Origin of the sequence: Pseudomonas endophytica (assembly GCF_001411475.1) — a bacterium.
Taxonomy (GTDB): Bacteria; Pseudomonadota; Gammaproteobacteria; order Pseudomonadales; family Pseudomonadaceae; genus Aquipseudomonas; species Aquipseudomonas endophytica.
Genome location: NZ_LLWH01000146.1, coordinates 1 through 45,393 on the forward strand (window position 1 = coordinate 1; position 45,393 = coordinate 45,393).

At 56.6% G+C, this 45,393-nt stretch carries 42 protein-coding genes and 2 pseudogenes; 27 read left to right on the forward strand and 17 right to left on the reverse strand.

From position 1 onward, the window contains the following. Positions 1–355: 355 nt before the first annotated feature. The 4 genes and pseudogenes from AQS70_RS24295 to AQS70_RS10080 form a co-directional block, all read right to left on the reverse strand. Positions 356–451, reverse strand: a complete 96-nt coding sequence (locus AQS70_RS24295; RefSeq protein ID WP_156355123.1) for a hypothetical protein — start codon at positions 449–451, stop codon at positions 356–358. A gap of 5 nt (positions 452–456) precedes the next feature. Continuing rightward, positions 457–855, reverse strand: a pseudogene (locus AQS70_RS10070) (transposase domain-containing protein); the annotation flags it as partial. Positions 856–873: 18 nt separating this feature from the next. Continuing rightward, on the reverse strand, positions 874–1,233 hold the full coding sequence (tnpB, locus tag AQS70_RS10075; RefSeq protein WP_007247730.1) for an IS66 family insertion sequence element accessory protein TnpB: 360 nt from the start codon (positions 1,231–1,233) through the stop codon (positions 874–876). A 141-nt stretch (positions 1,234–1,374) separates the two neighbouring features. Continuing rightward, complete coding sequence (locus AQS70_RS10080; RefSeq protein WP_055102644.1) at positions 1,375–2,403, reverse strand: RHS repeat-associated core domain-containing protein; 1,029 nt, start codon at positions 2,401–2,403, stop codon at positions 1,375–1,377. Positions 2,404–2,634: 231 nt separating this feature from the next. Here AQS70_RS10080 and AQS70_RS10085 point away from each other — a divergent pair, with 231 nt between their 5' ends. Further along, positions 2,635–3,552 carry a DUF6515 family protein gene (locus AQS70_RS10085; RefSeq protein WP_055102645.1) on the forward strand — a complete coding sequence of 306 codons (918 nt, stop codon included), beginning with the start codon at positions 2,635–2,637 and terminating at the stop codon, positions 3,550–3,552. 60 nt (positions 3,553–3,612) lie between these two features. On the opposite strand, the gene AQS70_RS10090 is transcribed toward AQS70_RS10085, so the two are convergent. Then, positions 3,613–4,509: a cation diffusion facilitator family transporter gene (locus AQS70_RS10090; protein WP_055102646.1), complete on the reverse strand. Its 897-nt coding sequence runs from the start codon at positions 4,507–4,509 to the stop codon at positions 3,613–3,615. A gap of 13 nt (positions 4,510–4,522) precedes the next feature. Then, positions 4,523–4,942 carry a hypothetical protein gene (locus AQS70_RS10095; protein WP_055102647.1) on the reverse strand — a complete coding sequence of 140 codons (420 nt, stop codon included), beginning with the start codon at positions 4,940–4,942 and terminating at the stop codon, positions 4,523–4,525. A gap of 95 nt (positions 4,943–5,037) precedes the next feature. On the opposite strand from AQS70_RS10095, the gene hrpB reads away from it, so the two are divergent. Next, the gene (gene hrpB, locus AQS70_RS10100) at positions 5,038–7,557 is read left to right on the forward strand and encodes an ATP-dependent helicase HrpB (RefSeq protein ID WP_055102648.1); all 2,520 of its coding nucleotides are present in this window, start codon (positions 5,038–5,040) and stop codon (positions 7,555–7,557) included. Between the two features lie 171 nt (positions 7,558–7,728). On the opposite strand, the gene ehuA is transcribed toward hrpB, so the two are convergent. The 4 genes from ehuA to ehuB form a co-directional block, all read right to left on the reverse strand. Continuing rightward, complete coding sequence (gene ehuA, locus AQS70_RS10105) at positions 7,729–8,523, reverse strand: ectoine/hydroxyectoine ABC transporter ATP-binding protein EhuA (RefSeq protein ID WP_055102683.1); 795 nt, start codon at positions 8,521–8,523, stop codon at positions 7,729–7,731. 80 nt (positions 8,524–8,603) lie between these two features. Beyond that, positions 8,604–9,260, reverse strand: a complete 657-nt coding sequence (gene ehuD, locus AQS70_RS10110; protein ID WP_055102649.1) for an ectoine/hydroxyectoine ABC transporter permease subunit EhuD — start codon at positions 9,258–9,260, stop codon at positions 8,604–8,606. After that, complete coding sequence (gene ehuC / locus AQS70_RS10115) at positions 9,257–9,916, reverse strand: ectoine/hydroxyectoine ABC transporter permease subunit EhuC (protein WP_055102650.1); 660 nt, start codon at positions 9,914–9,916, stop codon at positions 9,257–9,259. The genes ehuD and ehuC overlap by 4 nt, the downstream gene beginning before the upstream one ends. A gap of 73 nt (positions 9,917–9,989) precedes the next feature. Beyond that, entirely contained in the window at positions 9,990–10,847 is an 858-nt protein-coding gene (gene ehuB, locus AQS70_RS10120) for an ectoine/hydroxyectoine ABC transporter substrate-binding protein EhuB (RefSeq protein ID WP_055102651.1), read from the reverse strand. Positions 10,848–11,127: 280 nt separating this feature from the next. Here ehuB and ehuR point away from each other — a divergent pair. From ehuR to AQS70_RS10200, 16 genes and pseudogenes are all read left to right on the forward strand, one after another. Then, positions 11,128–12,444, forward strand: a pseudogene (ehuR, locus tag AQS70_RS10125) (MocR-like ectoine utilization transcription factor EhuR); the annotation flags it as partial. Positions 12,445–12,477: 33 nt separating this feature from the next. Beyond that, positions 12,478–13,449 (forward strand): hydroxyectoine utilization dehydratase EutB, encoded by a 972-nt coding sequence (gene eutB / locus AQS70_RS10130; protein ID WP_055102652.1) that lies wholly within the window; start codon positions 12,478–12,480, stop codon positions 13,447–13,449. 36 nt (positions 13,450–13,485) lie between these two features. Continuing rightward, on the forward strand, positions 13,486–14,478 hold the full coding sequence (gene eutC / locus AQS70_RS10135; protein WP_055102653.1) for an ectoine utilization protein EutC: 993 nt from the start codon (positions 13,486–13,488) through the stop codon (positions 14,476–14,478). Between the two features lie 42 nt (positions 14,479–14,520). Then, complete coding sequence (doeA, locus tag AQS70_RS10140) at positions 14,521–15,711, forward strand: ectoine hydrolase DoeA (protein ID WP_055102654.1); 1,191 nt, start codon at positions 14,521–14,523, stop codon at positions 15,709–15,711. Between the two features lie 3 nt (positions 15,712–15,714). Then, the gene (gene doeB / locus AQS70_RS10145) at positions 15,715–16,716 is read left to right on the forward strand and encodes a N(2)-acetyl-L-2,4-diaminobutanoate deacetylase DoeB (RefSeq protein WP_055102655.1); all 1,002 of its coding nucleotides are present in this window, start codon (positions 15,715–15,717) and stop codon (positions 16,714–16,716) included. 51 nt (positions 16,717–16,767) lie between these two features. Then, positions 16,768–17,247: an Lrp/AsnC family transcriptional regulator gene (locus AQS70_RS10150; RefSeq protein WP_055102656.1), complete on the forward strand. Its 480-nt coding sequence runs from the start codon at positions 16,768–16,770 to the stop codon at positions 17,245–17,247. A 145-nt stretch (positions 17,248–17,392) separates the two neighbouring features. After that, on the forward strand, positions 17,393–18,865 hold the full coding sequence (locus AQS70_RS10155) for an NAD-dependent succinate-semialdehyde dehydrogenase (protein ID WP_055102657.1): 1,473 nt from the start codon (positions 17,393–17,395) through the stop codon (positions 18,863–18,865). A gap of 11 nt (positions 18,866–18,876) precedes the next feature. Further along, positions 18,877–20,262 (forward strand): aspartate aminotransferase family protein, encoded by a 1,386-nt coding sequence (locus AQS70_RS10160; RefSeq protein ID WP_055102658.1) that lies wholly within the window; start codon positions 18,877–18,879, stop codon positions 20,260–20,262. 281 nt (positions 20,263–20,543) lie between these two features. Beyond that, positions 20,544–21,278, forward strand: coding sequence for a 4-oxalmesaconate hydratase (gene galB, locus AQS70_RS10165; protein ID WP_055102659.1), 735 nt, complete (start codon positions 20,544–20,546; stop codon positions 21,276–21,278). After that, positions 21,275–21,991 (forward strand): 4-carboxy-4-hydroxy-2-oxoadipate aldolase/oxaloacetate decarboxylase, encoded by a 717-nt coding sequence (locus AQS70_RS10170; protein ID WP_055102660.1) that lies wholly within the window; start codon positions 21,275–21,277, stop codon positions 21,989–21,991. Before galB ends, AQS70_RS10170 begins: the two co-directional genes overlap by 4 nt. 5 nt (positions 21,992–21,996) lie before the next feature. Beyond that, a complete protein-coding gene (locus tag AQS70_RS10175; RefSeq protein WP_055102661.1) occupies positions 21,997–23,085 on the forward strand; it encodes a 4-oxalomesaconate tautomerase in 1,089 nt (362 codons plus the stop codon). Continuing rightward, positions 23,082–23,984: an NAD(P)-dependent oxidoreductase gene (locus tag AQS70_RS10180; RefSeq protein WP_055102662.1), complete on the forward strand. Its 903-nt coding sequence runs from the start codon at positions 23,082–23,084 to the stop codon at positions 23,982–23,984. Before AQS70_RS10175 ends, AQS70_RS10180 begins: the two co-directional genes overlap by 4 nt. Positions 23,985–24,032: 48 nt before the next feature. Beyond that, positions 24,033–24,917 carry a LysR family transcriptional regulator gene (locus AQS70_RS10185; protein WP_055102663.1) on the forward strand — a complete coding sequence of 295 codons (885 nt, stop codon included), beginning with the start codon at positions 24,033–24,035 and terminating at the stop codon, positions 24,915–24,917. 113 nt (positions 24,918–25,030) lie between these two features. Beyond that, entirely contained in the window at positions 25,031–25,894 is an 864-nt protein-coding gene (locus AQS70_RS10190; RefSeq protein ID WP_055102664.1) for an amidohydrolase family protein, read from the forward strand. A gap of 61 nt (positions 25,895–25,955) precedes the next feature. Then, on the forward strand, positions 25,956–27,269 hold the full coding sequence (locus AQS70_RS10195) for a dicarboxylate/amino acid:cation symporter (RefSeq protein ID WP_055102665.1): 1,314 nt from the start codon (positions 25,956–25,958) through the stop codon (positions 27,267–27,269). A gap of 90 nt (positions 27,270–27,359) precedes the next feature. Further along, a complete protein-coding gene (locus AQS70_RS10200; protein ID WP_055102666.1) occupies positions 27,360–28,589 on the forward strand; it encodes an OprD family porin in 1,230 nt (409 codons plus the stop codon). Between the two features lie 239 nt (positions 28,590–28,828). On the opposite strand, the gene AQS70_RS10205 is transcribed toward AQS70_RS10200, so the two are convergent. Continuing rightward, positions 28,829–30,034: a LysR family transcriptional regulator gene (locus AQS70_RS10205; RefSeq protein ID WP_055102667.1), complete on the reverse strand. Its 1,206-nt coding sequence runs from the start codon at positions 30,032–30,034 to the stop codon at positions 28,829–28,831. 146 nt (positions 30,035–30,180) lie between these two features. After that, entirely contained in the window at positions 30,181–31,068 is an 888-nt protein-coding gene (locus AQS70_RS10210; RefSeq protein ID WP_055102668.1) for a LysR substrate-binding domain-containing protein, read from the reverse strand. A gap of 595 nt (positions 31,069–31,663) precedes the next feature. On the opposite strand from AQS70_RS10210, the gene AQS70_RS10215 reads away from it, so the two are divergent. Next, positions 31,664–32,986 (forward strand): MFS transporter, encoded by a 1,323-nt coding sequence (locus AQS70_RS10215; RefSeq protein WP_055102669.1) that lies wholly within the window; start codon positions 31,664–31,666, stop codon positions 32,984–32,986. A gap of 112 nt (positions 32,987–33,098) precedes the next feature. Here AQS70_RS10215 and AQS70_RS10220 read toward each other — a convergent pair whose 3' ends face one another. Then, positions 33,099–34,181 (reverse strand): endonuclease/exonuclease/phosphatase family protein, encoded by a 1,083-nt coding sequence (locus tag AQS70_RS10220; RefSeq protein ID WP_055102670.1) that lies wholly within the window; start codon positions 34,179–34,181, stop codon positions 33,099–33,101. Between the two features lie 90 nt (positions 34,182–34,271). Continuing rightward, a complete protein-coding gene (locus AQS70_RS10225; RefSeq protein ID WP_055102671.1) occupies positions 34,272–34,931 on the reverse strand; it encodes a YciC family protein in 660 nt (219 codons plus the stop codon). A gap of 177 nt (positions 34,932–35,108) precedes the next feature. Between AQS70_RS10225 and AQS70_RS10230 the strand changes: the two genes are divergently transcribed. The 5 genes from AQS70_RS10230 (at position 35,109) to AQS70_RS10250 (ending at position 39,552) form a co-directional block, all read left to right on the forward strand. Next, positions 35,109–35,810: a DUF2076 domain-containing protein gene (locus tag AQS70_RS10230; RefSeq protein WP_055102672.1), complete on the forward strand. Its 702-nt coding sequence runs from the start codon at positions 35,109–35,111 to the stop codon at positions 35,808–35,810. Between the two features lie 126 nt (positions 35,811–35,936). Further along, positions 35,937–36,413, forward strand: coding sequence for an NYN domain-containing protein (locus AQS70_RS10235; RefSeq protein ID WP_055102673.1), 477 nt, complete (start codon positions 35,937–35,939; stop codon positions 36,411–36,413). A gap of 28 nt (positions 36,414–36,441) precedes the next feature. Beyond that, positions 36,442–37,053, forward strand: a complete 612-nt coding sequence (locus tag AQS70_RS10240; RefSeq protein WP_055102674.1) for a 3'-5' exonuclease — start codon at positions 36,442–36,444, stop codon at positions 37,051–37,053. A 203-nt stretch (positions 37,054–37,256) separates the two neighbouring features. Next, positions 37,257–38,147 carry a drug/metabolite exporter YedA gene (gene yedA, locus AQS70_RS10245; protein WP_055102675.1) on the forward strand — a complete coding sequence of 297 codons (891 nt, stop codon included), beginning with the start codon at positions 37,257–37,259 and terminating at the stop codon, positions 38,145–38,147. A gap of 67 nt (positions 38,148–38,214) precedes the next feature. After that, a complete protein-coding gene (locus tag AQS70_RS10250) occupies positions 38,215–39,552 on the forward strand; it encodes an RNA helicase RhlE1 (RefSeq protein WP_055102676.1) in 1,338 nt (445 codons plus the stop codon). A gap of 56 nt (positions 39,553–39,608) precedes the next feature. On the opposite strand, the gene AQS70_RS10255 is transcribed toward AQS70_RS10250, so the two are convergent. Both AQS70_RS10255 and AQS70_RS10260 read right to left on the reverse strand, forming a co-directional pair. Further along, positions 39,609–40,844 carry a TIGR03862 family flavoprotein gene (locus AQS70_RS10255; RefSeq protein WP_055102677.1) on the reverse strand — a complete coding sequence of 412 codons (1,236 nt, stop codon included), beginning with the start codon at positions 40,842–40,844 and terminating at the stop codon, positions 39,609–39,611. Between the two features lie 259 nt (positions 40,845–41,103). After that, positions 41,104–42,024, reverse strand: a complete 921-nt coding sequence (locus AQS70_RS10260) for a histone deacetylase family protein (RefSeq protein ID WP_055102678.1) — start codon at positions 42,022–42,024, stop codon at positions 41,104–41,106. 89 nt (positions 42,025–42,113) lie between these two features. Here AQS70_RS10260 and AQS70_RS10265 point away from each other — a divergent pair, with 89 nt between their 5' ends. The 3 genes from AQS70_RS10265 (at position 42,114) to AQS70_RS10275 (ending at position 44,241) form a co-directional block, all read left to right on the forward strand. Next, positions 42,114–42,683, forward strand: a complete 570-nt coding sequence (locus tag AQS70_RS10265; protein ID WP_055102679.1) for a GNAT family N-acetyltransferase — start codon at positions 42,114–42,116, stop codon at positions 42,681–42,683. Between the two features lie 101 nt (positions 42,684–42,784). Further along, positions 42,785–43,654, forward strand: coding sequence for an acyl-CoA thioesterase II (gene tesB / locus AQS70_RS10270; protein ID WP_055102680.1), 870 nt, complete (start codon positions 42,785–42,787; stop codon positions 43,652–43,654). Next, positions 43,651–44,241, forward strand: coding sequence for an HAD family hydrolase (locus AQS70_RS10275; RefSeq protein ID WP_055102681.1), 591 nt, complete (start codon positions 43,651–43,653; stop codon positions 44,239–44,241). The genes tesB and AQS70_RS10275 overlap by 4 nt, the downstream gene beginning before the upstream one ends. Before the next feature lie 187 nt (positions 44,242–44,428). Here AQS70_RS10275 and AQS70_RS10280 read toward each other — a convergent pair whose 3' ends face one another. After that, complete coding sequence (locus AQS70_RS10280; protein ID WP_055102682.1) at positions 44,429–45,358, reverse strand: hypothetical protein; 930 nt, start codon at positions 45,356–45,358, stop codon at positions 44,429–44,431. Positions 45,359–45,393 lie beyond the last annotated feature (35 nt).

Consider the following 45,393-nt stretch of genomic DNA (forward strand, 5'->3'; position numbering starts at 1 on the left):
TTGAATAGGGGGTTAGCCCTTCCCAGTGGACAAGCCCAAAAAAAGTTTCGCAACCATCTGTCCTGCGCAGAACCGGTTTCGGGTTTTCCAGTCTTATCATCACGCGCCCTAATCTGAGTGAGGCATAACATGAAATCGCGCATTTGGCGTTTGGCCACGATTGGCTTGCTCTGTGTGTGTTTCCGGCCAAGTTTTTGCGGATGAGTGAGGTGAGCTAAAATTACAAGTGTTGAGCCAGGACAGAAAAATTCAAAGGGCGACCGACGGGTCGCCCTTTTTTATTGGGCCAAGCATGGCGCGTAGTTAGACCGTAAGCGCTCCATAAACCCCACCAGCTTCATGATGGGTGGTGCGTTTAGCTAGGTGATACCTGCGAGCAGTTCCACGGTAGTAGCGCTTCGTAGTCTTCAACTGATGAGGCCGCCGGCAGGCGTTCCAGTGCGTGGCTCAGCCACGCTGCATCGGGACGATTTCAAGTTGCTCGCTGATTTCCTCGCCAATGGCGTGTTTGCGGCAACCGCAGGTACAAGTCAGCTCATGCTCGGGCAGTTCGTGGATGACTTCGATGCGCGGTAGATCGGCAGGAAACGGGTTACGCTTGCCACGGCGCTTTGCGGGTGCGACGACCTTTTCTTCAGTGGTCTCGCACGCCAACTCGAGCTCGTGCTCCGCTTCATTGAACAGCGCCATTTGAGGCGTTGCCGGATCGACGGCCTGCTCTGATTTTCGGCCGAACAGGCGCTGCCTTAGTAGTGCAACTTGCTCTTCGAGCACGCCCATCCTGGACTGCATCTTCGCAAGCATCTGCTTGAACAATTCAGGATCATCAGGAAGGTTGTCGGGCACGAAATTCATGCCCGGGATTATACTGAATCAGGCCACGAATCGCGGGGTCAAAACCTGATGGGGACGGTTACGCCAAAGGTCAAAGCCGTCGAGCATCCAATTGAGCTCCTGGACAGTCAGGACAATTGCTTCGTCGGTCACATCGGGCGATGTTTTGAAACGCTCAGACTCCAGGCGCTTGAGCCAAAGGCAGAAGCCGTTGCGCTCCCAGTACAAGATCTTCACGCGGTTGCGTGGTTTGTTGAGGAAGACGAAAAGCACGGGGTCGAACACCGCGACCTTGATGTCCAGCTCGACCAAGGCTGCCAGCCCGTCGATGGATTTTCGGAAGTCGACGGGCTTGGGGTACAGATACACTTTTTCGACTTTTGCATCGGGACGCATCATGGTTGGCGGGCCTCCGAAAGAAATCGGGAGCACAGCATCCGGGATCAAGCAGCGGTTTTGAATGTGGGGTTCATGGAGCGCTTACGATATTTAAGTATTCAAGGCTGGCTATAAATATGTCTATTGATGTTCTGAAAAATGTCATTTTCGAATGTTTGTTGCGGTCTCAGTTATTGAGCCGCTCAAGCTATTTATTCTATTTTCGAGTGCTTTCAAGTGCTGAGAGCTGTTTTCGTTAGCAGTTGATAATTCCTTAATGCGTATCTTGTGTTGTTCCAAGTGTGCAGAGGCTTTCTTTGCTTTTTTCACCCAGTAAGCCCAAGATTCAGTACCGCCTAGCGATAGGTTTTTAAAATAGATATAGCGCTGTGCACGAAAAAAATTAAGTTGTGCTGTTTCTGCATTAATTAAAGTTGATATCTCAGTTATATCTTTATTGGTTTTTTTAATGTATTTCGCTATTTGTTCAAGTGTCGCTCCCGTAGCAGGTGTGCGATGCATTTTAAGTAGAAAATCATAATCACTCGTATCTAGAACCTTGTCCGTTGGGTAATTTGGATGTGAGGTAATATCCTCCAAGGGTCCTCTTAGTTTGTATATTGCGTCTTCTGGGTTGCTAGCTGTAATGTGGGATACTGTATATTTTAAAAATCTGTTAACCCAACTTTTTCCCGTCGGATCTCGGCGTGTAACGGGGTTGTTTGAGCAATAGGCGTACGCATTGAATCCGCCCTTGCCAAATGGACTTAAGCTGTCCGGGCTGTTAAATCGCATTAATATCGGGTTGTACGCTCGATGACCTTTGCCTAATAAATAATGCCCCGTCACGGGATCAGGCCGCTCGCCGTTAAATCCCAGCAAACTAAGTAACCCACTGACTGCTGAGCGATCACCGTAAGGGCTGTAGGCCTGAGGTTGACCGATGCTTAGGCTAAGGCTGTGGAGCACCGATGTTTGCATATCTGTGGCCAGTAAGGTGGCAGCGTCACCGGGGTGTAACTCAGCCAGAGGAATGGCCTGTTGTTCAAAAAAGCACGAGTGTCTATCGCCCAGAATCTCTGTTGCAATGCGAGAGCCGTTGTAAAAGCGCTGACTTGAGTGAGCACTGATCAAACGGTCCAGTGGGTCGTATAAATAAGGTGAGGCAGTGTGTGGGGTGGGTACGTTCATGAGACGGCTCCAGCTTAATTGTCATCGCTATCACAGTGAGTTTATTTATCAGGTCTGTATAGCTAGCAGATCAGCTAGGTTTCAGGGGGATAGATGTCTGATTGAATAGGGGGTTAGCCCTTCCCAGTGGACAAGCCCAAAAAAAGTTTCGCAACCATCTGCCCTGCGCAGAACCGGTTTCGGGTTTTTCAGTCTTATGATCACGCGCCCCTAATCCCAGTGAGGAATAACATGAAATCGCGCATTTGGCATTTGGCCACGGTTGGCTTGCTCTGTGTGAGTGTCACCGGCCAAGTCTTGGCAGATGAGCGAGGGGAGGGAAACGCTCAAGCCGCACGACCCAATGCAGAGCAACACTGGCAAGGTGGCGGCGGTCAGCCGCGCGGTGAGCATCATCAGGGCCGCCCCGGTGGTGGGCAATGGCAGCAGCACCCTGAAAATCGACCGCCTATGGCTATTCAGCCGCGCCCTGATGCCGTGCAGCAAACTCGGGGCCAGCACTGGGGCGGCAATCAAAACGGGCAAACCGGTGGCCAACACGGCAGGCCCGGCGCTAACTACGCGCATCCCAATGATGTGCGCTGGAGTGGCCGCCCGGACGGGCATGGCAATGGGTGGGGGCATGGCCCGCAATACCGGCCCGGGTATGTGATTGATCGCTTCCCAGGCCAATATCATCAAATCCCGTACCGGGGGCAAAACTTCTTCTTCTCCTCAGGCTATTGGTATCGTCCACTAGGCCCGCGTTACGTTGTGGTGCAGCCGCCTTACGGGATTCGCGTCAGTGTCATACCCAGCTATGCCCGTGAAGTATGGGTGGGTAGCTCGTTGCTGTTTCTGGCCGCGGGTGCCTATTACGCGTATCAACCGGCGACTCAGGACTACATCGTGGTTGCGCCACCGGCGACGGTTGTACAGGCAGCCCCGCAGCCAACTAACAATGGCTATGACGTCGTGGCGTATCCGATTAGTGGCCAGACGCCAGCGCAGATCAATCAGGATCGCTATGACTGCTACCGCTGGGCAGTTGACCAGAGCCGTTTCGACCCCGCCCAAGCCGCCTACGCGCCCGCCCAGTCAGTGGTGCAAACCTACCGACAGGCACAGGGTAATTGCTTGAGCGGTCGTGGATATCAGGTGACGTATTGAGCGGTTGTGCTGCCTCACAGGAAGGGGGGTTGCACAGCCGTTTGTAGCCTAAAGCAGCGATCAGAGCGCTGCTTTAGGTTTAACCACCTCTTGCGGATCCGCATGCACCAGCACTTCAGCGTGTGGGTAGACGTTTTTAATGGCGTCGGCTACTTGGTCGCTAAGGGTGTGAGCCTCCAGCAAGCTAAGCTGGCCTGGCAGTTCAAGGTGCAGTTGTACAAACCAGATGTTGCCTGAGATTCGGGTGCGTAAATCATGTGCGCCCAGTACGCCGGGTACTGCGCAGGCCAATGCCAACATGTTTTCACTGACATCAGTGGGTAACTCTTGGTCCATCAGTACAGCAAAGCTCTCACGTGCGATTAGCAAGGCGCTCCAAAGGATATACACCGCGATCCCCAGACCAAACCACGCGTCCAACTGCGGGAAGCCTACGGCGGCGAATGCCAGTGCGACCAAAATGCTGCCATTGAGCATCAAGTCAGAACGATAGTGCAGGGAGTCGGCACGGACCGCGTTGGAGCCTGTAGCTTTGACGACGCGGTGTTGCAAGATCAGCAGGCCGACGGTCATCACCAGTGAAAACACAATCACGCCAATGCTGATCCAAGGTGCACCGACCGGTTCGGGATGTTTAAGTCGGTCGAACGCCTGAACAGCAATCAGCACCGCACTCACGGCAATAAACACGGCTTGCGCCATACCCGCCAATGACTCCGCCTTGCCGTGCCCATAACGGTGATCGTCGTCGGCTGGGCGCAGCGCATAGTGCACCGCCAGCAAGTTGAGAAACGATGTCACGCCATCGAGCAGTGAGTCTGTCAGACCGGCGAGCATGCTGATCGAACCACTGAGCCACCACGCGATGGCTTTGGTAATGATCAAAATACTGGCCACAGCCACCGATGCGCGAGTGGCCAGACGTAACAGGCGAGCGTGTTCCGGGCGGGTGGTCATGGGCCTTCCTTAATCAGGCTGCGGGTACGAGGCCGTACATCGCCAACTGTTGGGTGCTGCCTTTATGCTGGATTAGGCGCGGATCGTTCAGCGGGAAACTACCGCCCAGTTCACTTTCAAGAATTGCTTGGAGTTTGCTGTTATCCACTTTGCCGTCAGCACCGATGGCTTCACGGAGTTTTTCGGGGGCGATTTGCGCAGTTTTGCCCGGCGGGAAATAAATCGCCCCGGTGGCAAAGTCGACACCAAAGGCAATCAAACCGGGAATCACATAAAACAACAGCCCGATCCCGTCCAAAATCACAATCATGGGGTCGATTTTGCCGTCGATCTGGCCGCGCCGATCCGGAAAGAAAATACTGCCGCAGGCGGTCAATTGAGTGAGCAGCGCCGCAACCACAGCACCGCCAATGACGCGGGTAAATGTACGCATATAAACCTCGAAGACGCTTGAAAGAGTGAGATCACGCTTAACGCTTAACGAAAAACAGTTCGCCGTTATACTCGCCGCACTGTTCTGGAGCCACCATGATTTGTTTGCCGATTGATGACGTTTTACCTGCGCTGCGTCAAGCCCTGCGCGAACGCCACGAAGCCGTGCTCGAAGCACCGCCCGGCGCCGGTAAAACCACCCGAGTGCCGTTGGCCCTGTTGAATGAGCCGTGGTTGGCCGGTCAGACCATTGTGATGCTGGAGCCCCGGCGCTTGGCGGCACGCGCCGCGGCTGAGCGATTGGCCAGCGAACTGGGTGAAAAAGTCGGCGAAACCGTGGGTTATCGAATTCGGCTCGACAGCAAAATCGGCCCTAATACCCGCATTGAAGTGGTCACTGAAGGCATTCTGACTCGCCGTCTGCAAGCTGATCCCGCGCTGGAAGGTGTCGGCTTGCTGATTTTTGATGAATATCACGAGCGAAGTCTGGACGCCGATCTAGCGCTGGCCCTTAGCCTCAACGGTCGTGAGTTGTTTCGCGATGAACAGCCGCTAAAGATTCTGTTGATGTCGGCCACCCTTGAGGGCGAGCGCTTGGCCAGCATGCTCAACGATGCACCGGTATTGCGCAGCGAAGGGCGTATGTACCCGGTGACGATGCGCTGGGGGCGGCCTTTTGTGCCGGGCGAGTATGTCGAGCCGCGCGTGGTGCAAGCCGTGTTGGAAGCGATCAATGACGAAACCGGCAGTGTGTTGGTGTTCTTGCCCGGCCAAGCCGAGATCCGTCGAGTCCATCAACAACTGGCGGATGCACTGGGCGAGCGCCGCGACATAGCGCTTTGCCCGTTGCACGGCGAGCTGGATCTGACCGCGCAGCGCGCAGCCATTGAGCCTGCGCCCAACGGCCTACGCAAGGTAGTGCTGGCAACCAATATCGCTGAAACCAGCTTGACCATCGACGGCGTGCGCGTGGTGATCGACGCGGGTTTGGCGCGGGCTCCACGATTCGATCCGGGCAGCGGCATGACCCGCCTCGACACCCAACGCATCTCGCGTGCCAGTGCCACACAACGGGCAGGCCGTGCTGGGCGACTGGAACCGGGCGTGTGTTATCGACTGTGGTCCGAAGACCAGCACGCGCAGTTGGCGGCGTATGGCAGCGCTGAAATCCTCCAAGCCGATTTGGCAAGCCTGGCGTTGCAACTGGCGCGTTGGGGTGTCATCCCGGGGGAACTGATCTGGCTCGACGTGCCCCCTACGGCCAGTTATGCACAGGCTCAGCAATTATTGGAGCGTTTGGGTGCCCTGCGTGGGCAAAAACTAACACCCCATGGCGAGGCAATGGCCGAACTCCCGGCTCATCCACGCATTGCTCACCTGCTGCTGCGTGGGCAAGAGTTGGGGCTGACTATGATGGCCTGCGATGTGGCCGCTTTATTGGGTGAGCGCGATATTTTGCGCGGTGCTGGGGCTGACGTGCATAGCCGTCTGGCCTTACTGTCGGGTGAAAGCCGCGTGACGCGAGGTGGGCAGGGCGGTGTGCAGCGAGCCAAACAATTGGCCCGACAATATCAAGGCTACATGCGCGGCAAACCGACCCAGCCGGTTGCCGACCCGGAACATCCGCGTTGGCTGGGTGCTTTGCTGGCGCTGGCCTATCCCGACCGAATCGCGCAACAGCGCAAGCCGGGGGGTGCAGAGTACCGGCTGGCCAATGGCCGGGCAGCACTGTTCAGCGAAGTCGATGGGCTGATGAAACAACCGTGGCTGGTCATCGCCGATTTGGGCAGCCGACAGGGCCAGCGTGAAGAGCGCATCTATCTGGCCGCTGAGTTTGATCCGGCGTTACTGGACGGCGTGCTCAGCGAGCAAGTCAGCAGCGTCGATCAACTTGATTGGGACGAACGCGAAGGCGTACTGCGTGCCGAACGTCAGCGCAAGGTCGGGGAACTGGTGCTCAGTCGTGAGCCATTAAACGGCTTGGACGAAGCGGCGCGGACACAGGCGTTGGTCAACTTGGTGCGGCGCAAAGGCTTGGAGCTATTACCTTGGACGCCTGAGTTGCGGCAGTGGCAAGCGCGTGTGACCTTACTGCGTCAGCTTGATCTGGATAGCCAAAGCCAGAGCGAATGGCCAGACGTGAGCGATGCGGCGTTGCTGGCTGGGCTTGAAACCTGGCTGAGGCCCTACTTGGGGCGGGTGTCGCGACTCAGTCATTTTGCCAATCTCGATCTGTCCAGCATTGTGCATAACGTGTTGGCATGGCCCCTGCCTCAGCGTCTCGACGAACTGGCGCCGCAGCACATTAAAGTACCGTCGGGCTCCTCAGTGCGGTTGGACTACAGCGAGCAACCGCCGATTCTGGCGGTGCGTCTACAAGAGTTGTTCGGCCTTTCGGATACCCCGCGCATTGCGGGCGGTCGGCAAGTGGTCAAACTGCATATGCTGTCGCCTGCCCGACGCCCGGTGCAAGTGACCCAAGACTTGGCCAACTTTTGGCGCAGCACCTATGCCGAGGTTAAAAAGGATTTGAAAGGGCGTTACCCCAAGCATTACTGGCCAGACGACCCCTTAGTGGCAGAGGCGACGGCCAGGGTTAAACCGAGAAAGGTGTGAGGGGCGCACGTTCACACTGAGCTGCCGAAGGCTGCGATCTTTTGATCTTTAAAACCAAAGCTCGCAGCCTTCGGCAGCTCCTACAGCCCACCTTTATCACCTGCATTGCTGCCGTCTTAATCGGCGCTGCTTCTGTTTTTTGGAGCACAGCCCTTCCTGCTGAGCTTTCGGTTAGTTGGCTTCTTTGACTGCGCTAAGAAACGCGCACGTTCGTTCCTGTTGCGGGTGTTCAAAGATCTGCGCGGGAGTGCCCTGTTCGTGAATCTGCCCCTTATAAAAGAAGCACACGCGATCGGCGAACTCCCGGGCGAAGCCCATTTGGTGTGTGACCATCAGCATCGTTAGGTTGTGCTCGGCGCCGAGTTTGCGGATCACATTAAGTACTTCGCCGCACAGTTCCGGGTCGAGCGCCGAGGTCACTTCGTCGAACAGCATGACTTTGGGCCGCATGGCCAGTGCCCGGGCGATCGCCACCCGCTGTTGCTGGCCGCCGGACAGCTGCGAAGGGTAATGGCCAAGCTTGCTGCCGAGCCCCACCAGTTCCAGCAAGTCTGCCGCCCGTTCACGCGCTTCAGCGGGTTTCATGCCAAGGACTTGCACCGGCGCTTCGATGACATTTTGCAACGCAGTCATGTGCGGGAACAGGTTGAAGCTCTGGAATACCATGCCGATCTTGCCGCGCACCCGGCGGATATGCCGATCATTGGCCGGCACCAGCACACCGTTGCGGTTGGGCATGTGGGTTAGCAAGTCATCCTCGATGCGGATTACCCCGTCATCAATGCCTTCGAGCGTCATCAGCACCCGTAATAGTGTGGATTTACCTGAGCCGCTGGGACCGATGATCGCGACTTTCTCACTCGGCGTGACGTCTAGGTTCAAGTGGTCAAGCACGGTGAAGTTGCCGTAGCTCTTGGTGACGTCCTGGAAGCTGACGATCGGCTTGACCGATTTGGTTTCCTGCATGGTCGTAGCCTCCTGCGAGTGCAGCGCGATCAGGTTGCTGCGCCGGGAAAGGTCGCTGGGTGTCGAGAGTGGAGAAGTCATTAGCGTAGCTCCATGCGCAGTTCGAGGCGCCGTACCAAATAAGCCAAGGCGATGCTCAGGGCGAGGAAAAACAGACCAACCATGGTGATCGGTTCTAGGTAGCGGAAGTTCTCGGATCCGATGTTCTTAGCCTGTTGCATGATCTCCACCACGGTAATCGCCGACAGTACCGGCGTGTCCTTGAGCATCGCCACCAGGTAGTTGCCCAATGGCGGCAGGATCGGCCGCAGGGCCTGGGGCAGGATGATGTTGCGATAGGCGCTGTACGGGGAGATGTTCAGCGCCGTGACCGCCTCCCATTGCGCCCGCGGCACAGCGTCGAGGCCGCCGCGATACACCTCGGCGATATAGCAGGCGTAATGCAGACCGATGCCCAGAACCCCCACTTGCAGAGCGCTCATGCTGACGCCGAAGTTGGGCAGCACGTAGTAGAGGAAGTACACCTGGATCAGTAGCGGTGTGCTGCGAATGAACTCGATCACCCCGGTGGCTGGCCACGATAGCCAGACTCTGCGGCTGCGTCGGCCAATTGCCAAGAACAGCCCCAGCACAATGGCGATCAGGAAACCGATCAGGGTAATCCCTACGGTGTTAAGCGATGCGCGCAGTAAATCGGGGAGGATTTGCCAGGCATAGGTCCAGTCAAACAGTGTCATGACAGGCCTCCTCGCATCCGCCCGCGAGCCAGATGGCGCTCAATGCGCCGCATGCCGATATTGATGGCTTGCGCCAAGATGAAGTAAATCACCAGCGCAAGGCTGAAAATTTCCAGGGTCTGGAAAGTCGCCTGATCCAGTTGACGTGCCCGGAAGCTCAGATCGGATAAAGTGATCAAAGACACGAGCGAAGTATTTTTCAGCAATTCAATTAGCAGATTGGTGCCCGGCGCAATAGCGGCCAGCAACGCCTGCGGAAGAATAATGCGACGAAAGCGCTTGAAGCCGCTGAAGTTCAGTGCTGTGGACGCTTCGTACTGACCCTTCGCGACTGAGCTGATCGCGCCGCGCATCACCTCGGCGCCGTAAGCGCCAATGTGCAAGCCAAGGCCGACGACTGCCACGCTGTAGGGGCTCAGTTCAAGGTTGAACGGTGGCAGCGGCAGCACGAAAAACAGCCAGAATAATTGCACCAGCAACGATGTGCCGCGAAACACTTCAATGTAAGCAATGGAAAACCAACGCAATGGCCGCCATGGCGACATGCGCCCAAGGGCCGCGAGAATTGCCGTGACAATCGCCAGCAGCGAACCTAAGACCGTCACCTGGAGTGTCACCCAGGCACCTTGTATCAATAGCGGAAGTAATTCACCCATGGTTTAAACCTGGCCATCCGGATTAAGCAGGTAAATAGGCATCGCGCCCTGACGCGATGCCTGTTTCGACTGACTATTGAGCGCAGAGCTCGGCAGCCGTTTTGCTTGTCACGTTGGATTTGTCGAATCCGAAAGGAGCGACCGCCTTGAGATGCTCTTCGGAGCCCAACCACTTTTTCAACTCGGCGTTGACCGCATCGCGTAGGGCTTTGTCTTCCGGACGGAAGGCGAGAGCACCGTACCCTATGTGCGACGGGTCGTCCTTGAACTCGGTGACGGCTTCGACTTTTTCGCCACCCTTGGCGGCCAGATTTTTCATGGTCAGTTGAGTGCCCACGGCGGCATCTGCACGACCGGCGCGCACGGCTTGCAACTGAGCTGTGGTGTCCGGCACCTGAAGGATCTGCGAGTCTTTCACGCCCGAATCCCGCGCATACGCAAGGTTCACCGTGCCGGCCATGATCGCCAGTTTCACCTCGGGATTGTTGGCGATGTCTTGATAGCTATGCAGAGCCTTTGGATTGCCTTTGGCTGTCAGCAGTGCGTCCGGCAGTTGATACTGCGGATCGGTAAACAGCACCTGTTTGCAGCGGGCCGGCGTGATGTACATACCGGCGGCAATCACGTCGAAGCGCCCGGCGCGCAGGCCCGGGATCAACGACCCCCACTCAGTCAACACGCCGTTGACCTGTTTGATGCCCATTTTTGCAAAGATGGCTTTAGCGATTTCCGGTGACTCACCGGTGACCCTGCCGTCGATTTCGGTAAAGGCGAACGGGGTTTCGTTAGCATAACCAATACGTATGCTGCTGTTCTGTTGGATGGTTTCCAGTGTTGTAGCGGCTTGGGCGCTGGCGGCTAGGCCGAGCATCGCGCAAGCCACGAACAGGCTACGCAAAGCATGGGGGCTGCGGGAGGGGAAATTGCTCATCAATAAAATCTCCTGTTTCTTGTTGAACCGTCGGTGACGGCTCTGTGGTAGGAGGCAGTGTTACAAGAGCAAAGCGTACAAGGACTGATCCGATGGATCGGTACACAGTCCGGTACAGGTCGATTTATTGTGTTGTGAGGGCTTGAAATGCGCCCGGCTATCGTCCTTGAGCTGAGCATACAAAAGCTCTGCGCATCATTGTATTGCACTAGGACAATTGCTTTGCATGGACTCTCGCGGGATGCTGTCCCGACAAGCATCGACTCGGATTTTAGCGCTGATGGATAAGTGGAAAGCAGCACTGGAAATCGCCCGCAGCGGCGAGTCCAAATACAAGATTCTGGTGCAGGCGATTGCCGACGATATCGAACAGGGTGGCCTGACCAATGATCAGCGCCTGCCACCGCAGCGGCACGTTGCCGATGCCATGGGCATCAGCGTGCAGACGGTCACTAACGCCTATAAAGAGCTGGAGCGTCAGGGGCTAGTGCGTTGCGAAGTCGGGCGAGGCAGCTTTGTGTCGCGGCGCATGAGCGATCGAGTGGCGACCTATATTCTCGATAGCCCCGAACGGGCGCTGGTGGATTTTTCCATCACACGGATCCTGCATACCCGCGAGCACGACCAGTATTGGCGTGACATCTGCCGCGAGCTAAGCACGGAAGAGGATCAGCCGTGGATCCACGCATTTCGTCCGATTGCCGGTTTCGAGTCGCACCGCGTAGAGGCCATGCACTGGATCGGACGGCAAGGGCTGAGGGTCGAGCGTGATGACATCCTGATTACTAACGGCGCGGCTCACGGCATCTTCCTTGCGCTGGCGTCTCTGGCAGGCCCCGATGATGTAGTGCTCTGCGAAGGGGTCACCGATCACGGGGTGATCGGCAACTCTCAGGTGTTGGGGTTCACCCTCAAAGGCCTAGAGATGGACCGTTATGGCATTGACCCGGAACATTTCGAAGACATGTGCAGCAACGAGCGCATCACCGCGCTGGTGTGCACGCCAAACCTGAACAACCCGACCACCAGCCTGATGCCGGACAGTCGTCGGCGAGAGATTGCTGACATCGCCCGGCGTTTCGGCGTGCACATTATTGAGGACGATGTGTACGGCCCGTTGCTGGATGAACATCGCGCGCCGCCGATCAGCCATTACCTGCCAGAACTGTCGTTCTATTGCACCAGCATGACCAAGTCGGTGCTGACCGGTTTGCGCATCGGCTATCTGGTGGTGCCCAAGCGTCTGGCGTTGCGTACCGAGAGTATCTTGCGGGTCAACAGCTGGATGGCCACGCCCATGGTCTCCGAAATCGCCGCGCGCTGGATTCGTGACGGTCGCGCCGACACGCTCGTATGTTTGCAGCGCAAACTGTTGGCCGGCCGTCAGGCGATGGTCAGCGAATACCTGGGCGAGTACTTGCTCGGCCAGCATCCTCATGCACTGAATGCGTGGGTCGGCATTCCCCCGCATTGGGAGGTCGACAGCCTCGTACGGACCCTGCGTCAGCGGCACATTGCCGTCACGTCGCCTGACCCGTTCACCGTGCGTGGCACGCCTCGGGCTCGAGCGGTGAGGATTTGTGTCGGCGCCGCATGCCGCTGCGGCTAACACCACAGTCGGGACGCGATCATGTCATCGTTGCAGCTACATGATGTTTACCTCGCTCGTCAGCGCATCGAATCGCTTGTCCGGCGTACCCCCATGGAATATTCGCCCAGCCTCTCGCAGCGATTGGGCGTGGCGGTGTACCTCAAACTCGAATCCCAGCAAATCACCGGTAGTTTCAAATTGCGCGGCGCGAGCAATGCCGTGGCGCAGCTGAGCACCGAGGAGAAAGCGCGGGGCGTGGTGGCGGCGTCGACCGGCAATCACGGTCGTGCCCTAGCGTATGCCGCTTCCCGACAAGGCGTGAAGGCGACGATTTGCCTGTCGCATCTGGTGCCGGCGAACAAGGTTCAAGCCATTCGCGATCTGGGCGCTGAGGTGTGCATCGTCGGTCAGTCTCAAGACGACGCCCAGCGTGAAGCCGAACGGGTCGCCAACGAGCAAGGCGCGACATTGCTGCCGCCGTTTGATCACCCGGCCATCATCGCCGGGCAGGGCACGCTGGGGCTAGAAATCCTCGAGCAGCAACCTGACGTGGAACAAATCCTCGTGCCATTGTCCGGCGGCGGTTTGTTTGCCGGGGTAACGCTGGCGATAAAAAGCGTCAGCGCGAACATCATCACCCATGGCATCAGCATGCAACGCGGTGCAGCCATGCACGCGAGCCTCGCAGCTGGGCATCCGGTGGAAGTCGAAGAGCTGCCGACCCTGGCCGACTCGCTCGGCGGTGGCATCGGCCTGAACAACCGTTACACCTTCAACATGACGCGCGATCTGTGTGACCACCTGCATTTGCTCAGCGAGACTTCCATCGCCAGTGCCCTGCGCCATGCCTATCGCGAAGAGCGTCTGGTGCTGGAAGGCGCGGCCGTGGTCGGGATTGCCGCGTTGCTTGATGGATTGATTGAGCCGCGCGGGCCGATCGTGGTGGTGGTCAGCGGCCGGAACGTTGATATCGACCAGCACCTGCGGGTCCTCGCTGGCGCAGATGCGTGAACCCCAACAATAAAAACTGAATGGAGTGTCGCACCGATGAGTGAGATCGCCTTATTGAGCGAAGCGGATCTGCGTGCCTGTGTGGCACTAGACTTGCCGAGCATCGACACCATCGAACAAGCCTTTGTGCTGCTGGCCACGGCAGCGGTGGCAATGCCGCCGATCTTGCGTTTGGACATCCACGAGCACAATGGCGAAGTGGACGTGAAGACTGCGTACCTGCCGGGCTTGGAGCGCTTTGCGATCAAGGTCAGTCCGGGTTTTTTCGACAACCCGAAACTCGGTCTACCTAGCCTCAATGGCATGATGATGTTGCTGTCGGCGCATACCGGTTTGCTTGACGCCTTACTGCTGGACAACGGTTATCTGACCGCTGTACGCACAGCTGCGGCGGGAGCCGTGGCAGCGCGTGCTCTGTCCCGAGTCGACAGTCGTAGCGTGGCGCTGATCGGTACCGGCGAGCAGGCCGCGTTGCAGCTTCAGGCGTTGCGTTTGGTTCGGCCGATTAAATTCGTTCAAGTCTGGGCACGCGACAACGCCAAGGCCAAAGACTTCAGCACCAAGCTGGCGCGCGACAGAGGTCTGACGGTCACTCCTTGCGCGAGCATCGACGAGGTCATGACCGGCGTGGACATTGCAATCACCTGCACCCCGAGCCGCCAACCCTTGATCGAAGCGCGCCATCTGCATCCCGGCTTGCACATCACTGCCATGGGCTCGGACGCCGAGCACAAAAACGAAATATCCCCCTTGGCGCTGGCGCAGGTCGACCGCTACGTGGCGGATCGCTTGAGCCAAACACGAATCCTCGGCGAGTTGCATCACGCTCTAGCGGCCGGCGTTATTACCGACGAATCGAACTTGGTCGAATTGGGGCAAGTACTCGCGGGCCAGTGCCCAGGGCGGACCAGCGATGCGCAAGTCACCTTGTGTGACCTCACCGGAACCGGTGCGCAAGACACCGCCATGGCCAATCTGGCTTTCGAGCGCGCTCGCGCGGTCGGCAAAGGCTTTCAGTTCGGCAGCTAATTCACTTTTTCATCCGTGCGTCATTTATCAGAGGACATGTGCATGTCTCAGATAGTCGTCAATCTCCCGTTCGAACGGGAGGAATACGCCCAGCGTCTGGCCAAGGTTAGAGCGGCCATGCAGGTTCAGGGCATCGAGCTGTTGCTGGTCACCGACCCGTCGAACATGGCCTGGCTGACCGGCTATGACGGTTGGTCGTTTTACGTCCACCAATGCGTGTTGTTGGCGCTCGACGGCGAGCCGGTCTGGTTCGGTCGAGGACAAGACGCCAACGGTGCCAAGCGCACGGTGTTCATGCAGCACGAGAACATCGTCGGTTACCCGGACATCTATGTGCAGTCCCGGGAACGCCATCCGATGGATTACCTGTCACAGGAAGTCATCAGTGCACGGGGTTGGGACGCGCTGACCATCGGCGTGGAAATGGATAACTATTACTTCAGCGCTGCCGCGTATTTGTCGCTGCACAAAAACCTGCCGCAGGCCAAGCTGATCGACGCGGTCGGGTTGGTGAACTGGCAGCGGGCGATCAAGTCGCCGCAAGAAATTGCTTACATGCGCATCGCTGCGCGCATCGTCGAAAACATGCACGGGCGGATCCTCGAACGGATCGAACCGGGCATGCGTAAAAATGAACTGGTGGCTGAAATCTACAGCAGCGGGATCCTCGGCGCTGATGGCCATGGTGGCGATTACCCGGCCATCGTGCCGCTATTGCCGACCGGTGCCGATGCCAGCGCGCCGCACCTGACCTGGGACGATTCGCCGTTCGAAAAAGGCGCCGGGACCTTTTTTGAAATCGCCGGTTGCTACAAGCGTTATCACTGCCCGTTGTCGCGCACGATCTACCTGGGAAAACCTCCACAACACTTCCTCGACGGCGAAAAAGCGGTGGTTGAAGGTATCGCCGCGGGACTGGAAGCGGCGAAACCGGGCAACACCACCGGCGACATCGCTGTGGCGTTTTTCAACGTGTTGGAAAAGTTCGGCATCCACAAGGACAGCCGTTGCGGCTACCCGATCGGGATCAGTTATCCGCCAGACTGGGGCGAACGCACCATGAGCCTGCGTCCCGGCGACACCAGCGTGTTGCAACCGGGCATGACCTTCCACTTTATGCCGGGCCTGTGGATGGACGATTGGGGGCTGGAAATCACCGAAAGCATTTTGATCACCGAGACCGGCGTCGAGACGCTGTGCAACGTGCCACGCCAACTGTTCGTGAAGGACTGAGCCATGAGCGAATTACCCGACAATCCGATCAGCTCCACGGTGGATTTTGCCCGCGAAGGCGTGCAACACGGGTTTCTCAAATTGCCGTACTCCCGGGACGACTCGGCTTGGGGCGCGGTGATGATTCCGGTCACAGTGATTCAGCGCGGTCAGGGGCCGACCGCGCTTCTGACCGGCGGTAACCACGGTGATGAATACGAAGGCCCGGTAGCACTGAGCAAACTGGCCCAAGGTCTGACGGCTGCCGAGGTCACGGGGCGGGTGATTATCGTCCCGTTCATGAACACCCCGGCGTTCCATGCGGGTCGGCGCACGTCGCCGATCGACAAGGGCAATCTCAATCGCAGTTTTCCCGGTAAGCCGGACGGCACCGTGACCGAGAAAATCGCCGACTACTTCAATCGGATCTTATTGCCCTTGGCGGACATCGTGCTGGACATCCATTCCGGTGGCCGCACCTTGGATTTCCTGCCTTTCGCGGCTTGCCATGTGCTGCCCGACAAAAATCAGCAGGCGCAATGCGAAGCCGGCATGCGCGCCTTCAATGCTCCCTACAGCATGCGCATGCTGGAACTCGATGCCGGGGCGATGTACGACACTGCCGCCGAGCGTCAGGGCAAAGTCTTTGTCACGACCGAATTGGGTGGCGGTGGTTCGTCCACAGCACGCAGCGTGGCGATTGCCGAGCGCGGGGTGCGTAATCTGCTGGTGCATGCGGGGATTCTCGAAGGTGAGATCCAGACCACGAGGTCAATCATGCTCGACATGCCCGATGCCAATTGCTTCATCGCCAGCGAACACGACGGCTTGTTGGAAATGTGCTGCGATCTGGGTGACAACGTGAGCAAGGGCGAAGTGATCGCCCGCGTTTACGACGCTACCCGCAGCGGCGTCGCCCCGGTGGAATATCGCGCGGCCCGCAGTGGTTTACTGGCTGCGCGGCATTTTCCCGGGTTGGTGCAGTGCGGCGACACTGTTGCAGTCATCGCCGATGTATTGACCTGACAGGTCATTGTTCCAGCCTAACCTCTCTAATCAACCGGAGGCCCACGGACCATGTACAAGCTCGATCGCTATGACCTGAAACTTCTGCGAATACTCGCCGAAGACGGTCGGATCACCAAGTCGAGCCTGGCCGAGGCGATCAATCTTTCGGTGACCCCGGCGTGGGAGCGGGTTCGCAAGCTGGAGGCACTTGGGCTGATCAAAGGGTACCGAGCGCAGATCGACTGGAACGCGGTATTCAAAAGCCAGCAAGTGCTGGTGGAAATTACGCTGGCCCGGCACACCGCGCAGGACATGCGACGTTTCGAGCACCGCATGAACGAAGCCGCCGAAGTGGCGTTCTGTTACGCCACGGGTGGCGGCGTTGATTACCTGGCAATGATCCAAGCGCCGGACATCGACCATTACCAGCGGTTTATCGACCAGCTGTTGCTCGATGACCTGGGCATCGAGCGCTACTTCACTTACATCGTCACCAAAACCATAAAGACTGGGGGTGTCTTGCCAGCCGAGCTGGCGCAGGAGCTATAAACCGACGCCAAAGCTTCACCGCAAAAAGCCCCTGTTTGCCGGTGTTCAATCAGAAAAAACCTGTAGTTACGCCCCGCCAAACGCCAAATCACCTGGGCTGCACTGCCCTAGCATGGACTCACGCACAGAGTTTGGAGTGAACGCCATGAAATACAAACATCCGCTGTTGTTCAAAGCACTTTGCTACGTAGACGGGCATTGGGTGCACAGTGAGAGCGGCAACAGCGTCGCCGTGCACAATCCGGCCGATCAGAAGTTAATGGGTCATGTGCCGATGCTCGATCAGCCTCAGATCACCGCCGCCGTTGATGCAGCACACCGGGCGTTTGCGGCATGGCGTGAACAAAGCCTCGATACCCGCGCAACGATTCTGCGGCGCTGGGCGGCGTTGATCCTTGAGCATCAGGAAGACCTAGCCCGCATCCTCAGTCAGGAACAAGGTAAACCCTTGGCCGAGTCACGCGGCGAAATAGCCTACGCCGCGAGCTTCATTCCTTGGTTTGCGGAAGAGGCATGGCGTCTTTACGGGCAGAACATCCCCAGTCATATCCCTGGCGCGCACTTGGGCACCGTCAAGGAACCAGTCGGCGTTTGTGCGCTGCTGACCCCGTGGAACTTTCCTTCGGCGATGATCACCCGCAAAGCCGCCGCGGCACTGGCTGCCGGTTGCACTGTGGTGATCAAACCGGCCCATGAAACACCGTTTTCCGCATTGGCTCTGGCGCAACTGGCAGAGGAAGCGGGCTTCCCGGCAGGCGTGTTCAACGTGGTGTTCGGCGAACCGCAAATGGCCATGCAAACCCTGGTGCAGGACACTCGCGTTCGTTCGGTCAGCTTCACCGGCTCAACCCGCGTCGGTAAATTGGTCCTGCAAACGGCGGCCCAGGATGTGAAGAAGGTATCGCTGGAGCTGGGCGGTAACGCGCCGTTCATAGTCTGCGCCGATGCCGATCTGGACCTGGCGGTGAAAGTCGCGGTGGAGGCCAAGTTCCAGACCTCCGGCCAGGATTGCTGCGCGGCCAACCGGATCATGGTGCAGCGTTCGATTTACCCGGCGTTTCTCAACCGCTTTGCCTCTGCGGTGCGCCAGCTACGGGTCGGCCCGGCGCTGGTCGGTGATCAGGAGCAAAGCGTCGACATCGGCCCGTTGATGCATCAGGCGGCGTTCGATGTTACGGCCGAGCGCGTCGAAGACGCCCTACAGCTTGGTGCTCAACGGCTGGTCGGCGGTGAGACGCACGCCCTCGGCGGGTTGTTCTACCAGCCGACAGTGCTGGCCGACGTTACGCCGCAGATGCGTATCTACCGCGAAGAAAATTTCGCGCCGATCGCTGGCGTCATGCCTTTCGACACCCCTGAGCAGGCCATCGAAATGGCCAACGACACCGAATACGGTCTCGCGGCCTACATTTGTTCCAACCGGCTGGACCTGATCTACCCCCTGATTCGCCGTCTCGACCACGCCATGATCGCGGTCAATGGCGTCAAGTTTACCGGCCATCCGATCCCGTTCGGAGGCATGAAAGCCTCGGGGCTGGGCCGCGAGGGCGGCACCGAGGGCTTCGAAGCCTTTGTCGAAACCAAATACTTTTGCCTGCACCATCAAGGCCAGTTCTGAGGAGATCCGCCATGAGCCAAGAACTCGATTCGTTGTTCGAACAAGACCGTGCACACTTCATGCACCCGTCCACCCATGCCCATGACCATGCCAGCGGTGCGCTCAAGGGGCGCATCATCAAGAGTGCGTCGGGTATTCGTATTCGCGATCATGAGGGCCGCGAATTCATCGACGCCTTTGCCGGCCTGTACTGCGTAAACATCGGCTACGGTCGCACCGAAGTCGCCGATGCAATCTACAAGCAAGCTAAGGAATTGGCCTACTACCACACCTACGTCGGCCATTCGACCGAAGCGATCATCGAGCTGTCGAGCCGCGTCATCGACTGGGCGCCCGAGGGCATGAAAAAGGTCTACTACGGCCTGTCCGGTTCCGATGCCAACGAAACCCAGATCAAATTGGTGCGCTACTACAACAACGTACTGGGCCGCCCGCAGAAGAAGAAAATTATCTCCCGTGATCGCGGTTACCACGGCTCGGGCATCATGACCGGAAGCCTGACCGGCCTGCCGAGCTTCCATCAGCATTTCGACCTGCCGGCTGAAGGCATCAAGCACACCGTGTGTCCGCATTGGTACCGTAAGGCGCCGACCGGTATGGACGAAGCGGCGTTCGTGCGCTATTGCGCCGACGAACTGGAGAAAATGATCCTGGCCGAAGGGCCGGACACCGTGGCTGCGTTCATCGGTGAACCGCTGATGGGCACCGGCGGGATCATCGTTCCTCCGGCCGGCTACTGGGCTGCGATTCAAGCGGTGCTGAACAAATACGATGTGTTGCTGATCGCCGACGAAGTGGTCTGCGCTTTCGGGCGGTTGGGTTCGAAGATGGGCAGCCAGCGTTACGGCATGCGCCCGGATCTGATCACCACCGCTAAAGGTCTGACCAGCGCCTATGCGCCGTTGTCGGCAGTGATCGTTGGTGAAAAAGTGTGGAACGTGATTGAAAAAGCCTCCGAATCCCAAGGTGCCATGGGCCACGGCTGGACATACTCGGGGCATCCGATTTGTGCCGCCGCCGCCTTGGCCAACCTCGATATTATCGAGCGGGAAAACCTGACGGCCAACGCCGATAAGGTCGGCAGCTACCTGAACCGTCGGTTGCGCGAAACGCTGGAAGGCCATCCGCTGGTGGGTGAAGTTCGCGGCGACGGCATGCTGGCTGCCGTTGAGTTCATGGCGGATCGTGAGCAGCGTACCCCGTTCGACGCGGCCTTGAAGGTCGGCCCGAAAGTGTCAGCGGCCTGTCTTGAGCGCGGCATGATTGCCCGGGCGATGCCCCATGGCGACATTCTAGGCTTCGCACCACCGTTGATCTTGTCCGAGGAAGAGGCCGACTTGATCGTCGAAATCACCAAAAGTGCGGTTGACCACGTAGCCAATGAGGTGCTGGGCTGACGCTTCGGGTCTGAACATTCGCCCCCAACAAAAAGGCTGTCCGATCAGTGATCGGGCGGCCTTTTTACACAGAGTCAACGCCTGACCAACCGACCCTTTAATGGCAGAGGCGACGGCCAGGGTTAAACCGAGAAATTGAGGCTGTTAATAGAGAGATGGTCGCTAGGGTGAAAAGCCCCGATAAGTAAAATGCATACCTCATGCAAGTGAACGTATTATTCACCAGCAATCCTAGGTGCGAACGTAGGCTCTACCCGATAGGAACAAGAAGAGCCTTTTAAATGAACAATACAAAAAAAACTGCACTGGTCGTCAGCGCCCACTCTGCCGATTTCGTCTGGCGCGCTGGCGGCTCAATTGCGCTGCATGCCCAGCAGGGATACGACGTGCACATCGTTTGTCTCTCTTATGGCGAAAGGGGTGAGTCGGCCAAGCTCTGGCGCAAAGGCGATATGTCTGAGGACAAGGTCAAGAGCGCACGCCGCGGCGAGGCTCAGGCTGCGGCCGATATTCTTGGTGCGAGCGTTGAATTTTTCGACATCGGGGATTACCCGATGCGCGTAGACAAAGAGACGTTGTTCCGACTGGCCGATGTATTTCGCCGCGTGCAACCGGAGTTCGTTCTCAGCCACTCAATCAAAGACCCTTACAACTACGATCACCCGCTGGCGATGAACCTGACCCAGGAGGCTCGTATCATTGCTCAAGCCGAGGGTTACAAACCTGGTGAAAAGATCGTCGGTGCGCCACCTGTATACAGCTTCGAACCTCACCAGCCCGAGCAATGCGAGTGGCGTCCGGATGTCTTGCTGGACATCACTGACGTTTGGGACAAAAAGTATGCCGCCATCCAATGCATGGCGGGCCAAGAGCACCTTTGGGAGTACTACACCCGCGTCGCTTTGCAGCGTGGCGTGCAGGCCAAACGCAACGTAGGTATCGCCTCCACTCGCAACATCGTTTACGCCGAAGGCTTCCAAAGCATCTTTCCGCGGGTGACGGGGAACTTGGCATGAGTACATTAATTGGGAAGCCCGGCATTGTGGTGCGCAACATTCCCCGCGGCGACACAGAGTTGATCCAAGCAATGGATCGCTTCGGGGTAGCGACCGTGCATGAAGCCCAAGGCCGTAAAGGTCTACTGAGCGCGGCCATTCGCCCAATCCAGCGTGACCAGAGCATCACCGGCACGGCGGTGACCGTGCAGGTTGCACCGGGCGATAACTGGATGTTTCACGTGGCAGTAGAACAGTGCCAGCCCGACGATATTTTGGTGGTTGCTACGTCGTCGCCGTGTACCGATGGCTATTTTGGCGACTTACTCGCCACGTCATTGATGGCCCGCGGAGTCCGTGCCTTGATTATTGATGCTGGCGTACGCGACACCCGAACGTTGCGTGAAATGGGCTTTAAGGTGTGGTCGAGAGCTGTTCATGCCCAAGGCACGGTCAAAGAAACGCTGGGGTCGGTCAACGTACCGATCATGTGCGCGGGGCAACTGGTCGAGCCGGGTGACGTAGTTGTCGCTGACGACGATGGCGTTGTTATTGTCCGTCGCGAAGAGTTGGCAGGCGTCTATGAGGCCAGCCTAAAGCGCTCGCGCATTGAAGAAGAGAAGCGTCTGCGACTGGCTGCAGGTGAACTGGGTCTAGACATCTACAAGATGCGTCAGAAGCTCGTCGACCGCGGCCTGACCTATTACGACAGCCTCTCTGACCTGCAAGGATGACCGTCATGCGCCAGACCCGAATTCCGTGTCTTATGATGCGTGGAGGCACTTCCAAGGGCGCTTACTTCCTAGCCGAAGATCTACCTTGCGCAGGTCCGTTGCGCGACAAAGTATTGCTGGCTGTCATGGGCTCGCCCGATCCGCGGCAGATAGACGGTATTGGTGGAGCAGACTCGCTGACCAGTAAAGTCGCGATCATCAGTCGCTCGGAACGCCCGGACGCTGATGTCGATTACCTGTTTGCTCAGGTTTCAGTCGAGCAGGCGCACGTTGATTACGGCCAAAACTGTGGAAACATCCTCGCGGGAGTTGGCCCTTTTGCGATTGAGCGCGAGTTGATCAGCGCTGATGAATCGCTGACGCCCGTGCGGATCTTCATGGTCAATACCGGCCAGACCGCAGTGGCTTATGTTCCAACTCCTGGTGGCCTTGTCGAGTATGCCGGTGACACGCGTATAGATGGCGTGCCGGGAACGGGTGGTTCACTCATTGTCGAGTTCGAAGATATTGCCGGCTCCAGCTGCGGAGCGCTGTTACCCACAGGTAATGCCGTTGATCGGATCGAGGGTGTCAACGTGACGTGTATCGACAATGGCATGCCTGTAGTGTTGATCAGGGCTGACGATGTGGGCTGCACAGGTTACGAAAGCCCAGAGCAGTTGGAGGCCAATATCGAGCTCAAGGTATTGTTGGAGTCGATCCGACTGCAAGCCGGTCCCTTGATGAATTTAGGCGACGTCCAAGAGCGGACTGTTCCCAAGATGTGCTTGATTTCGGCGCCTCGTTACGGCGGCGCTATTTGCAGTCGTACCTTCATTCCGCATCGTTGCCACGTCTCAATCGGTGTGTTTGGCGCTGTGAGCGTAGCCTCTGCCTGTCAGGTTCCCGGTACTGTCGCGAGCACTCTGGCTCAGGTGGGAAGTGGCGACCGAGTGCGAGTCTCGGTCGAGCATCCAACGGGAGAGTTCACCGTCGAGTTGCGTATGAGCGAGGGGCAGTTGGCCGGTTGCGGACTTGTGCGTACGGCCCGACTGTTGTTTGAAGGCAGCGTGATGATTGCGGGTGATATAGGGTCAAAATCGGTGAACGCATGACAATCACTTCCCTAGCGCTGATCGGATTCGGTGAAGCGGGCGCGATTTTGGGTCAAGATCTCGCTGCAAAAGGTATGAAGATCTACGCGTATGATCATCTTTTTAATAACCCGGACAAGCGTACCGCGTTACTCGAAAAGGCAGATCAATGTGGCGTTCAACTTTGCGAGAGTGCATCTCAGGCAATTGCGTTAGGTGAGTGGGTGATGTCGGCCGTCACAGCGGACAACGCCCTTGAGGTCGCATTACAGTCAGCGCCCCTAATGCGACAGGGCCAACTGTTTATAGACATCAACTCGGTGGCGCCTTCGACGAAGCGCGCTTCAGCTGCCGCGTTGCAAGACTGCGGTGTCGATTACGTAGATGCAGCGGTCATGGCGCCTATTCCTCCACAGCGCTTGAAAACCCCTATCTTGTTGGGTGGCCAGCGTGCTGAGCAGGTATGTCAACTACTGGGCGAATTGGGAATGAACGTTCGTGTAGTGGCTGACGTAGTGGGCGTGGCGTCAGCCATTAAAATGTGCCGCAGCATCATGATCAAAGGCCTAGAGGCATTGACCACAGAGTGCCTGAGTACCGCTCGCCAGTACCGCGCCGAGGACGAAGTGCTGGCTTCATTGCACCAGAGCTTCCCGCAAATGGGGTGGAACGGCGCATTGCCTCATTACTTGATCAGTCGCGTGGCAGAACACGGTCGGCGTCGCTCTGAAGAAATGAAAGAGGTGGCAAAAACCTCTCGCGATGTCGATGTTATCCCAAGCATGAGTCAAGCCATTGTCGAAACCCAACGCGGACTGGTCGATGCAATGCAGAGCGCGGATATTGATTATCCGAGTCTCGAGCCGTTCGATTGGATAAACCTGATTGATCGGTTGTACAGCAGGCCGAACGTTCGTTAGGGCAATACGGAAAAAGCGATAACATGGCGTTTTCCCAGAGTTACATTTATGGATTTAAAACAGCTCGAATGTTTTGTACGGGTGGCCGAGTTTGGAAGCTTTACCAAAGCGGCAGCCGTGCTGAACATTTCTCAGTCAGTCGTCAGCCGTCAGGTCAGACAGCTCGAAGTCGAGCTACAAGAGCATCTACTGCTTCGCAACGGTAGAGGGGTCTTGCTAACGGCCTCCGGGCAACGCTTCTTTGAACATGGCAAAGGTATCCTTCGACAGGTTCAGGTCGCTCGTGAAGACCTGCGTGAACAACGCAACACGTTGTCTGGCAAAGTAGTTGTAGGGTTGCCTCCCAGTATTTCCCGATGCCATACCGTCGCGTTGGTATCAGCCTTTCGTGAGCACTTTCCTAATTGCATTTTGGGTATCAAAGAAGGCCTGACGCATTCAATGCGCGAGTGGTTACTTTTGGGGCGTTTGGATTTTGCTTTGCTTTTTAATCCTGGCCACAACGCTCAACTGCAATACGAACATATCCATTCAGAGCCTCTGATGCTCATTGGTGGCCAACACTCAGACCTGCCTGCCCAGGTACCGATGAAAGATCTAGGGCACTACCCTTTGATTACCCCCAGCGAACCTCACTCGCTGCGTCGTCTGATCGAAAGCGAAGCGTCACGTCATGATATCAATTTGAATATCAGCCTAGAGATCGACAGCATTCCGTCGCTGCTCGAGTTGATCAACCTCGACATGGGGTACGGCATCCTATTTCGCTCGGCTTTAGCCAATAGCGACGGAAAACTTGTAGGGCTGAAAACGGCACAGATTGTTGATCCTTCTATTCAGACCCATTTGTTTGTCGCCACATTCGAGCAGCGCCCGCTGTCTCGACTGGCAGAGCAGACAATGGCTCTGGTCCGCGAGATCTGCACGGAGTAAGTCGAGAATTGCAAAAACAGCATAACTGCTAGAGCCTGTATCCGGTTGTTGCATAGCGTAGGGGCGCCCACCATCGGGCTAACGATTCGCTAACAATAACTAAAGGACACGAGATGAAAACCTGCCTCGCCCCTGACGCTAATCCAGTCAAACCAAAGCATTTGTTACCAGAGGGCTCGTGGGACGCACATTGCCACGTGTTTGGCCCGGCGGCTGAATTTCCTTTTGCCGCCGATCGCAGTTATACCCCGCCGGATGCTCCGTTTGAGACACTGCGGACGTTGCATGATCATTTGGGGCTCTCCCGCGGTGTGATTGTCCAGGCCAGCTGTCATGGCACTGATAATCGCGCAATGCTGGACGCGATTGCTCGCAGTGAAGGGCGTTACAGAGGCGTGGCGATTGTTGACGGCAGCGAGACTGATCAACAGCTCGCCGAGATGGACGCTGGCGGTGTACGCGGCGTGCGTTTCAACTTCGTTGCGCATCTGGGCGGCGCTCCAGACTTGGAGGTCTTCGACAGCACGGTTGACCGTCTTGCCGATTTTGGATGGCACGTGGTCTTGCACCTCGATGCTCAAGATATTCTGACCTATGCCGACAGGCTGACGCGCATTCCTGTGCCTTTCATCATTGACCACATGGGCAGGGTAAAGGCTCAGGAAGGCATTGAGCAGCCATCCTTTGAAGCGCTGCAGCAACTGATGGAAAACCCCCTTGCGTGGGTCAAGGTCTGTGGTGCTGAGCGAGTATCCGTAGGCCGACGTCCATTCCATGACGCCGTACCGTTCGCAGAACGATTGATTCAGATCGCTCCTGAACGCGTTCTGTGGGGCACCGACTGGCCTCATCCCAACATCACCAAGGACATGCCGAATGATGGCGAGTTGGTCGATCTCATGTGCGACTTCTGTACTGACCCACAGTTGCGTCAAAAGCTGCTGGTCGATAACCCGATGAAGCTATACGGCCGCTAAACGAAACTGACTCATAACGTTGCTGCATCTCCAAAAATAAGACTTTCAGTGAGTGAACGCCATGAACCCTAGCCCTGCACCTGCTCAGGCCGACGTGACCATTCCCGTGGTCGCGAAGACCAAACCGCCGTTCTACCGCGCGATGTATTTCCAAGTCCTTCTCGGGATTCTCGCCGGTGTTGCCGTCGGCCACTTCTGGCCCACTTTTGCGGCGGACCTCAAGCCCTTGGGTGATGCCTTTATCAAGCTGATCAAGATGATCATCGGGCCTGTGGTTTTCTGCACAGTCGTCACCGGAATTGCAGGCATGCGAGACCTGAAAAAGGTTGGGCGAGTGGGCGGCAAGGCGCTGCTCTACTTCGAAGTCATCTCAACGGTGTCATTGCTCATCGGCCTCATCGGTGGTCACCTGTTCAATCCGGGGGCCGGTTTCAATGTCGACGTGAACACACTGGACGCGTCGGCGGTCACTGGCTTCGCCGAGAAAGCACAGCACATGCACATGGTCGATTTTCTGATGGGAATTATCCCGTCGACATTCGTGCAGGCCTTTGCCGAAGGCAATGTGCTTTGCATATTGCTGGTGTCAGTGTTGTTCGGGTGCTCATTGTCAGCGATGGGTGAGAAGGGCAAGCCGGTGTACGACATGATCGAAGGCTTGTCCGGTGTGTTCTTTCGCATCGTCCATATCATTGCCAAGCTCTCTGCCGTCGGGGCATTTGGCGCCATCGCATTTACGGTAGGCACTTATGGCGTCGGCTCACTGCTCCCTCTAATGAAACTGGTCGGTAGCTTCTACGTTCTTTGCGTCTTATTCGTGATCTTGGTTTTGGGTGGAGTTGCGCGGTTCTGCGGGTTTAGTATTTTGCGCTTCATTTCCTATATCAAAGAAGAGCTATTGGTTGTACTAGGTACAAGCTCCTCAGAGGTGGTATTGCCACAGATCATGGAAAAGATGGAAAAGCTAGGTTGCTCTAAGTCAGTTGTTGGCTTGGTCATTCCTACGGGTTACTCCTTTAACCTCGACGGGACGAACATCTACCTGACAATGGCGGTGCTCTTTATTGCCCAAGCACTCAATGTTGACCTCTCACTGTCTCAGCAACTGACGTTGGTGATCGTAGCCATGCTCACCTCAAAAGGCGCTAGCGGTGTCTCCGGTGCGGCTTTCGTCATGTTAACCAGTACGTTGATGGTGGTGCCGCTCGTACCCGTGGCGGGAATGGTTTTGATCTTGGGTATTCACCGTTTCATGGGGACCGGGCTGGCTATGACCAACCTTGTGGGTAACGGTGTTGCTGCATTGGTTGTCTCGGCATGGGAAAAGGAACTGGATCGTACTCAGCTCGCGAAGGAACTGGGTACCAAGGCTTAAACCTTTCGCTGTATCGAATACCCCTTCTTTAAAAAGTCCTGTTCGGTCCTCCACCGAGCAGCGACTCCTTGCGTCAGGAAAATAATAAAAATGAATCGCGCCTTACAACTTGCACTTCTCACCCCGGTATTTTTTTATATCAACAACTCAATGGCGCAGGGGTTTATTGCCGATAGCAAGATCTCTGTGGATGCCCGTAACTTCTATTACAACGGTGATTATCGCCAAGGTACTGGCGTGTCCAAAAAAGAAGAATGGGCTCAAGGTATTTTCGTCAATTACGAATCGGGATACACACCGGGCCTCATCGGTTTTGGTGCCGATGCAATGTTCCTTGCTGGTTTCAAGTTGGACTCGAGCCCGGATCGAACCGGTAGCGGCCTGCTTCCCAAGCGCGCCTCTGGTAGGGCCGCCGACGAGTATTCAAAAGCAGGCTACGGCGCCAAAATCAAGGTGTCTCAAACGACATTACGGTATGGCATATCCTTACCAAAGGTTCCGGTGCTGCAATTCAATAACAGCCGATTGGTGCCTCAGACGTTTCAGGGGTGGCAGCTCAATTCCACCGACGTAGATCGTCTGACTATAAGCTTGGCCCAATTTGACAAGACAACCGCGCCAGACTCTACCGATCAGCAGGACATCAGCCTAGCTGTGAAAGAAGGGCGTTACAGCGCCGCTGGCATCGGTGACCATTACCGATATGGTGGTGGCACCTACAAGCTGACCCCCGAGCTTAATGCCACCTACTTTTATGGCGAGCTTAATGATGTCTACCGCCAACAGTTCGTCGGGCTGACACATAAAGCACGCTTAGGGAGCGGTACGCTGACGACTGATTTGCGGGCGTTCGCCAGCCGTGATGTTGGTGCCGCCAAGGCGGGAGAGGTGGATAACCGGGCCTACGCCGCTTCGTTTGGATATACCGTGGGCAATGGGCACAGCGTCATGGCTGCTTATCAGGTCATGGGTGGCAATACTGGTTTTCCTTACATCAATAACCCCTACCTACCCAACTACGTCCAATACCACGACTTTGGCAGCGCGGGCGAGCGTAGTTGGCAATTGCGGTATGGCTACGATTTCGCTGCCTTGGGTGTTCCCGGCCTGAGCTTTTTTACGGCGTACATCCACGGCGATGGGTTGAAAAAAACCGGTGCAGATAAAGAGTGGGAACGCGATGTAGATGTGAGCTACGCCTTTCAGGGGAGGCTTAAGGGCTTTTCTGTGCGGTTGAGGAACGCAACCTATCGTAGTGACGACGTCAGAGATATTGATGAAACGCGCTTGATTGCAACTTATATGTTGTCTTTCTTTTAAATTGAAGAGCGCCGATGATAATGGACTTAACGGCGCTCCGTTCAGGTTGGCCTCTATCAGTTATCAACCTGATTTACATAGCGTCTTGATGCACTTCTAATATGGCTAGCCGCTACGGGGGCGGGCCGTTGCAAGTTGGCGTGTTGCAATATCTCGTTTCGAGTGCGTGGCGTTATTACAAACTTGGGTAGATCTTGCTGCGAGCCATTGAAAATTATTCCGAGGACTACGCGTAGCTATCATCGACACGCGTAACTTTTTGCACCCGTCACCTCACGAATCAAGGTCATTAATGCCTCAGCCGCTGGTGAAGGCAGTCCATTAATACGGTAGGTCAAACCAATAGGGCGTTGCGTATCTTGTAGGTCAAGGGTAAGTGCCTGTAACTCACCACTCGCGATCTCGTATTCCAGTTGGTGTGCCGACACCACGGCCAGCATATCCGAACGCATAAGCATGCCGCGGATGATTGCCATATCGCCTGTCTCGACAACGGGTTCTGGGGGAGGCTGACCAATGCGTTGGAAATGCGCTTCGAGAAGTAATCTTGCCGGTGTATCAGCACGCGGTAAGACCCAGCTCATACCCTTAAGATCCTCCTTTTGCAGGCGCTTTGCTAAGAGTGGATGGCCGTTTCTGGCAAGGATAACCATCTCTTCTGTAAGCAACTCTTCGCCCTGCAAATCACTGGCGTAATCATCCGCGCGCAGCGCGCCGAATACAAAGTCGACATCTCCAGCCCGCAATTCTAGCGCCAAGAGATCGAACGGACTTTCGTTGGTAGCGACCCGCACACCCGGATGTTTTTCCAGTAACTGGACGATGGCCTCCGGCAGAATTCGCGTTCGTCCCAACGGTAATGCCCCGACCATCACTACCCCTTGGAGCGAGCCTTTGATGGCCGCTACGTCGGCGTCCAGACGGCGTAAATCGTTCAGAGCACGACGCACGGGGTAGAGGATGTCGTAACTGGCTTGAGTCGGCTGAAGCCCACGCGCAGTACGCTCAAAGAGCACTTTGCTAGCGCCTTCCTCCAGTATTTTAAGAGAAGCACTGATCGCCGGTTGAGTAAGGTTGAACGCTTGGGCAACGGTTTGCATGTGGCGTGTTTCGCACAGTTTGACGAAGACTTCCAAACGCCGTGTTTGCAACAAATACAGGGGTTCGTGAGGCGCATGCCCAACCAGCGCGGGAATGGAATCCAGTTCGGCGAGTATGCGCAGTGCACGGGGCAATATGGCCTTGCCATATGGGCTCAGCAACATGCCGTTCGCGTGACGCTCAAAAAGCGTCACATCGAGGCGCTTTTCCAAATTAAGGATTGATCGAGTAATGACCGATTGCGCACGTAACAAATACTCGCATGCACGAGAAATACTGCCATGTTCGGCGACACGCACAAAGGCGCGCAATTGCATCAGGGCAGGCAGCGATAACGCAGGCATCTTGATCCTCCTGACAATAATGAGTTGAACTGCAAGAGCGCAGATAAGCGTGATAAACAAAAAGTATATTACCCGCAGCCCTGTGCATCATCTCTTTGATCGCGAGTATTCGAGCCTCTATCCATTCCTCCTACAGGGCGCGCTGCTTATAGCTGGCCCATCAACCAATCCTTGAACACCGCGATAGGCCGGTGGTTGGCTTTGTGCGGCGGGATGAGCAAGTAGTAGGCTGTACCGGTCGGTGAAATGGAGTCGAACGGGATGCGCAGGGTGTTGTTGGCCAGTTCATCTTTGACCAAAAAGCGCGGCAATAACCCGACGCCAATGCCCGCGGATACGGCTTGAATCAGGTGTGTTGTGAGTTCGAATTGCGGGCCCAGTCGCAACCGACCGGGTTGGCAGTTTTGCATTTTGAACCATTCAAGCCACAGGTGAGGGCGCGGCGCTACCTGCAAGAGCTGGGCAGAACGTAGGTCTTCTGCGCATTGATAACGCTCTGCCTCGGTATTGCTACTCCCCACCAGCGGAACCAGTTCTTCATCGAACAGCTTGTGCGACACCACGTGATGCCAGAGCCCTTCTCCGACACAGATGGCGGCATCCAGGCCGGTTGTGGTGAAATCTACGGTGCTCGCCCGCGAGTGAATGTGCACCAGAATTTCAGGATGTTTCGCGTAAAAGTCGCTCATCCGCGGTAATAACCACTTGGTGCCAAATGTCGGCAACACGCCAAGGTGTAATGATCCACCGCCACTTCGGTAGGCGAGCGCCTGCATGGTTGCGTCGCGAATGCGAGCCAGCGCTCCCGCTACTTCTAATGAATAAATACGGCCAACTTCAGTGAGTGTTATATGCCTGCCGATTCTATCGAACAGTAAAACCCCCAGCAGTTCTTCCAACGACTGAACTTGGCGGCTCACTGCACTTTGAGACAGGCTAAGTTCTTCGGCTGCGCGCGTGAAACTGCCATGTCGAGCAGAGGCTTCGAAGGCCAGCAAAGACGAGATTGAAGGGTTAAGTGTCCGAGGATTCATGATGACTCTGAATTAAGGAAGCAATAAAGCGTGATGAGAAAGCTGCGCGTTAATCCAAAAGGCCAGCATCCGATATTTACCCAGTCAGCATAGCGTGAACCGCCTCACAGTAAAATTACCCCCCTCAAAATGTACCCCTACGGATATTGAACTGAAGGGGTAGTTTTTACGCCGCGCTCAGCAAAATAAGACCTTAGTCGAAATAGCCATTAGCCGCCATGCAAAGCCCGGTCGGTGCGCAGTGAGCGCTTTAGGCTAAGGCTTCTAGAGGCTTAAGCCTTGGTTTACTGAGCGCTTTGGGGTGCAGTCTACGCCAATGGTCGCTCAGCGCCCCTTAAGTCATTCATGTGTTTTCTGCATGTATAGAGGCATTTTTATTCGGTTTGGATGTGGACGTTGCTGTGGCAATCTTCGCGTCTTACTGCAATCGAGAATAGCTAACTCGTTTGTCATTATTCGAGCTTATGACGTTTAAACCTCGTCGACCCACCGACTGCGTATAAAAGCTCAACCCAGATGAGCTGTTTTGCCTGATTAGTTAGACATTGGGAAACCGAGATATCAATTAAGCCTAAAAAAATAAGAGTTCTTAACTATGAACACTGCAATTGAAAAGCAGGTAACGCGCAAGATCTTCCTGAGGCTCTTGCCGCTCCTTATCTGCCTGTACATCATTTCTTATCTGGATCGAGTCAACGTGGGGTTTGCCGCCCTAACGATGAACGCTGACATTGGTTTGAGTGCTGCCGTGTATGGCTGGGGCGCGGGTTTATTCTTCGTCGGCTATTGCCTGTTTGAAGTGCCAAGCAACCTGCTCATGGCCAAAGTGGGCGCGCGCCGCTGGATTGCCCGAATCCTCTTTACGTGGGGGTTGATCGCCACGTGTATGGCATTGGTACAAGGGCCAAAAAGCTTTCTCATCATGCGGTTCCTGTTAGGTGTGGCCGAGGCGGGTTTTTTCCCAGCGGTCATTCTTTACCTCACGTTCTGGTTCCCTGTGCGCTATCGCGCGCGGATCATTTCGATCTTCATGCTCTCTATTCCGATCTCCTTGGCGATTGGAGCACCTGTATCGACTGCGCTTTTGCAGCTTGATGGTTTGATGGGGCTAAAAGGCTGGCAGTGGCTCTTCATTATTGAAGGGATACCGGGCGTTCTATTGTTTGGCGTGGTACTCAAGTACTTGCCGGACTCGCCAAAACAGGCGGCCTGGCTCTCGGATGAAGAGCGTCAGTGGTTGGTGAACGAGCTGGATAAAGACGCCAAGGCGCATCCTGCTGCGTTGGACGGTCAATCGACGATCTGGAAAGTGTTCTGCAATCCGTCGATTCTTGCGCTGTGCTTCATTTACTTCACTGCGACGGCGGCGAACGTAGGGCTTTCGATGTTCCTGCCACAAATGATTAAGCAGCAAGGCTTCACCGGTATGGAGATCGGTTACATCACCGCTATTCCGTACATCGTGGGCTGCATTGGCATGGTTTCGATCGGCTTCCTGTCGGACCGATTCAACAAGCGCACAGCCTTCGTGATTCTTGCTCTGTTGTTGATCGCGGGTGGTCTTGGGGCGGCGGGTTGGCTGAGTGGCAGCAACTTGGCGATTATCGCAATGTGCGTCGCTACCGTCGGCATCATGGGCTGCAAAGGACCTTTCTGGCCGCTTCCAGCGCTGTATCTGAGTGGTAGCAGTGCGGCTGCGGGCATTGCCTTGATCAACTCGGTAGGCAACCTAGGTGGTTTTTTTGGGCCGGGCATCATTGGCGTGACCAAAGAAATGACAGGTTCTTACGAAAGTGGCCTGTACTTATTAGCCGGGCTTGCGATCTTGGGCATATTCACCACCCTGATCTTTATTTCCGATCGTGGAAAAGCGCAAAAAGGTCTGCCTGTGAGTGACGCGGTGCCAACCCGCGGCTGACCATCAATCTCATAGATAGCGCGTTACTTAAAAGGGCGACAGTTTAACTGTCGCCCTTTTAGTTTTTGTTGGGCTTGGCTAAATAACGCCCGTTTTAGGGCGGGTTGAGCGCTCAATCGGCCGGTAACAAAAACCGTCCAACCACCGGCAAGTGATCCGAGATGGCTTGGGTGTCTTCTTGGCGCACGTAGCCTTCAACGCGTTGCAGTTTTGGGCTGTAGAACAGGTAATCGAGGGTGCGATCAGGCTCGTCGACTTTCGGATTGTTCGGAAAGTACGTCAGCCACTGTTCGCGATCAATGCCGGTTGCTTCCGGGTTGCTGGGGAGCATCGGGTATTTTTCCCACAGCAAATGCAGCTCACTGTCAGGCGAGTAACCTAATCGCTGCTCGGCGGGCAGGCGCAAAAACTGACCAATTGGCAACAGGTTAAAGTTGCCGCCAATTACCCAGGGCGTCCCTTGGCTTTCATATTTGTCGACCAGCGCAGCTGCCGCCTGCATTTGGCGTCTCAGGTTGCTGTTGTTGAGCGTCGCGGTATCGAGTTGGGTGTTGATGGCGACCAGCTGCCCACCATCATTGAGCGGCAAATAGCTGACCAGCATGGCGGGCTTGGGTTGGAATTGACGGCTGATGAGGTTGCTGTCAGCCACCGGCAATTGCAGACGTTCGGCATGCTCGATCTGATAACGGCTGAGGGTGACGATTTTGCGGCCTACGCTGCCGAAAATGTGCCGATCAGGCACGAACTCTGCTTTCCAGGTAAAAGCCTGTGTGCTGCACGGGTAAAGGTCGGCCAGACGTTCCTGCAACAGTGCGAGCTGGTTTTGATAGTCGCTGGACTTGGCTTCTTCATCGAGGTCTTGCAGCAAGATCAGGTCGGGCTGTTCATTGCGAATCACCCGCGCCACCTCATCTAGGCTAAAGGCCATGTCTTCACGGGTAGGGCGATCATCCGGGCCGCTGCCATCTATCAGGTTGTACCAAAACACATAGCGCTTACCGGCCAGGTATTGCACGTTCCACGTCATGATCTTGATAGCTTGCCCGGCCACTAACGTGGGCGCGCCGACAGGACAACTGACAGGCAACACCTCTTTAGGGGCTGGCCGCCACGTAACGCTGTAAATCAGGCCAGCCACAACCGCTGAAGTCAGCAGCAAACCTAATACAGTGGGGCGCAGTATGCGTGGCATGGGCTCGGCTTATGAGGGGCTAAGAAGTTGCCGAGCATACCTGACGGCAGCACGGCACCCCAAGGGCCTCTGTATAGGAAGTTTTCTTGACTATGAGTCGGAATTTTCACTGGTCAGCATAAACAGCCGGAATAAAACTACAGAAAGAAACAACTGTAGAAAACTATTGAAGCTCTCTAAGGCCACAGAAATCAGCGCATTGTCGTCAGCCGGGGTCAGCGAAAAGCTTAATTGCTTGAGTGCCAGCAGAGGCGCCATAACCGCCAGAATGCAGACGAAAATTCGCCAGAAATGGCCTCGACTCATGATCAGGCTCGACTTGATCGCCGTCAGCGGTGCTTGGCCGCGAAGCACCAAGTTGTACTCGGCAAACGCGAGGACCACGGTCAGGTAAATCCCTGGAATAAAGAACATTGAAAGCCCCAGCACAATCAGCAACGTACTGATGGCGGCAAGTAGTGCGAACCTTGGCCACAGCATGAGCGCATGGGCTAGCAGGTTGCGATTGCTTGGGCTTTCGCCCCGGCTGCGTGCATCGAGAAACAGAATCAATGCCGCGGTGTACAGCGGGTACACCAGTAAGCCGAGGACCAACGCATAACCCTGTGAAGCATTCGGCCCCACCGCCTTGTTGACAACGTGTTGCAGCACGGCTTCAAGAATCACCAGCGGCAAGCACAGGGTGATGACTTGGCCCAGGTTACGCTGGAAGAAATACAGAGAGTCACGAAGAACGGTAAGCGGATTCATTGTTGGGTTTCAGCAGTCCAAAAACAGAGCGCCACTTTAACCGATCACCCCTAACGGTAAGCAAATGCAAACCGTTCTAGATGGCTGTTGAAACTTCTCGTAACGTCCCCATAACGTTTGAGCGCCTACTGTATTTTTGCAGTCAGCAGTTTTTTTCGACAATCGAACGAGGTCGTCATGCACAGCGAAGAGCAAACCCTGATTGATGGGCTATTTACCCGTTTGCAGCAGGCTGAAAGAGAGGCACCCTCTCGAGACGCTCAAGCGCAGTCGCTGATCAACGAACACATTGCGCGCCAGCCGTTGGCGCCTTACTTCATGACGCAGACGATTCTGGTGCAAGAAGCGGCGATCAAGCAGCTGGATCAACAGAACAAACAACTGCAAGCCGAACTGGAGCAAGCCCGAGCCGCGGCGGCTCCTACTGCTTCAGCGCCTGCGTCAGGAGGCAGCTTTCTGTCCGGTCTTTTTGGTGGCGGCAATCGAGCGTCAGCCCCAGCCCCGGCGCCTACCTCATCATTCAATGCACCGCCTAGCTCCGGCGGTTGGCGCGATGGGCCTTCTACTCCAGCGCAACCTTCTGCCTACGCGCCTCCCGCCGCCGCCCCTGCCGCAGCGGGCAGCGGATTTCTCGGTGGCGCCTTGAAAACCGCCGCCGGTGTGGCGGGTGGCGTGATGCTGGCGCAGGGCATCAGCAGCTTGTTCAACCATCACCAACAGCCGCAAGTGGTTGAAGAAATCATCGAAGAGCCGACCTCCACAGCTGGCAATGGCTGGGGCGACGATAGCCAGCAATTTGCTAACAACGACCAGTCTGGTATTGAAGACGTCGGTTACGACGACGATAGCTTCTATTCTGACGATGATTCCTTCGTCTGACCGCTCAACGCCCGGTGTGTGACAGCACGCTGGGCGGTTTCTCCGTGCAAACCCTCTACAGGCTGGCATACTGCAGCCTTGTTTTCAGCCACGTGCCCGCTTGCTTGGGCCTGATGAGGTTTGCCGTTGAAAAAAATTGCGGTCTTCGCCGATGTGCAGAACCTCTATTACACGGTTCGCCAGGCTTATGGGTGCCATTTCAATTACGCTGCGTTGTGGGCTGACATCAGCAAACACGGTGAAATTGTCGATGCCTACGCCTATGCCATAGATCGTGGCGACAGCAAGCAGCAGCAATTTCAGCAAATTCTGCGCAACTTAGGCTTCACGGTAAAACTTAAGCCTTACATCCAGCGCAGCGATGGCTCGGCCAAGGGCGACTGGGACGTGGGCATTACCATCGACATCATGGACTGCGCCCCACACGTGGACGAAGTGGTGCTGGCGTCGGGGGACGGTGATTTTGACTTGTTGCTTGAGCGCATCGCCAGCAAACACGGAGTCGAAACCGTGGCATATGGCGTGCCCGGCCTAACCGCCAACTCCTTGATTCGCGCAGCCACTCGCTATGTGCCGATTGAAGGCCGCTTGCTGCTGAAGTAACGCTCACTTTTTACAGGATTGATCAGGTTTGGAACGCATTGCGGTCATCGACTTTGAAACCACCGGCCTCTCGCCGAGCAGCACCTGCCGGGCCACTGAAATTGCGGTGGTTATTCTTGAACAGGGACGCATCGTCGAGCGTTACCAAAGCCTGATGAACACAGGTGTTCGGGTCCCGGGCTTTATTGAACAACTGACCGGCATCAGCAACGCCATGCTGCGCACCGCGCCGCCTGCCGAGCGGGTGATGAACGAAGTGAACGAGTTTGTCGGCATCACCCCGCTGGTGGCGCATAACGCGGCATTTGACCAAAAGTTCTGGGACTTTGAAATGGGCCGCATCAAGCGCACCCGTTTACAGAACTTTGCCTGCTCATTATTGCTCGCCCGGCGGTTAATGCCTGCTGCACCTAATCACAAGCTTGGCACCCTCACCACCTTCGCAGATTTACCCCACACCGGGCAGGCTCACCGGGCCATGGCTGATGCTGAAATGGCGGCTAACCTGACGGCCTATCTGGCTCAAGAGTTGCGCCACAAACACGGGGTGAAAGCCCTGACCCACGACCTGTTGTGTGGCTTGCAAAAAGTCCCGGCGGCGAAGATCAACGACCATCTCAAGCGCTATCGCGGGTTCTAAACTCCGCCCTCTCTTTAGCAAGAGCTGTTTGACGCTCGATTGCTCGCGATCTTTTGATCTTTAAACGCAAAAGATCGCAGCCTCCACAGTTGGACGGGTCAGAAAAAGTGTACGGCCACTTTTACTGCGTTTTGTTTCTTATTATTTCTCAGTGCATTGACTAGAATTGGCAGTCTTCTGTCTTTGCCTTTCGAGCTGCCTTCATGTCTGCCGCACGTCGTTTCCCCTTACAACTGATCGGTGCTTTCTTTGCGTTGTACGTGATTTGGGGGTCGACCTATCTGGTGATTCGCATCGGTATCGAGTCGTGGCCGCCGTTGATGATGGCGGGTGTGCGGTTCCTCGTGGCGGGCTGTTTGATGTATGGCTTTATGCGCTGGCGTGGGGCGCCAACACCGACTCTGGTGCAATGGCGCTCGGCAGCCATGATCGGCTTTTTGTTACTAGCTTGCGGCAACGGAGGGGTGACGTTGGCCGAGCATTCGGGCGTGGCTTCTGGGGTCGCCGCCTTGGCTGTGGCCACCGTGCCTTTGTTCACGTTGCTCTTTGGCTATTTTTGGGGTGCACGCAATACCCGTTTGGAATGGGCAGGTATCGCCCTCGGGCTGATCGGCATCGCCATGCTTAACCTCGGCTCTAACCTGCAATCCAGCCCGCTGGGCGCCGCGATGATCTTATTTGCCGCCGCAGCCTGGGCGTTTGGATCGGTATGGAGCCGCCACTTACCCTTGCCCGCCGGAGCCATGGCCAGCGCCGCTGAAATGATCACGGCGGGCGCGGTGCTGTTGATCGCCAGCCTGCTCAGTGGCGAACGCATGACTCATCTACCAACCGCCGCCGGTTGGGGGGCGTTGCTGTATCTGGTGTTCTTCGGCTCGATCATCGCCTTCAGCGCTTATATGTACCTGCTAAAAAACGTACGTCCGGCTGCCGCGACCAGTTATGCCTATGTGAACCCGGCGGTGGCGGTGATGCTGGGTATCGTATTTGCGGGGGAGAGCATTGGTGTCGAAGAGTGTCTGGCGATGGCGGTCATCATCAGCGCCGTGGTGTTGATCGGGTTGCCGCAGTGGCGCAAGCAGAAAACCCTCTGAATTAGGGTAAACTGCGCGCCATTGCACCTTATGCACCTCTGCGCTGACCCTTTTCGACGGTATTCCCATGACATTCGCCACCCTTGGCCTGATCGAGCCCTTGCTGCGCGCCCTTGAGACGCTCGGCTACAAGACCCCAACCCCGGTTCAGGCCCAAGCAATTCCCGCAGTGCTGGCAGGCCGCGACCTGATGGCGGCAGCCCAGACGGGCACCGGCAAAACAGGCGGCTTTGCCTTGCCGTTGCTGCAATTGCTGACCATGGAAGGCCCCAAAGTCACCAGCAACTCGATCCGCGCGTTAGTCTTGGTGCCCACTCGCGAGCTGGCCGAACAGGTTCACGAAAACATTCGCCAGTACGCCGAACACCTGCCACTGAGCACCTATGCGGTGTACGGCGGTGTCAGCATCAACCCGCAAATGATGAAGTTGCGCAAAGGGGTTGATGTGCTGGTCGCCACGCCCGGTCGCTTGCTTGATCTGTATCGCCAGAACGCAATCAAGTTCAATCAATTGCAAACCCTGATTCTCGATGAAGCCGATCGCATGCTCGACCTCGGTTTCTCCGAAGAACTGCGCGATATTTATCGTGCGCTGCCTAAAAAACGCCAGACCTTACTGTTTTCAGCGACGTTCTCTGATGCGATCCGCCTGTTGGCCGAGCAAATGCTCGACAACCCGCTGAGCATTGAAGTCAGCCCGCGTAACGTCGCGGCCAGCAGCGTTAAACAGTGGGTGATCCCGGTCGATAAAAAGCGCAAGGCCGAGCTGTTTTTGCATTTGCTGCGCACTCAGCATTGGAAGCAAGTGTTGGTGTTCGCCAAGACCCGTAACGGCGTGGACGAACTGGTCGGCAAGCTGCAAGGTCTGGGGATTAACGCTGACGGCATCCATGGCGATAAGCCACAGGCTACTCGGCAACGGGCGTTGGATCGTTTCAAAGCCAGCGACATACAGATTCTGGTGGCCACCGATGTTGCCGCTCGCGGTCTGGACATCGACGATCTGCCGCTGGTGGTGAACTTCGACTTGCCCATCGTGGCGGAAGACTACATTCACCGCATTGGCCGTACTGGCCGAGCAGGGCAAAAAGGTGAGGCGATTTCGCTGGTGTGTGCCGACGAAGTGAACATGTTGTCTGCGATTGAGGTGTTAACCCGCCAGACTTTGACCCGCCATGAAGAGCCAGACTTCGAGCCTGAGCACCGTGTGCCGCAAACCGATGCGTCGGGTCAGGTGGTCAAAAAGCCGAAAAAGCCGAAAAAGCCTAAAACCTCCGGCGGTGGCGGCAAGCGTAACTTAGGCAAGTGGGTCGATAGCGGCGACGTGGCCCCGGCAGAGCCATCGGTCAAGCCGGTGCGCAAAGTCCCGGTATTCAACACTGGCCCCCGCAAGCGCAAGCCATGACGCACGTGCTCGCGGTTTTTTAAAAGCTCGCGAGCAAGCTCGCTCCTACCCATTCATTAGCGTTTCAGCCAGCTCAAAAGCCCCAACCCCGCCGCGCGCCCGCTGGCAAAGCAGCCTGTGAGCAAATAGCCGCCGGTTGGGGCTTCCCAGTCCAGCATTTCGCCTGCGCAGAACACTCCGGGCAGAGCTTTAAGCATCAGGTTTTGATCCATTGCTTCAAAGCGCACGCCGCCCGCGCTGCTGATGGCTTCGTCCAAGGGGCGAGGTTTGATCAAGGTTAGGGGCAGGGCTTTGATTGCTTTGGCCAAGTGTGCCGGGTGGTTGAAAGCGTCAGCCGAGGCTAACTCGCGAAGCAACGCTGCTTTCACTCCTTCCAGGCCCAGTTGGCTGTGCAAATGCTTGCTCATCGAGCGTGAGCCGCGTGGTTTGGCCAAGGCCGCTTCTACTTTATCCACAGACTTATTGGGCAATAGATCTATCAACACCGTGGCTGCGCCGTGCTGGTTGATCGCCTCGCGTATCGGCGCGGACCAGGCATAAATCAAACTGCCTTCTATGCCGCTGGCCGTGATCACGCATTCGCCCAAGCGCGGAGTGCTGTTTTCCAGCGCAATGGCGATATTCTTCAACGGTGCCCCGGCGAATTTACTGCGTAATACCTCGCTCCAACCTTCAACATCAAACCCGCAATTGCTGGGCTGCAACGCTGCCAGTTCGACTCCGCGTGCGGCCAGCAGCGGCATCCACGCGCCGTCAGAACCCAACCGGGCCCAGCTGCCGCCGCCCAGCGCCAGTAGCACTGCATCCGGTTTGAGGCTTTTTTCGCCTTCGGCGCTGTCGATGCGTAACTGCCCATCAGCTTGCCAACCCAGCCAGCGATGACGGGTGTGGATAACTACCCCGGACTCACGCAGGCGCTTGAGCCAAGCGCGCAACAACGGTGCGGCTTTCATATCGGTGGGGAACACCCGGCCTGAGCTGCCGATAAAGGTTTCAATGCCTAAATCGTGGATCCACTGGCACAAGGCTTGGGCATCAAACGCCCGCAGCAAGGGAGCGATAGAGGGGGCGCGCTCGGCATAACGCGATAAAAAAGCCGGGTAAGCCTCGGAGTGAGTGATGTTCATGCCGCCAACCCCGGCCAGCAAAAACTTGCGACCGACTGAAGGCATGGCGTCATACAGATCAACCTGCACACCCGCTTGGCTCAACACTTCGGCAGCCATCAAACCAGCGGGGCCACCGCCAATAATGGCGACGTGCGGGGAAGGGGAGGACGTTGGCTCGGTCATGGCAAGGCTGCAAATCGGCGAAATAAGCCGCGCATTCTACCTGACTGGGGTAACGACTTACCCGTAGGAGCTGCCGAAGGCTGCGATCTTTGGATGTTGAAAATTAAAAGACCGCAGTCTTCGGCAGATCCAACGGGAATTATGGCTGTACGAAAAACGTACAGCTTCTTGCAGGCCATGAGCGCTGTGGCCTGCAAGGGCTTTCACTCAGGTTATCCACAGGCAGTTCCACAGGCATTGTGGGTAAAAGATTCAGGGCTTAATGACCGCCTGATGACAACCAGACCTTTTGCGCACTGTGGTGCAAGATCCCGTGGCGACGGGCCAACGCCTTGCGGTCTTTGCTGTAACCGCCGCCAATCACGCCCATCACCGGAATATCTCGGCCCAGACAATGGCGCAGCACACGCTCGTCACGCGCCGCCACGCCCGCGTCGGTCAGCTTCAAATAACCGAGCGCATCATCTTTATGCACATCGACACCCGCGTCGTACAGCACCAAGTCCGGTTGATACAACGGCAACAGATAATTCAGCGCTTCATCGACCACTTGCAGGTACTCGGAGTCGCCCATGCCCATGGGCAAGCCAATGTCCCAGTCACTGTGTGCCTTGCGTGCCGGAAAATTCTTTTCGCAGTGCAAAGAGACGGTAATAGCGTCGGGGGTGTGCTCCAGAATCCGCGCCGTCCCATCACCCTGATGCACATCACAGTCAAAAATCAGCACCCGGTTAACGCGGCCGCTTTCCAGCAGGTAATGGCTGATCACCGCGAGGTCATTGAAGATGCAAAAGCCCGCTGGGTGATCGTAATGCGCGTGATGGGTGCCGCCGGCCAAGTGGCACGCTAACCCGTGCGCAAGCGCCTGTTCGGCGGCCAGTAACGAGCCGCCCACCGCTCGGATGGTTCGTCGCGCCAGGGCTTCACTCCAGGGCAAACCTAGACGGCGTTGATCTTCGCGGGCCAGTTCGCCTGCCATGTAACGCTCGATATAGGCGCGATCGTGGGCCAGCGCGAGGATATCCACAGGGCACAGTTCGGGGCGTAGCAGGTCGGCATCACGGGTCAGTCCGGTGTCGATCAGGTGATCGCGCAGCAAGCGGAACTTGTCCATCGGGAAGCGATGTTCTGCAGGGAACTCTGGGCTGTAGTCTTCGTGGTAAATCAGCGGTACAGGCATAAGGATTTCACGTCGGAACGAGCGCTGGATATTAACAGCGCTGTACACTGCTGAGCACTTGGAAAGCCCGGTAACCATGGAGAGGTCTGATGGAGCAGATTAAAGAGCTGGAAAGCCCGCGGTTGCGGTTGCGTCTTTGGCGTGACACCGACTTGCCAGCGTTCGCTGCCCTGTGTGCTGATCCTAAAGTGATGCGTTACTTTCCGGCCCCCTTGAGCCGTCTTGAAAGCGCTGCATTAATCGGCCGGTTTCGCGGCCATTTTGCCGAATACGGCTACGGAATGTGGGCACTGGAGCACAATGAGACCGGCGCCTTCATTGGCTGCACAGGGCTGTTGAATGTCAGTTTTGCCGCTGCATTCACTCCGGCCGTTGAAATAGGCTGGCGCCTTGCTCCTGAATATTGGGGGTTAGGCTACGCCAGTGAGGCAGCGTGGGCGGTGTTGCGTTGCGCCTTTGATCGACTGGCGCTGGATCAAGTGGTGTCGTTCACCAGCGAGCCTAATCTGCCGTCGCAGAAGGTCATGCAAGCCATCGGCATGCAATGTGACCTTGAAGGGAGCTTTGAACATCCCAGGCTGGATGAAGGTCATCCTTTAAGGCCACATGTGCTCTATCGCATTTCGCGGGCACAGTGGCTTGAAACGTTACACGGTTAAACTGGCCGCTTCCCAACTGTCTGTTTGTGGGAGTAGCCCCAATTTTGTAGGCCGACGTAGCGAAGATTGCGACGGTATTGCTCTGTGTGAGGAGAGTCTGAATGAGCCAAGTGTTGGATGATCTGGTCAACTTGCTGACCCTTGAACCGATTGAAGAAAACCTCTTTCGCGGCAGCAGCCAAGACTTAGGTTTCCGCCAGTTGTTTGGTGGGCAAGTGCTTGGGCAATCACTGTCTGCCATGAGCCAGACCGTAGAAGACGCTCGACACGTGCATTCATTGCACGGTTATTTTTTGCGCCCGGGTGATGCCAGCTTGCCGGTGGTTTACCAAGTTGACCGGGTGCGCGACGGCGGCAGTTTCAGCACTCGCCGGGTGACGGCTATCCAAAAGGGCCAGCCGATTTTCACCAGCAGCGCTTCGTTTCAATACGACGAGAGTGGCTTTGAACATCAAACCTCGATGCCTGACGTGGTGGGGCCAGAAAACCTGCCCTCTGAGCTGGATATGATTCGCCAGCGTGCGCACCTGATTCCTGAGTCGATGCGTGAAAAGCTGCTGTGTGCCAAGCCCATCGAGTTTCGTCCGGTGGTCGGTGAAGATCCGTTCAACCCCAGCGTCAGCGACCCGATTAAATATGTTTGGTTTCGCGCTGACGGCACATTGCCGGACAACTTGGCCCTGCACAAATACCTGCTGGCGTACGCCTCAGACTTCGGTTTGCTGACTACCTCACTGCTGCCCCACGGCAAAGGCGTGTGGCAAAAAGATATGCAGGTGGCCAGCCTCGACCACGCGCTGTGGTTCCATGGCGAACTGCGCATTGATGACTGGTTGCTCTACGCCATGGACAGCCCGTGGGCGGGCAATTCCCGTGGTTTTTCGCGAGGTAGCGTCTATAACCGTGCGGGCAAGTTGGTCGCCTCGGTGACGCAGGAAGGTTTGATCCGCCACCGCAAGGACTGGGCATGACACTCAAGGACGTTAAGCATTGGGTGTTCGACATGGATGGCACCCTGACCCTCGCGGTGCATGACTTTGCCGCGATTCGCGTGGCGCTGGCCATTGCCCCCGAAGACGACATCCTGACCCACCTCAACGGCCTACCGGCTGACGAAGCGGCGGCCAAACATGCTTGGCTACTCGAGCATGAACGTGAGCTGGCGTTGGCTTCAACGGCTGCGCCCGGTGCCGTTGAACTGGTACGCGAACTGGCCGCTCGGGGTTATCGCTTGGGCGTGCTGACCCGCAATGCCCAAGAGCTGGCGTACATCACGCTCAAGGCCATTGGCCTGGATGAATGCTTTGCGCCCCAAGACGTGTTGGGGCGTGAAAACGCCGCGCACAAACCCGACCCGGATGGCCTGCTGAAATTGGCAAAGGCTTGGCAGGTGCAACCGTCGAGCATGGTGATGGTGGGGGATTACCGTTTTGACTTGGAGTGCGGACGTGCGGCGGGCAGCCAAACCGTCTTGGTTAACGTTCCAGACAACCCTTGGCCCGAGTTGACCGACTGGCATGCTAAAGACTGCCGTGACTTGCACCGGCTAGTGAAATAATCCCGTAGGAGCTGCCGCAGGCTGCGATCTTTACTTTTAAAGATCAAAAGATCGCAGCCTTCGTTCCTCGGCAGCTCCTACGAGCAGTGGCGGGTGCTTGCCTTGCTGAGGCTCTGTTAATTGGGTTTCAACCCCCTGTAGGAGCTGCCGCAGGCTGCGATCTTTTGGGGGGCAGTCCAGATTTAGCCTACCTTGCAAATAACACTTTTTGCCCTTCTGGCGAAGTGAACATCTGATCGCCGTTGTGCCCTACGCCCGGCACTTCAATCAGGCGTTGATTGAGGCCCTGCGGATGGCGTTGGTTCAAATAGTCAACGTAGTCATGCCCGCGTATCAAACGGTAGGCACCTTGGGCTTGGGCCTCGCAGCTTTTATCCAGCGCGGGGTGGTTGGGGTCCGTGTCGTTAGCGCCGAGCAAATAGGTTATGTCACGGCTGACGTAGTTGTGCTCAAGCGTGTGGTGTTTCTGGCCTGCCGCGTAGGCAGGTAAGTCTTTAAGCCCGTATTTCCACGTGTTAAAACCGGGGCAGGCAGCCGGATCAAAGGTCGGCACCGGACGCTGTGCGTTGAAGTAAGCGTAAGACGATGGATTGGCGATTACAAAGCGCACCTTAATGCCTTCGGCCTCCAGCGATTTGTCCGCCTGGGTGGTCAAGGCATAGCGCTGCACCACTTGAGCGCCGCCAGAATGCCCGGCAATCACCACCTCGCGCAGATTAGGGAACAGGCTACGGTCGCCCAGGCGCTGAAGGATCTGGTCCAGCGCGGCGTATGAACTCAACGGCGTCGGGCCCACGGCGGGGGCGCCCGCCATCCAGTCGTTGGCGTGCCAGCGCAGCACGTTACTGGGCAACGAATGGCGAGTGCCGTCACTTTCATTGAGAAACTGCGGCGCAATCACCAAGGTTGTGGACAACTGCCCGGCTTGTGTCGCGGCAGTCTCGCCACTGTGCAAATAAGTCTGAGCATTGCGCAAACGGCCATGAATCACAATCAGCGCCCGTTGCACAGTGGGCAGTGGCCGGTTCCACTGTTGACTGAGGCCGATGCTCAATTGGCCGGAGCCGATCTGGAGTTGATCGGGGCTCAGCACCTTAACCCCCTGTTCTGCTGCCATCGCTGTCGAGCAAGCCGCTAACAGACATACCCATG

Coding starts and splice junctions, on each gene's coding strand:
- AQS70_RS10160 (WP_055102658.1), top strand. CDS start 18,877: ATGAGCCAAGAACTCGATTCGTTGTTCGAACAAGACCGTGCACACTTC.
- AQS70_RS10080 (WP_055102644.1), bottom strand. CDS start 2,403: ATGAACGTACCCACCCCACACACTGCCTCACCTTATTTATACGACCCA.
- AQS70_RS10230 (WP_055102672.1), top strand. CDS start 35,109: ATGCACAGCGAAGAGCAAACCCTGATTGATGGGCTATTTACCCGTTTG.
- AQS70_RS10275 (WP_055102681.1), top strand. CDS start 43,651: ATGACACTCAAGGACGTTAAGCATTGGGTGTTCGACATGGATGGCACC.
- AQS70_RS10180 (WP_055102662.1), top strand. CDS start 23,082: ATGACAATCACTTCCCTAGCGCTGATCGGATTCGGTGAAGCGGGCGCG.
- AQS70_RS10215 (WP_055102669.1), top strand. CDS start 31,664: ATGAACACTGCAATTGAAAAGCAGGTAACGCGCAAGATCTTCCTGAGG.
- ehuB (WP_055102651.1), bottom strand. CDS start 10,847: ATGAGCAATTTCCCCTCCCGCAGCCCCCATGCTTTGCGTAGCCTGTTC.
- AQS70_RS10195 (WP_055102665.1), top strand. CDS start 25,956: ATGAACCCTAGCCCTGCACCTGCTCAGGCCGACGTGACCATTCCCGTG.
- AQS70_RS10175 (WP_055102661.1), top strand. CDS start 21,997: ATGCGCCAGACCCGAATTCCGTGTCTTATGATGCGTGGAGGCACTTCC.
- tnpB (WP_007247730.1), bottom strand. CDS start 1,233: ATGATGCGTCCCGATGCAAAAGTCGAAAAAGTGTATCTGTACCCCAAG.
- doeA (WP_055102654.1), top strand. CDS start 14,521: ATGTCTCAGATAGTCGTCAATCTCCCGTTCGAACGGGAGGAATACGCC.
- AQS70_RS10220 (WP_055102670.1), bottom strand. CDS start 34,181: ATGCCACGCATACTGCGCCCCACTGTATTAGGTTTGCTGCTGACTTCA.
- AQS70_RS10225 (WP_055102671.1), bottom strand. CDS start 34,931: ATGAATCCGCTTACCGTTCTTCGTGACTCTCTGTATTTCTTCCAGCGT.
- yedA (WP_055102675.1), top strand. CDS start 37,257: ATGTCTGCCGCACGTCGTTTCCCCTTACAACTGATCGGTGCTTTCTTT.
- doeB (WP_055102655.1), top strand. CDS start 15,715: ATGAGCGAATTACCCGACAATCCGATCAGCTCCACGGTGGATTTTGCC.
- ehuA (WP_055102683.1), bottom strand. CDS start 8,523: ATGCAGGAAACCAAATCGGTCAAGCCGATCGTCAGCTTCCAGGACGTC.
- eutC (WP_055102653.1), top strand. CDS start 13,486: ATGAGTGAGATCGCCTTATTGAGCGAAGCGGATCTGCGTGCCTGTGTG.
- AQS70_RS10200 (WP_055102666.1), top strand. CDS start 27,360: ATGAATCGCGCCTTACAACTTGCACTTCTCACCCCGGTATTTTTTTAT.
- AQS70_RS10185 (WP_055102663.1), top strand. CDS start 24,033: ATGGATTTAAAACAGCTCGAATGTTTTGTACGGGTGGCCGAGTTTGGA.
- AQS70_RS10210 (WP_055102668.1), bottom strand. CDS start 31,068: ATGAATCCTCGGACACTTAACCCTTCAATCTCGTCTTTGCTGGCCTTC.
- AQS70_RS10155 (WP_055102657.1), top strand. CDS start 17,393: ATGAAATACAAACATCCGCTGTTGTTCAAAGCACTTTGCTACGTAGAC.
- AQS70_RS10205 (WP_055102667.1), bottom strand. CDS start 30,034: ATGCCTGCGTTATCGCTGCCTGCCCTGATGCAATTGCGCGCCTTTGTG.
- AQS70_RS10090 (WP_055102646.1), bottom strand. CDS start 4,509: ATGACCACCCGCCCGGAACACGCTCGCCTGTTACGTCTGGCCACTCGC.
- AQS70_RS10260 (WP_055102678.1), bottom strand. CDS start 42,024: ATGCCTGTACCGCTGATTTACCACGAAGACTACAGCCCAGAGTTCCCT.
- AQS70_RS10095 (WP_055102647.1), bottom strand. CDS start 4,942: ATGCGTACATTTACCCGCGTCATTGGCGGTGCTGTGGTTGCGGCGCTG.
- hrpB (WP_055102648.1), top strand. CDS start 5,038: ATGATTTGTTTGCCGATTGATGACGTTTTACCTGCGCTGCGTCAAGCC.
- AQS70_RS10255 (WP_055102677.1), bottom strand. CDS start 40,844: ATGACCGAGCCAACGTCCTCCCCTTCCCCGCACGTCGCCATTATTGGC.
- AQS70_RS10170 (WP_055102660.1), top strand. CDS start 21,275: ATGAGTACATTAATTGGGAAGCCCGGCATTGTGGTGCGCAACATTCCC.
- AQS70_RS10250 (WP_055102676.1), top strand. CDS start 38,215: ATGACATTCGCCACCCTTGGCCTGATCGAGCCCTTGCTGCGCGCCCTT.
- AQS70_RS10190 (WP_055102664.1), top strand. CDS start 25,031: ATGAAAACCTGCCTCGCCCCTGACGCTAATCCAGTCAAACCAAAGCAT.
- ehuC (WP_055102650.1), bottom strand. CDS start 9,916: ATGGGTGAATTACTTCCGCTATTGATACAAGGTGCCTGGGTGACACTC.
- AQS70_RS10280 (WP_055102682.1), bottom strand. CDS start 45,358: ATGGCAGCAGAACAGGGGGTTAAGGTGCTGAGCCCCGATCAACTCCAG.
- eutB (WP_055102652.1), top strand. CDS start 12,478: ATGTCATCGTTGCAGCTACATGATGTTTACCTCGCTCGTCAGCGCATC.
- tesB (WP_055102680.1), top strand. CDS start 42,785: ATGAGCCAAGTGTTGGATGATCTGGTCAACTTGCTGACCCTTGAACCG.
- galB (WP_055102659.1), top strand. CDS start 20,544: ATGAACAATACAAAAAAAACTGCACTGGTCGTCAGCGCCCACTCTGCC.
- AQS70_RS10150 (WP_055102656.1), top strand. CDS start 16,768: ATGTACAAGCTCGATCGCTATGACCTGAAACTTCTGCGAATACTCGCC.
- ehuD (WP_055102649.1), bottom strand. CDS start 9,260: ATGACACTGTTTGACTGGACCTATGCCTGGCAAATCCTCCCCGATTTA.
- AQS70_RS10265 (WP_055102679.1), top strand. CDS start 42,114: ATGGAGCAGATTAAAGAGCTGGAAAGCCCGCGGTTGCGGTTGCGTCTT.
- AQS70_RS10085 (WP_055102645.1), top strand. CDS start 2,635: ATGAAATCGCGCATTTGGCATTTGGCCACGGTTGGCTTGCTCTGTGTG.